51 protein-coding genes and 2 pseudogenes (2 of these 53 running past the window's edge) are annotated in these 56,985 nt (G+C 59.9%); 33 read left to right on the top strand and 20 right to left on the bottom strand.

Translation table 11 applies throughout. The features are described 5' to 3' along the window. The 11 genes from tssG to AWM69_RS00435 all read left to right on the top strand — a co-directional run. Positions 1-317, top strand: partial view of a type VI secretion system baseplate subunit TssG gene (gene tssG / locus AWM69_RS00485; protein WP_048378390.1) — the final stretch only. The gene continues 691 nt to the left of window position 1, outside the view; only the last 317 of its 1,008 coding nucleotides appear in the window; its start codon lies off the left edge, out of view; its stop codon occupies positions 315-317. 6 nt (positions 318-323) lie between these two features. Beyond that, positions 324-2,936, top strand: a complete 2,613-nt coding sequence (tssH, locus tag AWM69_RS00480) for a type VI secretion system ATPase TssH (protein WP_218725543.1) — start codon at positions 324-326, stop codon at positions 2,934-2,936. 10 nt (positions 2,937-2,946) lie between these two features. Further along, entirely contained in the window at positions 2,947-4,455 is a 1,509-nt protein-coding gene (locus AWM69_RS00475; protein ID WP_218725542.1) for a sigma 54-interacting transcriptional regulator, read from the top strand. An 83-nt stretch (positions 4,456-4,538) separates the two neighbouring features. Beyond that, entirely contained in the window at positions 4,539-4,679 is a 141-nt protein-coding gene (locus AWM69_RS00470; protein ID WP_048352633.1) for a hypothetical protein, read from the top strand. A 17-nt stretch (positions 4,680-4,696) separates the two neighbouring features. Continuing rightward, positions 4,697-5,896 (top strand): type VI secretion system-associated FHA domain protein TagH, encoded by a 1,200-nt coding sequence (tagH, locus tag AWM69_RS00465; protein WP_218725541.1) that lies wholly within the window; start codon positions 4,697-4,699, stop codon positions 5,894-5,896. A 5-nt stretch (positions 5,897-5,901) separates the two neighbouring features. Continuing rightward, positions 5,902-6,399 (top strand): type VI secretion system lipoprotein TssJ, encoded by a 498-nt coding sequence (gene tssJ, locus AWM69_RS00460; protein ID WP_131655164.1) that lies wholly within the window; start codon positions 5,902-5,904, stop codon positions 6,397-6,399. A gap of 2 nt (positions 6,400-6,401) precedes the next feature. Further along, a complete protein-coding gene (gene tssK / locus AWM69_RS00455; RefSeq protein ID WP_131655165.1) occupies positions 6,402-7,733 on the top strand; it encodes a type VI secretion system baseplate subunit TssK in 1,332 nt (443 codons plus the stop codon). A gap of 5 nt (positions 7,734-7,738) precedes the next feature. Next, the gene (gene icmH / locus AWM69_RS00450) at positions 7,739-8,614 is read left to right on the top strand and encodes a type IVB secretion system protein IcmH/DotU (RefSeq protein ID WP_131655166.1); all 876 of its coding nucleotides are present in this window, start codon (positions 7,739-7,741) and stop codon (positions 8,612-8,614) included. Next, positions 8,611-12,138, top strand: a complete 3,528-nt coding sequence (tssM, locus tag AWM69_RS00445) for a type VI secretion system membrane subunit TssM (protein ID WP_218725540.1) — start codon at positions 8,611-8,613, stop codon at positions 12,136-12,138. The genes icmH and tssM overlap by 4 nt, the downstream gene beginning before the upstream one ends. Further along, positions 12,138-12,866 carry a PP2C family serine/threonine-protein phosphatase gene (locus tag AWM69_RS00440; RefSeq protein ID WP_218725539.1) on the top strand — a complete coding sequence of 243 codons (729 nt, stop codon included), beginning with the start codon at positions 12,138-12,140 and terminating at the stop codon, positions 12,864-12,866. Before tssM ends, AWM69_RS00440 begins: the two co-directional genes overlap by 1 nt. Further along, complete coding sequence (locus tag AWM69_RS00435; protein WP_218725538.1) at positions 12,863-13,819, top strand: serine/threonine-protein kinase; 957 nt, start codon at positions 12,863-12,865, stop codon at positions 13,817-13,819. Before AWM69_RS00440 ends, AWM69_RS00435 begins: the two co-directional genes overlap by 4 nt. 369 nt (positions 13,820-14,188) lie before the next feature. Here the strand turns inward: AWM69_RS00435 and AWM69_RS00430 are convergent. From AWM69_RS00430 to AWM69_RS00395, 8 genes and pseudogenes are all read right to left on the bottom strand, one after another. Continuing rightward, positions 14,189-14,929, bottom strand: a pseudogene (locus tag AWM69_RS00430) (helix-turn-helix transcriptional regulator); the annotation flags it as partial. 231 nt (positions 14,930-15,160) lie between these two features. Further along, positions 15,161-15,688, bottom strand: coding sequence for an inorganic diphosphatase (gene ppa / locus AWM69_RS00425; RefSeq protein ID WP_131652069.1), 528 nt, complete (start codon positions 15,686-15,688; stop codon positions 15,161-15,163). Between the two features lie 101 nt (positions 15,689-15,789). Next, positions 15,790-16,602 (bottom strand): zinc-dependent peptidase, encoded by an 813-nt coding sequence (locus tag AWM69_RS00420; protein WP_218725537.1) that lies wholly within the window; start codon positions 16,600-16,602, stop codon positions 15,790-15,792. Between the two features lie 15 nt (positions 16,603-16,617). After that, complete coding sequence (locus tag AWM69_RS00415) at positions 16,618-17,265, bottom strand: DedA family protein (protein WP_131652071.1); 648 nt, start codon at positions 17,263-17,265, stop codon at positions 16,618-16,620. Positions 17,266-17,496: 231 nt separating this feature from the next. After that, complete coding sequence (gene eutC, locus AWM69_RS00410) at positions 17,497-18,306, bottom strand: ethanolamine ammonia-lyase subunit EutC (RefSeq protein ID WP_218725536.1); 810 nt, start codon at positions 18,304-18,306, stop codon at positions 17,497-17,499. A gap of 2 nt (positions 18,307-18,308) precedes the next feature. Continuing rightward, on the bottom strand, positions 18,309-19,709 hold the full coding sequence (locus AWM69_RS00405) for an ethanolamine ammonia-lyase subunit EutB (protein WP_218725535.1): 1,401 nt from the start codon (positions 19,707-19,709) through the stop codon (positions 18,309-18,311). Positions 19,710-19,762: 53 nt separating this feature from the next. Further along, positions 19,763-21,208: an ethanolamine permease gene (gene eat / locus AWM69_RS00400; RefSeq protein ID WP_048378375.1), complete on the bottom strand. Its 1,446-nt coding sequence runs from the start codon at positions 21,206-21,208 to the stop codon at positions 19,763-19,765. Positions 21,209-21,384: 176 nt separating this feature from the next. Then, entirely contained in the window at positions 21,385-22,905 is a 1,521-nt protein-coding gene (locus tag AWM69_RS00395) for an aldehyde dehydrogenase family protein (protein WP_131652074.1), read from the bottom strand. Between the two features lie 364 nt (positions 22,906-23,269). On the opposite strand from AWM69_RS00395, the gene AWM69_RS00390 reads away from it, so the two are divergent. From AWM69_RS00390 to AWM69_RS00375, 4 genes are all read left to right on the top strand, one after another. Continuing rightward, the gene (locus tag AWM69_RS00390) at positions 23,270-25,213 is read left to right on the top strand and encodes a sigma-54-dependent Fis family transcriptional regulator (RefSeq protein WP_218725534.1); all 1,944 of its coding nucleotides are present in this window, start codon (positions 23,270-23,272) and stop codon (positions 25,211-25,213) included. A 178-nt stretch (positions 25,214-25,391) separates the two neighbouring features. Further along, entirely contained in the window at positions 25,392-26,741 is a 1,350-nt protein-coding gene (gene mpl / locus AWM69_RS00385) for a UDP-N-acetylmuramate:L-alanyl-gamma-D-glutamyl-meso-diaminopimelate ligase (protein WP_131652076.1), read from the top strand. Beyond that, positions 26,738-27,367 carry a flavin prenyltransferase UbiX gene (gene ubiX, locus AWM69_RS00380; protein ID WP_218725533.1) on the top strand — a complete coding sequence of 210 codons (630 nt, stop codon included), beginning with the start codon at positions 26,738-26,740 and terminating at the stop codon, positions 27,365-27,367. The genes mpl and ubiX overlap by 4 nt, the downstream gene beginning before the upstream one ends. Then, the gene (locus AWM69_RS00375; protein WP_218725532.1) at positions 27,360-27,647 is read left to right on the top strand and encodes a YceK/YidQ family lipoprotein; all 288 of its coding nucleotides are present in this window, start codon (positions 27,360-27,362) and stop codon (positions 27,645-27,647) included. Before ubiX ends, AWM69_RS00375 begins: the two co-directional genes overlap by 8 nt. A gap of 92 nt (positions 27,648-27,739) precedes the next feature. Here the strand turns inward: AWM69_RS00375 and AWM69_RS00370 are convergent, their stop codons facing one another. Then, a complete protein-coding gene (locus tag AWM69_RS00370) occupies positions 27,740-28,381 on the bottom strand; it encodes an oxidoreductase (RefSeq protein ID WP_048378370.1) in 642 nt (213 codons plus the stop codon). A gap of 26 nt (positions 28,382-28,407) precedes the next feature. Beyond that, a pseudogene (locus AWM69_RS00365) lies at positions 28,408-30,125 on the bottom strand (C13 family peptidase). A 192-nt stretch (positions 30,126-30,317) separates the two neighbouring features. On the opposite strand from AWM69_RS00365, the gene AWM69_RS00360 reads away from it, so the two are divergent. The 3 genes from AWM69_RS00360 to AWM69_RS00350 are packed head-to-tail and all read left to right on the top strand — an operon-like array spanning position 30,318 to position 32,006. After that, the gene (locus AWM69_RS00360) at positions 30,318-30,680 is read left to right on the top strand and encodes a CidA/LrgA family protein (protein ID WP_218725530.1); all 363 of its coding nucleotides are present in this window, start codon (positions 30,318-30,320) and stop codon (positions 30,678-30,680) included. Next, on the top strand, positions 30,677-31,393 hold the full coding sequence (locus AWM69_RS00355) for an LrgB family protein (RefSeq protein ID WP_218725529.1): 717 nt from the start codon (positions 30,677-30,679) through the stop codon (positions 31,391-31,393). Before AWM69_RS00360 ends, AWM69_RS00355 begins: the two co-directional genes overlap by 4 nt. Before the next feature lie 10 nt (positions 31,394-31,403). After that, complete coding sequence (locus AWM69_RS00350) at positions 31,404-32,006, top strand: LON peptidase substrate-binding domain-containing protein (RefSeq protein WP_131652080.1); 603 nt, start codon at positions 31,404-31,406, stop codon at positions 32,004-32,006. Positions 32,007-32,031: 25 nt separating this feature from the next. On the opposite strand, the gene AWM69_RS00345 is transcribed toward AWM69_RS00350, so the two are convergent. Further along, positions 32,032-33,348 (bottom strand): bifunctional DedA family/phosphatase PAP2 family protein, encoded by a 1,317-nt coding sequence (locus AWM69_RS00345; protein ID WP_131652081.1) that lies wholly within the window; start codon positions 33,346-33,348, stop codon positions 32,032-32,034. Positions 33,349-33,462: 114 nt separating this feature from the next. Next, on the bottom strand, positions 33,463-34,137 hold the full coding sequence (locus AWM69_RS00340; RefSeq protein ID WP_131652082.1) for a DNA-3-methyladenine glycosylase: 675 nt from the start codon (positions 34,135-34,137) through the stop codon (positions 33,463-33,465). 176 nt (positions 34,138-34,313) lie between these two features. On the opposite strand from AWM69_RS00340, the gene AWM69_RS00335 reads away from it, so the two are divergent. The 13 genes from AWM69_RS00335 to AWM69_RS00275 all read left to right on the top strand — a co-directional run bounded on the left by AWM69_RS00335 (position 34,314) and on the right by AWM69_RS00275 (position 46,697). After that, a complete protein-coding gene (locus AWM69_RS00335; protein WP_131652083.1) occupies positions 34,314-35,585 on the top strand; it encodes a glutamate-5-semialdehyde dehydrogenase in 1,272 nt (423 codons plus the stop codon). A 46-nt stretch (positions 35,586-35,631) separates the two neighbouring features. Then, the gene (nadD, locus tag AWM69_RS00330) at positions 35,632-36,276 is read left to right on the top strand and encodes a nicotinate-nucleotide adenylyltransferase (protein ID WP_162199346.1); all 645 of its coding nucleotides are present in this window, start codon (positions 35,632-35,634) and stop codon (positions 36,274-36,276) included. A gap of 71 nt (positions 36,277-36,347) precedes the next feature. Continuing rightward, positions 36,348-36,842, top strand: a complete 495-nt coding sequence (gene rsfS, locus AWM69_RS00325; protein ID WP_048378466.1) for a ribosome silencing factor — start codon at positions 36,348-36,350, stop codon at positions 36,840-36,842. Positions 36,843-36,851: 9 nt separating this feature from the next. Further along, positions 36,852-37,319, top strand: a complete 468-nt coding sequence (gene rlmH, locus AWM69_RS00320) for a 23S rRNA (pseudouridine(1915)-N(3))-methyltransferase RlmH (protein WP_003444191.1) — start codon at positions 36,852-36,854, stop codon at positions 37,317-37,319. A 12-nt stretch (positions 37,320-37,331) separates the two neighbouring features. Beyond that, on the top strand, positions 37,332-39,227 hold the full coding sequence (gene mrdA, locus AWM69_RS00315) for a penicillin-binding protein 2 (protein WP_048378361.1): 1,896 nt from the start codon (positions 37,332-37,334) through the stop codon (positions 39,225-39,227). A 31-nt stretch (positions 39,228-39,258) separates the two neighbouring features. After that, positions 39,259-40,362 carry a rod shape-determining protein RodA gene (gene rodA, locus AWM69_RS00310; protein WP_218725569.1) on the top strand — a complete coding sequence of 368 codons (1,104 nt, stop codon included), beginning with the start codon at positions 39,259-39,261 and terminating at the stop codon, positions 40,360-40,362. A 17-nt stretch (positions 40,363-40,379) separates the two neighbouring features. Further along, on the top strand, positions 40,380-41,390 hold the full coding sequence (mltB, locus tag AWM69_RS00305) for a lytic murein transglycosylase B (RefSeq protein WP_131652085.1): 1,011 nt from the start codon (positions 40,380-40,382) through the stop codon (positions 41,388-41,390). Then, positions 41,390-42,379 (top strand): septal ring lytic transglycosylase RlpA family protein, encoded by a 990-nt coding sequence (locus tag AWM69_RS00300; protein ID WP_218725528.1) that lies wholly within the window; start codon positions 41,390-41,392, stop codon positions 42,377-42,379. The genes mltB and AWM69_RS00300 overlap by 1 nt, the downstream gene beginning before the upstream one ends. A 164-nt stretch (positions 42,380-42,543) precedes the next feature. Then, on the top strand, positions 42,544-43,701 hold the full coding sequence (locus tag AWM69_RS00295) for a D-alanyl-D-alanine carboxypeptidase family protein (RefSeq protein ID WP_131652086.1): 1,158 nt from the start codon (positions 42,544-42,546) through the stop codon (positions 43,699-43,701). A 79-nt stretch (positions 43,702-43,780) separates the two neighbouring features. Continuing rightward, positions 43,781-44,056: a DUF493 domain-containing protein gene (locus AWM69_RS00290; RefSeq protein ID WP_048378357.1), complete on the top strand. Its 276-nt coding sequence runs from the start codon at positions 43,781-43,783 to the stop codon at positions 44,054-44,056. Beyond that, positions 44,056-44,703: a lipoyl(octanoyl) transferase LipB gene (gene lipB / locus AWM69_RS00285; protein ID WP_131652087.1), complete on the top strand. Its 648-nt coding sequence runs from the start codon at positions 44,056-44,058 to the stop codon at positions 44,701-44,703. Before AWM69_RS00290 ends, lipB begins: the two co-directional genes overlap by 1 nt. A 1-nt stretch (position 44,704) precedes the next feature. After that, complete coding sequence (lipA, locus tag AWM69_RS00280; RefSeq protein WP_048378355.1) at positions 44,705-45,745, top strand: lipoyl synthase; 1,041 nt, start codon at positions 44,705-44,707, stop codon at positions 45,743-45,745. A gap of 4 nt (positions 45,746-45,749) precedes the next feature. Further along, the gene (locus AWM69_RS00275) at positions 45,750-46,697 is read left to right on the top strand and encodes an LD-carboxypeptidase (RefSeq protein WP_131652088.1); all 948 of its coding nucleotides are present in this window, start codon (positions 45,750-45,752) and stop codon (positions 46,695-46,697) included. 113 nt (positions 46,698-46,810) lie between these two features. Here AWM69_RS00275 and AWM69_RS00270 read toward each other — a convergent pair whose 3' ends face one another. The 5 genes from AWM69_RS00270 to leuS all read right to left on the bottom strand — a co-directional run bounded on the left by AWM69_RS00270 (position 46,811) and on the right by leuS (position 52,813). After that, positions 46,811-48,124 carry a lytic murein transglycosylase gene (locus AWM69_RS00270; RefSeq protein WP_218725527.1) on the bottom strand — a complete coding sequence of 438 codons (1,314 nt, stop codon included), beginning with the start codon at positions 48,122-48,124 and terminating at the stop codon, positions 46,811-46,813. A 50-nt stretch (positions 48,125-48,174) separates the two neighbouring features. Continuing rightward, a complete protein-coding gene (gene arfA / locus AWM69_RS00265) occupies positions 48,175-48,324 on the bottom strand; it encodes an alternative ribosome rescue factor ArfA (RefSeq protein ID WP_048378352.1) in 150 nt (49 codons plus the stop codon). 106 nt (positions 48,325-48,430) lie between these two features. Then, on the bottom strand, positions 48,431-49,468 hold the full coding sequence (gene holA / locus AWM69_RS00260; RefSeq protein ID WP_131652090.1) for a DNA polymerase III subunit delta: 1,038 nt from the start codon (positions 49,466-49,468) through the stop codon (positions 48,431-48,433). A gap of 43 nt (positions 49,469-49,511) precedes the next feature. Beyond that, positions 49,512-50,117, bottom strand: a complete 606-nt coding sequence (lptE, locus tag AWM69_RS00255) for an LPS assembly lipoprotein LptE (protein ID WP_218725526.1) — start codon at positions 50,115-50,117, stop codon at positions 49,512-49,514. A gap of 89 nt (positions 50,118-50,206) precedes the next feature. Beyond that, the gene (leuS, locus tag AWM69_RS00250) at positions 50,207-52,813 is read right to left on the bottom strand and encodes a leucine--tRNA ligase (RefSeq protein ID WP_218725525.1); all 2,607 of its coding nucleotides are present in this window, start codon (positions 52,811-52,813) and stop codon (positions 50,207-50,209) included. Between the two features lie 237 nt (positions 52,814-53,050). On the opposite strand from leuS, the gene AWM69_RS00245 reads away from it, so the two are divergent. Continuing rightward, a complete protein-coding gene (locus tag AWM69_RS00245; protein ID WP_131652093.1) occupies positions 53,051-53,338 on the top strand; it encodes a hypothetical protein in 288 nt (95 codons plus the stop codon). A 155-nt stretch (positions 53,339-53,493) separates the two neighbouring features. Next, positions 53,494-54,255 carry a YdcF family protein gene (locus AWM69_RS00240; RefSeq protein WP_218725524.1) on the top strand — a complete coding sequence of 254 codons (762 nt, stop codon included), beginning with the start codon at positions 53,494-53,496 and terminating at the stop codon, positions 54,253-54,255. 74 nt (positions 54,256-54,329) lie between these two features. Here the strand turns inward: AWM69_RS00240 and lnt are convergent, their stop codons facing one another. The 3 genes in view from lnt to ybeY are tightly spaced (at most 39 nt apart) and all read right to left on the bottom strand, a layout consistent with a single transcriptional unit that may run on beyond the window. Continuing rightward, positions 54,330-55,853, bottom strand: a complete 1,524-nt coding sequence (gene lnt, locus AWM69_RS00235; protein WP_048378346.1) for an apolipoprotein N-acyltransferase — start codon at positions 55,851-55,853, stop codon at positions 54,330-54,332. 21 nt (positions 55,854-55,874) lie between these two features. Continuing rightward, a complete protein-coding gene (locus AWM69_RS00230) occupies positions 55,875-56,714 on the bottom strand; it encodes an HlyC/CorC family transporter (protein WP_003444149.1) in 840 nt (279 codons plus the stop codon). A 39-nt stretch (positions 56,715-56,753) separates the two neighbouring features. After that, positions 56,754-56,985, bottom strand: the 3' portion of a protein-coding gene (gene ybeY, locus AWM69_RS00225) for an rRNA maturation RNase YbeY (RefSeq protein WP_048378344.1). It continues 230 nt past the right edge of the window; only the last 232 of its 462 coding nucleotides appear in the window; its start codon lies off the right edge, out of view; the stop codon is at positions 56,754-56,756.

The raw sequence follows: 56,985 nt of genomic DNA, 5'->3' as shown, positions 1-56,985 counted from the left end.
GCCAGTTGAGCGAGAACCTCGTGCTGGGCGAACGGGTGCGCGACCGCAGCGGCAAATTTCGCATTCATATCCGCCAGCTGGACTGGGCGCGATTCCATGAATTCCTGCCGATTGGCACGGGTTACCAGCCGCTGTGCGCGCTGGTGCGTTTCACCCTGCGTGATCCGCTGGATTACGACATTCGACTGGTGCTGCGACACGAAGAAATCCGTGAGCTGCGGATTGCCGAGCACAACCCGTGCCGTCTTGGCTGGACCAGCTGGCTGGGCCGGGAACGGGCGGACGGCGTAGTCACCTTGGGCAGCAAATCACATTAAGGACCAATGGCCATGATCAACGTAGACCTGCAACAACTGATACAGGCGCTGGACGCCTCAACCCGGCGTGACCTTGAAACCAGCGCCGAGCGCTGTGTCGCCCGTGGCGCGCATAAAATCCTGGTTGAAGACCTGTTGCTGGGGTTATTGGAGCGACCCCGGGGATTGCTGGCGCGAGCCCTGCAGGACGCTGATCTCGATGAGGGGCAATTGAATGCGGCCCTGCAAGTCGGTGCCGAAAACAACCCGTCACGCAATCCGGTGTTTGCCCCCGAGCTGGTGCAGTGGTTGCAGGACGCCTTGCTGGTCGCGAACCTGGAACTGGGTCAAAGCCAGGTGGACCAGGCTGCGCTGATTCTCGCCTTGTTACGCAACCCGCTGCGTTATGCCGGAAGCGCTTATCACGCGGTGCTGGCCAGGCTCGATATCGAGCGTCTGAAAGCCTTTGCCCTGTCACAGCAAACACCGGCGGACACTGGCAGACCACGGGTGGAGGGCGAGTCCCTGTTGAAGCGCTTTACCCATAACCTGACCGAGCAGGCGCGGGAAGGCAAACTGGACCCGGTGTTGTGCCGCGATGATGCCATCCGGCAGATGATCGACATTCTGGCCCGCAGACGTAAAAACAACCCGATTGTCGTGGGCGAGGCCGGGGTTGGCAAAACTGCCATTGTCGAAGGCCTGGCCTCACGCATTGCGGCGGCAGAAGTGCCCCCGGTGCTCAGAGGCGTGGAGTTGCTGTCGCTGGACATGGGCCTGCTGCAAGCCGGGGCCAGTGTCAAAGGCGAGTTTGAACGGCGTCTTAAAGGGGTCATCGACGAGGTCAGGGCGTCACCGGTTCCTATCATTGTATTTATCGACGAGGCCCACACCCTGATCGGTGCCGGTGGCAATGCCGGGGGCTCGGATGCGGCCAACTTGCTTAAGCCGGCGCTGGCCCGTGGTGAGCTGCGCACCATCGCCGCCACTACGTGGGGCGAGTACAAAAAATACTTCGAGAAAGACCCCGCCCTGGCGCGGCGTTTCCAGCCGGTGCAGTTGCAGGAGCCCAGCGTCAGCGAAGCCGTCACGATTCTTCGCGGGCTGGCGCAGGTGTACGAGAAGAGCCACGGCATCTACCTGAGAGACGACGCCGTGGTGGCGGCCGCTGAACTGTCAGCGCGTTATCTGGCAGGTCGGCAATTGCCTGACAAGGCGGTGGATGTGCTCGACACGGCGTGCGCCCGTGTGCGCATCAGCCTGGCGGCGGCCCCTGAAAAGCTCGAGCGGTTACGCGGTGAACTGGCAGAAGGTGCCCGCCAGCGTCAGGCCATGCGCCGCGATGCCGAAGCCGGGTTGTTGATTGATCATGAGGGGTTGCTGCTGCTTGAGGCACGACTGGACCAGGCTCAGGGCGAAGAGGCCGGGCTGGCAGCACGCTGGAGTGTCCAGCGCACGCTGGCGGAACGCTTGCTGGCGCTGCGTCAGCAATTGGCCGAAGCGCGTGAAGTGACTGCATCTCAGGCGGGTGCTGACCGGCCGGAGCCTCAAGACATCGAAGCCCTGGAAGCTGAACGCCATGAGACCCTGCGCACGCTGGTCGATGCCCACAGCCAGGAACGGTTGGTCAGCTTCGAAGTGTGTCCGCGGTTGGTGGCCGAAGTCATCAGTGCCTGGACCGGCATCCCGGTGACGCAACTGGCCCGGGAGCACAGCACCCGGGTTGCAAGCTTTGGGGCCGATCTGCGTACTCGCATCAAAGGGCAGGAGCAGGCCGTTCAGGCATTGGATCGCTCAATGCGAGCGGCAGCCGCGGGGCTCAATAAACCGGATGCGCCGGTGGGTGTGTTCCTGTTGGTCGGACCGAGCGGGGTCGGCAAGACCGAAACGGCCCTGGCCCTGGCAGACCTGCTGTACGGGGGCGAGCGTTTCATTACCACGATCAACATGTCCGAATTCCAGGAAAAACACACCGTGTCGCGGCTGATCGGTGCGCCGCCCGGCTACGTCGGCTACGGCGAAGGCGGCATGCTCACCGAGGCGGTGCGGCAAAAGCCCTATTCGGTGGTGCTGCTCGATGAAGTGGAAAAAGCCGACCCCGATGTGCTCAACCTGTTCTATCAAATCTTTGACAAAGGTGTGGTGAATGATGGGGAGGGCCGCGAAATCAACTTTCGCAACACGCTGATCCTGATGACCTCCAACCTCGCGAGCGAACGTATCGCGGCACTCTGTGAAAACACGGCCCGACCGACCCTCGAATCCCTCGAGCAGAGCATCCGGCCGATTCTGAGTCATCACTTCAAGCCCGCCTTGCTGGCGCGCATGCGGGTGGTGCCGTACTACCCGGTCAACGGGCCGGTATTGCGCGAGCTTGTTGAAGTCAAACTCCAGCGCCTGGGCGAGCGTCTGCAACGGCGCAATCTGCGATTCAGCCATTGCCAGCGGCTGGTTGATCATCTCGCCGAGCGCTGCACGCAAAGCGACAGCGGTGCGCGGCTGATCGATGCTCTGCTTGATTCATTCGTGTTGCCTCAGGTCGCAGACCGGTTGCTGGATGCGATGGCCCGGGGCGAAACCCTGGCACGGGTGCACGCAACCCTTGATTCGCAAAACCGTGTGTTGTGCGAGTTTGCCTGAGGTGGCGCTGATGCTTGATCAGCTCGCCGATCCTCTGGCTTACGCCGAAGCGCTGCTGGAGCAATTTACGTGTGTGGGGCAGGCGGAGGCCGGCGCAACGGTGCTCGGCAATTGCGCCCGTGCAGTGGTGCAACTCAGCGACTGTGAGCTAAGCCAGCTGTACTTGCTGGACGCGACCCACAAGCACCTTGAACTGACGGCCGAATGGTTTCAGGGAGCGCTGCAGCCGGCGCGCACGGCAGAGGTACCGGTGGATTACACCGGCGAACAGCTGCTGCAGTTTGCCGTATGCCAGAACCGGGTGATCACGCTGTGTGACCTGGACAGCAGTCTGTACGACACCGATTTTCTGCCACGTCATGGCGAGCCTTGGCGGTCGTTGTTGTGTGTACCGCTGGTGGGAGCGCAGCAGACCGTCGAAGGGGTGCTGCTGGCGGCCAGCAGCGCGTCGGTCGACTTGCTGAAATACGCGCCTTCACTCGGGGCGTTGGGGGCGTTTGCGCTGTTGCAGCAGCGGCTTAGGCAATCCAACGAACAGACGATGCTGGCGCCAGAGGTGCGTGGGAACCCCCACGTGCTGATTGGCCAAAGTGCTGTCATGCGTCAAACCAGCCTGCTGATCAACAAGGTCGTGCACAACCCTTATACGGTGTTGCTGCTGGGCGAAACCGGGACCGGCAAAGAAGTTGTGGCGCGCGCCATCCATGACAACGGGCCGCGTCGGGCCCGGCCTTTTATTGTGCAGAACTGTGCAGCGTTCCCTGCAGACCTGCTCGAAAGCGAGCTGTTTGGCTATCGCAAAGGGGCCTTTACCGGTGCTGACCGTGACCGCGCCGGGTTGTTCGATGCGGCTAACGGCGGAACACTGCTTCTGGACGAGATCGGCGACATGCCGCTGTCGTTGCAAGCCAAGCTGCTGCGGGTGCTGCAGGAGGGCGAAATCCGCCCCTTGGGTTCCAACGACACCCACACGATAGACGTACGCATCATTGCAGCCACCCATCGCGACCTGTCAGTGCTGGTGAGCCAGGGCACGTTTCGTGAAGACCTCTACTACCGCCTGGCGCAGTTTCCGATTGCCTTGCCTGCGCTGCGCGAGCGTGAAGGCGACATCCTGGAGCTGGCCCGTCACTTTGCAAACAAGGCCTGTGCGTTTCTGCAACGCAGCCCGGTGCTGTGGTCTGACGCGGCACTCGATCAACTCGCGGGCTACGCCTTTCCCGGCAACGTGCGCGAGCTGAAAGGGCTGGTAGAGCGTGCGGTTCTGTTGTGCGACGGCGACGCCTTGCAGCTTGAGCACTTTTCATTGCGCAGCGATGCCAGCGTCGAACCCGTGACCCTGAGTTTGCGGGAACGAATGGAGCAGGTCGAGCGCAGGTTGCTGCTCGAGTGCTTGCGCAAAAACGCCGGTAATCAAACCCGCGCCGCACACGATCTCGGCGTGGCCCGGCGCACGCTCCTGTATCGCCTGGCGCGCCTGAATATCGGTTTGGACGATATCAAGGGGAACGCGCCGTGAGGCCCTCTTCGTACTTTTCATTTCTGCCAGCGCGCCCTCAAGGATCACGTCGTATGCCTGGCCAACCTCTGGAGACTCCCCCGATGACTGCTCGTCACTGGCAAGCCGTCTTGCTGACCCTCGCCATGCTGTGCGGCGTGAGCGGCTGTAGCGGCAACTACAAATTCAACGACAACAGCTATCGCCCCTTGGGTGATCCGCAAGCGGTCAATCGCGGCAAGTGACCGCAAGGAGCAGCAATATGGAACTGGTATTTGATCTGTCCAGCACTAGATCGTTGGACGCTTCACAAGTGATGAGCAAAACCTTTGACGAAGAGGGTGGGGTGATCGGGCGTAATGCCGATTGTGAGTGGACCCTCGTCGACAAAACCAAAACTGTGTCCAAGTACCACGCAGAAATCAGCTATCGGGACGGGACATTTTTTCTCACCGACAGAAGCTCCAACGGTACCCAGTGCAAACACTCCGACACTTACCTGAGGAAGGGGCAGGCACAGCGTATTCAGCATGGTCATGTGTACGCGCTGGGGGATTTTCTGATTCGTGCGCAACTGGAGCATGAACTGCAGGCGTTACTGGATCAGGTCGGGATGCCTCAACCCGCAGGCAGTGTTATTCCGGACGATGCCTTTCTGGAGCTCGACCCGCTGGACCCGGTGGATCCGTCGATTCAGGGGAGGTCTCTGATCGATGAGCCTGCCACACGGCCAGGATTGAAACCCGCGTGGTCGCAGCGCGTCGACAGCCCTCCGATCGATTATCAAAACCTCAGCGTGCCGCAGCTGGTTGCCGAGCCGGCGCCGGAGTTGCCAACGGCCCAGGCGCAGGTTGTGTCTGCGGGCAACGACGGGTTCTGGCAAGCGTTCGGCGCAGTGCTGGGCATCGATCTCCTGGCCCAGCCGCAGGTCGAGCGGGAGGCCCTGGCCCTCAAAGCCGCCCAGTTGCTCAAACAGAGCATTGCCGGTTTGCAGCAAACCCTGTGGACCCGCGCCGAGCTCAAGAACGAGTTGCGCCTGGCCCGCACAGTCGCGCCAGAGACCCGGCAAAACCCGCTCAAATCGAGCCATGACGCAGTTGAGGCCCTAGGCCTGTTATTGGCCCCGGCAAAACCGGGTCAAGGGGCTGCGGAGCAGGTCATACGGCGTGCGTTTCGTGACCTGCAAGCGCATCAAGTGGCCTTGCTGTGTGCCAGCCGAGCAGCCGTGCGCAGCAGCCTAGAGCATTTCTCGCCGGTGCAACTGAACCTGCGTTTTGAGCGTGATGGCTATCACCCGTGGGTGGTCACCTCAGGCAGTCGCTGGCGCGCATTCAGCCGTTATCACCTGGCATTGCAGCAAGACGATGACTGGTGTGAACGCTTGTTGGCACGCGACTTCGCCCAAGCCTACGAAGAACAAGTCCGGCTGATTTCGAGCCTTCACAACGACCCTCAAGGATGATGCATATGCTGCGTGGCACACCTCTTTACCGCAACGTCCTGGTGGCGTTTGCGGTGTTGCTGACGAGTGGGTGTTCGGCGTTATCGCCGTACTCCAGCGTGACCAAGTTGAACCTCGGCTTGAGTGCCAGCGATCAGGTCAACCCGGACCTTAATGGCCGCCCTTCGCCGATCGTGATTCGGCTGATGGAGCTCAAGCACCCGGTGGCGTTCGAGAACGCCGACTTCTTCAGCCTCTACGAGCGCCCCAAAGAGTCGCTCTCGCCCGATCTGGTGACCAGCGAGGAACTGGAGTTGCGCCCCGGCGAAACGGTCGAACTCAAGCTTAGCGTTGAACCCGGCAGTCGCTACGTCGGGGTGCTGGCGGCCTACCGCGATCTGCCGCAAACCCAATGGCGCTACGTCGTGCCCGTCACGGCGACGGGCTTGACCGAGGCCCGGCTGGTGCTCGACGGGGCGGGTATTCACAACGCGCTGCAAACGCTCGTCAAGGCAGGTGAGTGACCATGAATGCGGACAAAGTCATTTGGCAGGAAGGCATGCTGTTACGGCCGCAGCATTTTCAGCACAGCGACCGGTATTACGATCACCAGATGAAAACCCGGACTCAATTATTGGGGCGTTACACCTGGGGTTTTTTGGGGCTGGATATCGATGTGCAGTTTCTTAACATGGGCAAGCTGGTGATCAGGCAAGCCTCGGGCGTCTTGTCGGACGGCAGCTTGTTTGACTTGAGTAGCAACACCGAGGCGCTGGCGCTGGATGTTCCGCCCAATACCGGGAAAACCCCGGTTTACCTGGCGTTGCCGCTGGTTACCGGCAATCACATCGAAGCGCGGCGACCTGAGCAGTCGGATGTGCTGGCACGCTACACCGCTTATGAAACAGAGGTGGCGGACTCCAATGCCGGCGACGGCTCCAATAGTCCGATCAGTTGCGGGCGACCTGACTTTCGCTTGCTGTTGGGGGCACAAAAAAGCGATCAGGCCTGCGTCAAGTTGCAGCTTTGCCAAATCCTCGACACCACGTCCGATGGTGTCATCAGCCTCGATGAACAATTTGTCCCGACCTTTATCCACACCCATGCCTCGGGCTATTTGCTGTCATGCCTGAAAGAGGTCATCAGCATGCTCAGCCATCGGGGCGATACTCTGGCTGAGCGGATTCGCTCCAATGGCAAAGTCGGGGGAGCCGAGGTCGGCGACTTCATGATGCTGCAACTGATCAACCGGACTGAACTGGTGCTGCACCATTACTTGAACCTGGAGCAACTGCACCCGGAAGAGTTGTATTGCACGATGCTGTCGATGCTGGGTGATCTGGCCACGTTTGCCAGCGACAGCAAACGCCCGCAATTGCAGACCCGGTATCAGCACAGCGATCAGGGGGAGAGCTTTCGGGCCTTGATGGATGCCATTCGCCAGGTGTTGTCGATGGTGCTTGAGCAGCACGCCATGGAGTTGCAGCTGGAAACCCGCCAATACGGGATTCTCGTCTCGCAGATGAGCGATCACAAATTGCTCGCCACCACCTCATTCGTTCTGGTCGCGCATGCCAATTGCGACAGCGAGGAACTGCGCCATCGCTTACCGGCGCATCTCAAGGTCGGCCCCGTCGAGAGCATTCGCCAACTGGTCAACCTGCACTTGCCGGGCTTTAAGGTAAAGCCCTTGCCAGTGGCCCCGCGGCAGATCCCCTTTCACGCCAATAAAACCTATTTCGCCCTCGAACTCGGCAGTGACGACCTGGCACAACTGGAGCGCTCCGGTGGTTTTGCCTTCCACGTCTCAGGTGAGTTTTCAGAGCTTGAACTGCAATTTTGGGCCATCAGGAATTGACCGTCATGAGCAAGGACATAACCCCCGTCTTTGATGAAAATACCGTGCTGGCCACTCGGGCGGGCGATACGCCCGACACCGATGCCCTGACGGATGTGGCGCCACCGCCAAAAATCGAGCAGCTAGAAGCGCGAATGATTTATTCGGCCCGGGTCAGGCCTGCGGCCACGCTTAACATCAGCGTCAACCCGCTGGTCGCCGCCGCCAGTGAGTTGCTGTCGCATGTGGTGCGAATCAAGCACAGCCGCTCGCCTCAGAGTCTGACTGAACTGAACACCCAGCTGGAGCACTCATTGAAAGTGTTTGAAGCCCGGGCCCTGCGCAATGGCATTGATGGCACCCAGATGATGAAAGCCCGCTACGTGCTGTGCACGGTGGTCGACGAGGCGGTGGTCACCGCTGGCTGGGGGGACGAAAGCAACTGGTCGCAAAACAGTTTGCTGAGCCGCTATCACAACGAAACCTTTGGCGGCGAAAAGGTCTTCAGTGTGCTCGATCAACTGTGCCGCGATCCGGTGCGCAACCTCTCGTTGCTTGAGCTGTTGTACCTGTGCCTGTCATTGGGTTTCGAGGGCAAGTTCCGCGTGGTTGACCGCGGCATGGTCGAACTCGACGCGATTCGCGATGCGCTGTTCCGGCAGATCCGTCACTTGCGTGGGGATGTACCGCGCGAGCTGTCGCCTCGCTGGCAAGGGCTGGGCCATCAGCGTCGCACTCTGGTTCGCAGCGTGCCGGGGTGGATGTTGGGGGCTTTCACGCTGGGCTGCCTGGCGATGATGTTTTCGGGGTTTGCCTGGGTGCTCGGTGAGCAGCGTGAAGTGGTCTTGCAGCCGTATCAAGCAGTGGACTCGGCGACTGTCGGCAATAGGGATATGCGATGAAAAGTATTTTGAAGAAGGTTGGCTCATGTCTGCGCCAGACCTGGGTGTGGACACTGCTGCTGGTGCTGTCGATCGTGCTGCTGGTGTGGTGGGCCGGCCCGTTGCTGGCCATCAACGACGTTAAGTTCTGGGCCGATGCCAGTGCCCGTCTGGTGACGATCAGCGTGCTGTGCCTGGCCTGGGGATTATGCATGGTCTTCGTCAGCTGGCGCGCCGGGGTGCGCAAGAAAGCGGTTGAGCACAGCGAGGTGAGCAAAGAGCGTCAACGTCAGGATGAGCTGATCGATGCTTCGCAAAAAGAGCTGCGCGCTCGTTTCAAGGACGCATTGCGTACCCTGAAAACCTCCAGTGTGTACCGCGGCCACAGCGAACGCTGGCGTGAGGAGTTGCCTTGGTACGTGCTGATGGGGCCGCCGGCCAGTGGTAAAACCAGCCTGCTGGATTTCTCGGGTCTGGATTTTCCACTGAACAAGATAGACCGCAAGCTCACCCGCAACACCCGTGGCACAGAACATTGCGACTGGTACTTTGCCGAACACGGTGTACTGATCGACACCGCGGGGCGTTACTTGAGCCAGGGCCCGGGCAATGTCGATGCCAGCGCGTGGAACACATTGCTGGGGTTGTTGCGCAAGCGCCGACGCGAGCGGCCGCTGAATGGCGTGCTGGTGACCTTGCCGGTGGACCTGCTGTTCAGTGACGCCGAGGATCGGTTGTCGTCACTGGCCGAGGAGGTGCGCCTGCGTTTGCAGGAAGTTCACGCCACGTTGCATGTCGAGGTGCCGGTTTACCTGGTGCTGAGCAAGGCCGACACGCTGCCGGGCTTTACCGAGTTCTTCGATTCCCTGACCCGCGAAGAAAGCGAGCAGGTGCTGGGTGCGAGTTTTGGCAAAGAACAGAACGGCAGCGATGTGTCATTGGTGCGTGCCGAGTTCGAAGCGCTGCTGAGCCGTCTCAACAGCCAGGTCATCACCCGCATGCATCAGGAGCGAGACAGCCAGCGCCGCGGCCGCATTCTCGATTTCCCTCACCAGTTGGGCAATATCGGTGAGCGCCTGTGCCTGTTTGTCGACATGGCATTCACCGGCAATCGTTACCAGCGCGCCAGTCCGCTACGCGGTTTCTACCTGACCAGCGCTCCGCACCTTAAGCAACGGACTCAGGTGGTCACTCAAGACATCGCCTCTGGCGCGCCCATGAAAACCCAGGACTTGCCGACCCTGCACAGTGGCCGCTCGCACTTCATTCGGCATCTGCTGAGCCGGGTGATTTTCCCTGAAGCGCAGTTGGCCAGTCTGGACAAGCGTGAGCGCCGACGCATTCATTGGGGGCAGCGCGCCATGTATGCCGGTGCCCTGGCGACGCTGGGCGCGATGGGTTTGCTCTGGACCGGCAGCTTTTCGGCCAACCATGAGCGGCTCGATACCCTGCGTGGGCTGGCGCAGCACGCAGACACCCAGCGTTCGTTGCTCAGCCCGCAGGACGATGCCCGGGCCACCCTCGACCTCCTCGAGACCTACTACGCAGCAACCCGGGTGTTTCCGGCGGCGGGAGACGTGGCGTTGTACGAGCGCACAGGCCTGTATCAGGGTACGGCGAGCCATTCTGTACTCAACCAGGCCTATGAGCGGGAGCTGGAAACCCGGTTATTGCCCAAGGTGGCCCGGCAACTGGAACGTCAGATCAGTGCGAACCTGAATGACCGGGGGCGACTGCTCAATAGTGTGCGTGCCTACCTGATGCTCGGCATGCCCGAGCGTCGTGATGACGCGTGGCTCAAGACCTGGGTGGCCAGCGATTGGTCTGCGCGCTACCCCGGTAACGCGGCGGTCCAGGAGGCGCTGAACCGGCACTTCGAACGGTTGTTGAAGCGCGGGTTCAAGTATTCACTCAACGATACGCTGGTGGCACAGGCGCGTCAGGTGTTGCGCAACGAGTCCCTGGCCACGGTGGTTTATCGCATGCTGCGTGACCAGGCTCATTCGCTTGAAGCGTACAGTTTCGATCGGCATCTGGGGCCGCAGGGCAGCTTGTTGAACGGTGCGGGTTACACCATTCCGGGGTTCTACACCCAGCAAGGCTACCAGCAGTACTTTTCGGTCAAGGGTGCGACGCTGGTCAGCGATATCCTGCGTGATAACTGGGTGCTGGGGGAGGGCAGCAGCATCAGCGGCATGGACCTGCGCAAGCTGATGGTTGAACTTGAGCAACTGTACTTTCGAGATTACGCCACGCACTGGAGCGAGGCGATCGGCCAGTTGTCCTTGCATCCCTTCAGTGATGCCCGCGAAGGTGCGGAGCAGCTTGCGGGTTTGACTTCGGCCAATTCACCCATCGTGCAGTTGCTGCTTCAGATTCGCGAAAACACCCGTTTTCCAAGCCTGGCCGATGACCTGGAGGCACTGCCGACGGTTGATGGAAAAGCAGGTCAACAATTGGCAGCCGTGGCTAACGGTGTGAGCGCGGCGGTGGCGAACACCTCGGCGAGCGTGACGCCACGTTTGCCTGATACCGCAAAAAAGGCCCTGCAACGGCGGTTCGAGCCCTTGCACCGTTTGCTTGACGAGAACAACGGCCCGGCGGCAAGCCTGCTCCCGGCGCTGCAAGGGCTCAATGAGGTTCAGCTGCAATTGGCCAGCCTGGCGCGGGCCAGTGCTTCGGATCAGGCGGCCTTCGATCTGGCCAAATCCCGCATGGGAGGCCAGCGCGACGCCTTGAGCAATTTGCGTCAGACCGCGCAGCGCTTGCCGGGCCCGCTCAACGGCTGGTTCAACGGCGTCGCACAAGACACCTGGGGATTGGTGCTCAACGATGCCTACCAGTTCATCAATCAGCGGTATCAGCGCGAGCTGTACAGCTTCTACGAGCGGGCGATCCAAAAGCGTTATCCCTTCAGTGCCCACAGCAGCAGCGACGTGGCCTTGAATGACTTCCGCGAGTTCTTTCGTGCCCAGGGCATCAGCGAGCGTTTCTTTGAAACCTACATGAAGCCTTTCGTCAGCGGCGATGCGGCCAATTATCGGCTGCGCACCCTTGAAGGGCAGGGGCTGCCCATGTCCCGGGTGTACTTTGAGCAAATGGCCGCGGCGCAGGTCATCCGCCAGAGCTTCTTTGCGCAAAACCCGGCCGCGCCGCAAGTGGACTTCACACTTGAACCTTACAATCTGGACTCCAGCGTACGCCGGGCAGAGTTCCGATTTGGCAACCAGACCCTCGAGTATCGCCATGGTCCGATTGTGCCGGTGACTTTGCAGTGGCCGACTGAGGCCGACAACGGTCGTACCAGTCTGGTGCTGGAGAAGGCCGTGGGGCGCCCGGTCGGCATCGAGAAAAGCACTGGCCCCTGGTCGTTGTTTCGGGTGCTGGACCTGATGCAGGTCGACTACCTCAGCGGCCGCGATGTGATGGTGCTGAAAGCAGAAGTCGGAGGGTTGAGGGCCAATTATCTGTTGATGAGCCAACGTACGCCGAACCCGTTTGACATGAGTGTGCTGCGCAGCTTTCGTCTGCCCGGGCAACTGTAATGGCGTTCACGCCTCAATGGCGCAGCGCCGCCGCTACCGATCCGGGCAAGGTCCGGGGCCGCAACGAGGATGCCGTTCTCGATTGTCCCGAGCGCGGGCTCTGGGCGGTGGCGGATGGTATGGGCGGTCACCGGGCTGGCGACATCGCCAGTCAGTGGGTGGTTGCCAGCCTGGCGGAGCTGACGCAACCGCAGAGCTTTGACGAGCGACTCAAGTCGGTGCGGCGGTGCTTGCATTGGCTCAACCGCCGGCTGGGCCAGGAGTTGACCCTCAGTGCAGAGCATGCCGACACCATCATGGGCAGCACCGTGGTGGCGTTGCTGCTCGAGGGCAGCCGTGCGGCCTGTGTCTGGGCCGGCGACAGCCGCTGTTATCTGTGGCGCGGACAACGGCTGTACCAGTTGTCGCGGGATCACTCGCGACAACAGCAACTCATGGATGAACAGCAGATGAGCGGCGAGCAGGCCCTTGCTCTGCCCGGGGCGCGGGCGTTGACCCGGGCCTTGGGCGCCAGCGAGCATTTGAGTCTGGGTGTACTGGAGTTGGAGGCGCAGCCCGGCGATGTATTTTTGCTGTGCAGCGATGGGCTGTATCAGGATCTGACGCCTAGCGAGTTAGGCAATGCCCTGAGTCTGGTTTCGCCCCGGGTGGCGCTCGCGCGCTTGTTCGACGGCGTGTTGAGCGGGGCGGCTCGTGACAATTTGAGCGCGGTAGTGATCCGCCAATGACCGGTCTTGAAGTGTCCACGCCGGCGCCTTGTGCCGTGGCCCCGACGCCGGCCGGGCCCGGTGAGCTCCCCGATGTGCTGGGTGGGCGCTACCGGATCGAGCGTTTGTTGGGGGCCGGGGGAATGGGCACAGTGTACCGGGCCCGCGACCTGCTGCAGGAACAGTTTGGCGATCCGCAGCCGTACATCGCCCTGAAATTGCTCAGCGAAGCCTTCACCCCGTCGCCGGACGCCGGAGCACTGCTGTTCAATGAGTTCGCCCTGATCCGGCACCTGCGTCACCCCAATGTGTTGCGCATGTACAGTTTCAACGTCGATACCGTGCACCAGCGTGTGTACCTGGTCATGGAGCTCCTGCGCGGGCCAACCCTCGACCGGCTGCTCTGCGAGCACCCTCTGGGTTTACCCTGGCCGCAATGGCGAGACATCGCCTTGCCCTTGCTCGATGCGATGGCCCATGCCCACGGACGCGGTGTATTGCACGGCGACATCAAACCGAGCAACGTCCTGCTCAGCGACGATGGCGTCCGGTTGTTCGACTTCGGGCTGGGGCAGGCAGAAACGAGCACCCTGGAAGGACTGGCCCCGGTCAGCCGCAGTCGCCTCAACGCCTGGACCCCCGGCTACGCCGCGGCCGAGATCCTCGAAGGCCAACCCTTGACCCGCGCGGCCGACGTGTACGCACTTGGCTGCCTGCTTTATGAACTGGCGAGCGGCAAACACCCCTACAACCGGATGCTGGCGACCGAAGCCCGCGCCCAACACAACCCGTCCCTCCTCAAACCTCCCCAAAACCTGCCGCCCCACCTCTGGCCCGCCTTGCGAACAGCCCTGGCCCTAGACCCGGCCAAGCGCACCATCACCGTAGAACAACTGCTCAAAGCCGCCAGCCGCGCGCCAAACTGGCGCCAACGCCTCATGCAGTGGCGCCCCCGCAAACCCGGGCACGCATAAATATCGACAGACCACCGCACGCTAACCGGATTCGCGAGCGGGTGTGCCAGGGGATCAAAGGCTGGGAGGTAGCTTTTCAACAGGCATTAAAAAGCCGGCTTGTGGCCGGCTTCTCGTGGGCGGGTTTGGTTTATTTTTGGTAAACCGTACCTGCCTGCAATGTGGACATCCAGCGCGTGGCGTCTGGGTGTGGGGCGTGGCAGCGTTTTGCTGCGTTGCCGTGCGATCCGGCCTGCGTGGTGCGAGGGGGATGCTTTAGTGCGGGGTGGATCATACTGGGATTTTTTCAGGTTTCCCAGCAAAAACCGGTGCTTGCGCTGTCTGCTGCGCTGTTCGGGCTTCAGTTTCAAGTGGGTAGGCCGTGGTGGGACGAGGGGTGTTCAGGGTGGACCACCAGAATACCCAGCCTAATATGAAGATCGATTGCTCCTCTATTTGTGCTGCGCTGAACAGTTCATCGGGGTATTCCTCGTGGTTGTGGCAGCGCAGGCGCAGGCCGTTGTTGGGCAGGCGATAGACGTATTTGATGCGCAGCATGCCGTCTTGTTCGAGGGCGTAGATTTCGCCGTCGACGATTTGGGTCAGGCTGCGGTCGATGGCGACGGTGGAGCCGCTCTGGATTCTGTGCGCCATGCTGTTGCCGATCATCGGCGCGCAGATGGCCTGGGCGGGGCTGACATCCATAGCGCGCAAGATAGGGTAGTTGAGCCGTACCCGGCAGTCAGGGATTTCCTGAACTCTGGTTTTACCTGTGCCACAGGGGTCGAGGACTTCGTTGTAGAACGGTACGTCGACATCGGTCATGCCCGTGTGCTGGACGGTGATTGGCTGAAGGTTGAGCGCCGCCGGTTCACAGGGAACGGGTCCATATTGAAGTGGCGTTTCGCTGATGATCGGGGTTCTTGGGTGTTTGACACCGTACCCGGTGCGCAACCACCGGCTGTTGACGCACAACAGCTCTGCGATTTCTTCCATGCGAGCCATTGGAATGCCCCGCTTGAACCAGTTATTGACGTGCTGCGGCGTCACGCGGCGATTGGCTGCGAAGTCCGAAGCGGATAGATGACACTCTCTAAGGAGCGTTCGTAGGCGATCACCGGATGTATTCATGCCCACAGAGTTTACGGGGAAGCCGTGGCGGTTCAAATAAACCAGGTGTTCAAAGAAATACACCGGAACAGGATAAATCCTATGTGTATCGAGACGCTTCCTACGCAATGTCATCGGTCTATGGCGGGCGTGCTGGCATGGCCCGAGTATTTTTCTCAGGCATAAAAAAACCTCGGCGAACCGAGGTTTTTGTGTGAGAAGAGCAAGCATCGAGAGCCTGCCGTTCAGCACTTAGCCTTTGTAGGCAGCAACCGACTTCATGATCTCGGTGCGGGCAGCTTCGGCGTCGCCCCAACCGTCGATCTTCACCCATTTGCCTTTTTCGAGATCTTTGTAGTTCTCGAAGAAGTGCTGGATCTGCTGGATCAGCAGAGGTGGCAGGTCGGTGTACTCTTTCACGTCAACGTACAGCTGGGACAGCTTGTCGTGAGGCACTGCTACTACTTTGGCATCGCCGCCGCCGTCGTCAGTCATGTGCAGAATGCCAACCGGGCGCGCACGGATAACCGAGCCTGGAGCAACCGGGTAAGGGGTTACAACCAGCACGTCGAGGGGATCACCGTCGTCAGCCAGGGTGTTCGGGATGAAACCGTAGTTGGCTGGGTAGAACATCGGGGTAGCCATGAAGCGGTCAACGAACAGGCAATCGCTGTCTTTGTCGATTTCATATTTGATCGGCGCGTGGTTAGCCGGAATCTCGATGGCGACGTAGATGTCATTCGGCAGGTCTTTGCCAGCCGGAATCTTGCTGTAGCTCATTGGGCGGTGCCCCCGTGTATAGGCCAGTTTACTTGGCCGGTTTGGCCAAAAAGTGGCGGCGATTATAGGCGTATTCCTGCAACGACGTCACGCTTGGCCGATCAGTGCTCTGCCCGGTATTCGGGGTGTTCGCTCTGAAGCTTTTGCAGGCGAGTGAGTGGATCCTGGCGATAAAACAGGCTGAGCTGTTGATAAACCTGCGGGTATGCGTGATTGAGCAGGTCGGGTGCGCTGAAGAAGTACTCGCTGGTGACCGCGAAAAATTCGGCAGGGTCCTCGGCCGCATACGGGTCGATGGGCGCTTGGCCATCAGGGTGATGGTCGAGGAAGTGGTTGAGCTGATCGTAGGCCTGCTGCATGGCCTGGGTCCAGTCGCTCACCTTCATGCTGCTGTGCAACGGCGGCATGCCATTGGCGGCACCGTTGAGCATATCGAGTTTGTGCGCCAACTCATGAATGACCAGGTTGTAACCATCCCAGCCACCACTGGACAGCACGCCGGGCCAGGCCAGAACCACCGGCCCTTGCTGCCAGGCCTCGCCGCTGTGGGTGCCTTGCCACTCGTGCTCGACGCCACTGGCATCGCGATGGCGTTGCGGGCTGATGAAATCATCGGGGTAGAGCACGATTTCATGAAAACCCTGATACCAGTTCAGGTCGCCCAGATTCAGCAGCGGCAGTTGTGCCTGCGCGGCCAGCAGCAGCCGGCCGGTCTCGGTGAGTTCGACGCCGGGCATGGGCGTCAGGTGCTTGTCTTGCAGGAACAACACGCTGCTGTCGCGCAACCAGTTGTCCTGCTCGTCATCCAGCCCGTCGAGAATACTCAGGTGCTGGCGCACCTCGTGCCACACGTCGGGTGCGACCGGGTGTTGCGCCAGAATTCGCTGGCGCCGCCACTCACTCAGAGACCACATGCAGGGGGGTCCCCGTCAGGCTTTGGAAGGGGCTCGTCCCATACGGCTGCGGATCAGGCCAATAATCATGGGGACCAGCGACAACACGATAATGGCGAGAACCAGCAGCGACAGGTTCTTCTTGATAAAGGGCACATTGCCGAAGAAGTAACCCAGGGTTACCAGGCCGCCTACCCACAGGATCGTACCGATCACGCTGAACATAAAGAAGCGCGGGTAGAACATGCGCGCCACGCCCGCTACAAAGGGGGCGAAAGTCCGGAAGATCGGCAGGAAACGCGCCATGGTCACCGTTTTACCGCCATGACGTTCGTAGAAGTCGTGGGTTTTTTCCAGGTAGTCACGGCGGAAAATTTTCGAGTTCGGATTGTTGAACAGCCGCTCTCCGGCCGTTCGTCCAATAACGTAGTTGGTGCTGTCACCCAGAATGGCGGCCAGCATCAGCAAACCTGCGAGCAGGACGGGGTCCAGGCCTCCACCTGCGGCGACAGCGCCGGCAATAAAGAGTAACGAATCGCCCGGCAAGAACGGCATCACCACCAGGCCGGTTTCACAGAAGATCACCAGAAACAGGATGGCGTAGACCCACGGCCCATAATTGTTCACCAGCAAATCGAGGTACACATCGAGGTGCAGGATAAGGTCTAGCGGGTTGAAATCCATCTAAAGCACCTGTGTTGATGACCCGGCTCAGCAGGTCTGTGCGGGGAGAAGAAGTATTGAACTACAACTGGTGTGGTTTTTTCGTACATTTTGAACGAAGAAGATTATACGGATTGATGCAAACTCTGCTGCCAGAGTTTGTAGCGAAGCGTGTATTGATCCGGGGGAGAGCCCTTGCTGAGCACCACTCAGGCGATGAGTGGCACTCAGCAACGGTGAACAGCCTGGTGCTTATTGACCCTTGAGCAAGAAGTTCTCTCGGGGTGTGTCTACTTCCAGGGTTTGCACCTGAGCCTCATCTTTCAGGTTAACGCCCGACAATTGCCGGCGGCAGGCTTCGCGCATCAGATACGCCAGCCGATGAGCGGCCATGCCATAGCTCAGGCCCTCGAGCCGCACGTTAGAGATGCAATTGCGATAGGCATCGGTCAGGCCCACCTTGGGGCCATAGGTGAAATACACGCCCAGGCTGTCGGGCGAGCTGAGGCCCGGGCGCTCGCCGATCAGCATCACCACCATTCGGGCCCCGAGCAGTTCTCCAATCTCATCGGCCACCGCGACCCGGCCTTGCTCCACCAGAATCACAGGCGACAGCGACCAGCCCTCGGTGGCGGTGTGCTCTTCCATTCGGGCTAAAAAAGGCAGGGTATGGCGATGAACGGCCAGCGCCGATAAACCATCGGCTACCACGATGGCCACATCGACGCCGCCAGGATGGGCCAGTGCATAGTCGCGCAGCTGTTGCGCCGAGTCGTCCTGCAGCTTGCGGCCCAGGTCCGGGCGTTGCAGATAACTGTTACGGTCGGGAGCCGCGCTGTGCAACAGCAGGCTTTCGCGGTCACGCTCGGCAAGCTGCGTACTGAGCCCCGCGTGATCGAACGGCAAGTGCACGGCATCCCGGGCCTGGGCGTGGGCAAATTGAAAATCCAGCTGGGCCTGGGTTGGCAGGCTGGTGCCGGTACGTCCCAGGGCAATGCGCGCCGGAGTCAGGCGCCGCAGTTCCAGCCAGGGGTTAAGGCTGTCCGTCGGAGTGTTGGCCATGTCTAGCGTCCTCCCAGGTGAGCCAGCGCCTGGCGAAACGCCGGCGGCAGTTGATGGCCGAACTCAATCTTGCCATCGGATTGGGTGAAAATGCCGACCTTGCTCAGCCATTGCTCAAATTCAGGGGCGGGCTTGAGGCCCAGGGTCTTGCGCGCATACAGCGCATCATGGAACGAAGTGGTCTGGTAGTTGAGCATGATGTCATCCGAACCCGGAATGCCCATGATGAAGTTGATCCCGGCCACGCCCAGCAGCGTCAGCAGGGTGTCCATGTCGTCCTGGTCAGCCTCGGCATGGTTGGTGTAGCAGATGTCGCAGCCCATCGGCACGCCCAGCAGCTTGCCGCAAAAGTGATCCTCCAGGCCTGCGCGGATGATCTGCTTGCCGTTGTACAGGTACTCGGGGCCGATAAAGCCGACCACGGTGTTCACCAAAAACGGTTTGAAATGCCGCGCCACGGCATAGGCCCGGGTTTCGCAGGTTTGCTGATCCACGCCGAAATGCGCGTTGGCTGACAGTGCGCTGCCCTGGCCCGTCTCGAAGTACATCAGGTTGTTGCCCAACGTGCCGCGATTGAGGCTCAAGCCGGCTTCATAGCCTTCTTGCAGCACATTCAGGTTGATGCCGAAGCTGGCGTTGGCGGCCTCGGTGCCAGCAATGGATTGAAACACCAGATCCAGTGGCACTCCGCGATTGATCGCCTCGATCGAGGTGGTCACGTGGGTCAGCACGCAGGATTGGGTCGGGATTTCATAGCGCTGGATGATCGCGTCGAGCATGTTCAGCAGGTCGCAGATCGAGGCAATGCTGTCGGTGGCCGGGTTGATGCCGATCATGGCGTCGCCGTTGCCGTACAACAGCCCGTCGAGAATGCTTGCGGCGATCCCGGCCGGATCGTCCGTCGGGTGATTGGGTTGTAGCCGGGTTGAAAGTCGCCCGCGCAGGCCCATGGTGCCGCGAAACTGTGTGACCACGCGGATCTTCTGCGCGACCAGCACCAGGTCTTGCACCCGCATGATCTTCGACACGGCGGCGGCCATTTCGGGCGTCAGTCCGGGAGCCAGGGCACGCAGGCTGTGCTCATCAGCGGCGTCGCTGAGCAGCCAGTCACGAAAACCGCCGACGGTCAGGTGACTGACGGGGGTAAACGCGAGCGGGTCATGGCTGTCGATAATCAGCCGGGTGACCTCATCGGATTCGTAGGGAATCAGCGCTTCTTGCAGGAAATGCGTCAGTGGCAGGTTGGCCAGGGCCATTTGTGCCGCGACACGCTCGCCGTCGTTGAGTGCAGCCACGCCGGCCAGAAAGTCCCCGGAGCGGGCCGGGCTGGCTTTGGCCATGAGGTCTTTGAGGCTGTCGAAGCGGTAAGTCTGGGTGCCAACCGCATGAGAAAACGTTGCCATACAGGGGTGCTCCATAACGCCAGACGCTGTGCGTCTGGCGTGTTCCTCAGCGATTAATGCAAAGCCTTCTCGGCTTGTTGAATGGCTGCAAATTCCTCTTCCGGGGTACCTGCCACCAAATGATGCCGGCTGTAGAACGCAAAGTAGGCAATCAATACGCCATAGATCACGGCTGCGCCAATCACCACGCGCGGGTCAACCAGGAAGCCGGCGACGACCGCGACGCAAGCCAGCACCAATGCGATGCCTGAAGTGAAAATACCGCCCGGTGTGCGATACGGGCGCTCCATTTTGGGGCGACGGATGCGCAGGGTGATGTGCGCCGCCATCATCAGCACGTAGGAAATCGTCGCGCCAAACACGGCCACCAGAATCAACAAGTCACCTTGGCCGGTCAGCGACAGCCCGAAGCCGATGATGCCTGGGATGATCAGCGCCAGTACCGGTGCTTTGCTCTTGTTGGTTTCGGACAGTTTGCGTGGCAGATACCCTGCGCGGGACAAGGCGAAGATCTGACGCGAGTAGGCGTAAATGATCGAGAAGAAACTGGCGATCAGGCCGGCCAGCCCTACCAGATTGACGAAGCTGCCCATCCAGGTCGAGCCGCCATAAGCCTTGCTCAATGCTTCGACCAGCGGGTTGCCGGAGGCCATCAAATGATGCGCGCCTGCACCGCCCGGGCCGATCACCAGAATCAGCAGGGCAAAGGTGACGAGCACCAGCATGGCGCCAATCAGGCCGCGAGGCAGGTCACGCTTGGGGTTTTTGGTTTCTTCTGCGGCCAGTGGCACGCCTTCGACCGCCAGGAAAAACCAGATCGCATAAGGGATCGCGGCCCATACCCCGACATAGCCGAATGGCAAGAACGCGCTGGCACCCTTGGCCTCGGTGACCGGGATGTCCAGCAGGTTGGCGACGCTGAAATGCGGCACCATCGAGACCAGAAACACGCCCAGGGCGATGGCGGCAACGGCGGTGATGATAAACATCAGCTTGAGCGCTTCGCCGACACCAAAAATATGGATGCCGATAAAGATGATGTAGAACGCCAGATAGATCATCCAGCCACCAATACCGAACAGAGACTCGCAATAGGCCCCGATAAATACCGCAATCGCGGCGGGCGCAATGGCGTATTCAATCAGGATCGCGGTGCCGGTCAAGAACCCGCCCCAGGGCCCGAAAGCGCTGCGGGCAAAGCCATAACCGCCGCCGGCGGTGGGAATCATCGAAGACAGTTCGGCCAGCGAGAAGCACATGCACAAGTACATGGTTGCCATCAGCAATGTGGCGATGAACATACCGCCCCAGCCACCTTGCGCCAGGCCAAAGTTCCAACCGGCGTAGTCGCCGGAAATCACGTAGGCAACGCCCAGGCCCACCAGCAGGACCCAGCCGGCAGCGCCTTTTTTCAGTTCGCGTTGTTGAAAATATTCGGAGCCAACTTTTTCAAAGTCGACCGAGGATGCCGCTGGAGCGGCAGTGGGTTCGCTAGGCATGTAAGTTCACCTGTTCTTTATAGTTTGGAAAATTTGACAGGGTGTGAAGCAAGAGAAAGGCCAACTCCGTCTGTAGGCGCCGAGCTTGCATCGCGATGCTGGCAGCGCGGTCTTTAGTGAGACCGCATTGATTCAATCGCGAGCAAAACCCGGCGCCTGCAGAAGGAGGGTTGCTATTAGAAGAAGCCCAGCGGGTTGATGTCGTAGCTCACCAGCAGGTTTTTGGTCTGCTGATAGTGATCGAGCATCATCTTGTGGGTTTCACGGCCGACACCGGACTTTTTGTAGCCACCGAACGCGGCGTGTGCCGGGTAGAGGTGGTAGCAGTTGGTCCACACACGACCGGCCTTGATGGCCCGGCCCATGCGGTAGGCGCGGTTGATGTCGCGGGTCCACAGACCGGCGCCGAGGCCAAACTCGGTGTCGTTGGCAATTGCCAGGGCTTCGGCTTCGTCCTTGAAGGTGGTGATGCTCACCACCGGGCCAAAGATTTCTTCCTGGAACACGCGCATCTTGTTGGTGCCCTTGAGCAGGGTCGGCTGGATGTAATAGCCGGTTGCCAGATCGCCTTCGAGTTTGGCCACAGCGCCGCCGGTCAGCAGTTCTGCGCCTTCATTCTTGGCAATTTCAAGGTAGGACAGGATTTTGTCGAACTGCTGCTCAGAGGCTTGGGCGCCGACCATGGTGTCGGTGTCCAGCGGGTCGCCGCGTTTGATCGCTTCGACTTTGCGCATGACCACTTTCATGAAGTCGTCGTAGATCGACTCTTGTACCAGCGCCCGTGACGGGCAGGTGCAGACTTCGCCCTGGTTGAAGAACGCCAGTACCAGGCCTTCAGCGGCCTTCTCAATAAAGGCCGGCTCGGCTTGCATGATGTCGGCGAAGAAGATGTTCGGCGACTTGCCGCCCAGTTCAACCGTCGACGGGATGATGTTTTCCGCTGCACATTTCATGATGTGCGAACCCACAGGCGTCGAACCCGTGAAGGCGATTTTGGCAATGCGCTTGCTGGTGGCCAGGGCTTCACCGGCTTCTTTGCCAAAGCCTTGTACGACGTTCAACACGCCCGGCGGCAGCAGGTCGCCGATCAGTTCCATCAGCAGGGTGATGCTCAACGGGGTCTGCTCGGCAGGTTTGAGCACCACGCAGTTACCGGCGGCGAGCGCAGGCGCAAGTTTCCAGGCGGCCATCAGCAGCGGGAAGTTCCACGGAATGATTTGCCCGACCACGCCCAGGGGTTCGTGGATGTGGTAGGCCACGGTGTTGCCGTCAATTTCCGCAGCGCTGCCTTCTTGAGCGCGGATGCAGCCGGCGTAGTAACGGAAATGGTCCGCCGCCAGCGGTACGTCTGCGTTCAGGGTTTCGCGCACGGCTTTGCCGTTGTCCCAGGTTTCGGTGACAGCCAGCAGTTCGAGGTTCTGTTCGATACGGTCAGCGATTTTCAGCAGGACCAGAGAGCGCGCCTGGACGGAGGTCGCGCCCCAGGCATCAGCGGCCGCGTGGGCAGCATCGAGGGCTTTGTCGATGTCTTCCGCCGTTGAACGCGGGAATTCGGCAATGGCTTTGCCGTTTACCGGGGAGGTGTTAGTGAAGTACTGGCCTTTGACGGGCGCCACGAATTCGCCGCCGATGTAGTTACCGTAACGGCTCTTGAACGAGACGATCGAGCCTTCAGTACCGGGTTGTGCGTAACGCATGGTGAGTGTCTCCTGGCTTTATTGTGCTTATGGGGAGGACGCGCTAGGGCGTTGGTACAAGCCAGAGCAAAGGCTGGGCCAGATTGCTCAAACCCTTGCCAGCCGGGGCTTTGCCGGTTTTCAGGCAAATGACGGAAAGGGGCGGTGTCGCAGCACTGATACGGGCGGTGTGACAATTTGTACCGAAAATGCCACAGCCGATGACCGGTGAGTCAGTTCGGGATTGCAATGACCCGGGGGCAAGAGGATGCTGAGCATTCGGTTTGGACTGGATCTCTGTCGCCGCAGGTTTGGCCTGCAGCAGAGGGTGTGCTTCCCCTCTGCCGAGCCCATGACCGCCGTGACAGAGCGGAGAACAATAAAAATGCACAGTACCGATTTGAGCCGGCATGCCCGGCAAGTCATCGACGTCACCCGGGGCGGTCTTCAGGGCCGAGGCCCCGGAAGCGATCCGTCTATCGTTCGCTCATGGCAACGCTGCCTTGAGGATTACCACCTTGATCCAGCGCAGACCCTTGCGCCTACGGTGCTTGAGCACGGCCGCATTCTGGAAGGCCGCGAGCGCTTGCAGCAGGTGTTACAGATTGCCGGGCATGAAATGAACAGCCTGCATCAACAGCTTTCCGGGGCCGGGCATGCGGTGTTGCTGACCGATGCCCGCGGGGTGATCCTCAACTGTGTCACCGCCCCCAGCGAGCGCAAGGTGTTCGAGCAGGCCGGCCTGTGGCTGGGCGCTGACTGGAGTGAAGCCCGTGAAGGCACCAATGGCATTGGTACGTGCCTGGTGGAACGTCAGGCGCTGACGATTTATCAGGACGAACACTTTCGAGGCCGGCACACCGGGCTGACGTGTTCCGCGAGCCCGGTGTTCGATCCCCAGGGCGAGCTGCTGGCGGTGCTGGACGTGTCTTCTGCCCGACACGAGGCTTCGCGTCAGAGCCAGTTCCACACCATGGCCCTGGTAAACCTCTCGGCCAAAATCATTGAAAGCAGCTACTTCCTGCATCATTTTGAGCACCAATGGCTGCTGCGCTTCCATTTGCAGGCCGATTCCGTCGGACTGTTCAGTGAAGGCATGCTGGCGTTTGATGGCGACGGGGTGATTTGCGCGGTGAACCAAAGCGCCTTGAACCTGTTGGGCAGGGTGCGCGCCGGCTTGCTCGGGCAAACCGTCGACAGTGTGTTCGACTGCACCCGTGATGAGCTGTTCTCACGGGCCAGCGAACACGCCAGCACCAGCTGGCCGTTACGCAGTCGTGAAGGGCGCCGGCTGTTTGCGGCATTGCGCGGCCAGCGTCGCCGGGGCCCCGGCCCGGTAGCGGTGCAGGTTGAACCGGCTCCGGTCTGCGCCCCCGTCCCGGTACGCGTAAGTAACATCTGCCTCGGCGACCAAGCGTTGCAAACCGACTTTCGCCGAGCGCTGCGGGTATTTGAGCGGGACGTCGCGCTGTTGATCAACGGTGAAACCGGCTCAGGCAAAGAAGCCTTCGCCAAGGCCGTGCATCAGGCCAGTCAGCGTTCTGCCAAGCCTTTTGTGGCGCTCAATTGTGCGGCAATCCCCGAGAGCCTGATCGAGAGTGAGCTGTTCGGTTATCGCGGCGGCAGTTTCACAGGGGCCCGCAAGGAGGGGATGCAGGGCAAGTTGCAGCAGGCCGATGGCGGCACCCTGTTTCTGGACGAAATCGGCGACATGCCACTGGCATTGCAAACCCGACTGTTAAGGGTGCTGGAAGATCGCCTGGTGGTGCCCATTGGCGGTGACCCGCAAGCGGTCAACGTGCGCATTATCAGCGCGACCCACCGCAATCTGCAGGAGCGCGTGGCAGACGGTAGCTTCCGTGAAGATTTGTACTATCGGCTCAACGGGCTGGAAATCGGCCTGCCTGCCTTGCGTGATCGCAGCGACAAATCGCAATTACTGGATTTTTTGCTGGCCGAAGAAGCGGGGCAGGAGGCTCTGGTTATCAGTCGCCCGGCGCGTCAGGCGCTGCTGGATTTCGCGTGGCCAGGCAACGTCCGTCAATTGCGAAATGTGCTGCGCACATTGGCGGCGCTGTGTGACAGCGGGGTCATTGAGTTTGATGAGTTGCCGCCCGCTATTCGTCAGCAGCCTTCCCGAGCGCCTGAGGCTTGCGAGCTCTGCGAGGCTTCCGGGCATCCGCTGGAAGATGCCGAGAAAATCGCCCTGCTCATGGCTCTGGAGCAGCACCGCTGGCACATGACGCACACCGCGCAGCAGTTGGGTGTGAGCCGTAATACCCTGTACCGCAAGTTGCGCAAGCACGGGATCGAACGCCAGCGCGCATAACCCGCAGTCCATAAAGAAGAGGATGCCAATGTCGTAGCCTTGAGCCGTTGCTGCGACATTTTCCCGCCGTCGCAAACAAACCTGCTCCCGCATGGTCTGCTATAGCCGAGGCGATAATCATCAGGTGCGAAACGCTGCCTCCTACGCTACCCTTCGCCGATGATTTACGAGGTCGACTATGCACATTCATATTCTTGGTATTTGCGGCACTTTCATGGGTTCGCTGGCGGTGTTGGCCAAAGAACTGGGCCATCACGTCACGGGTTCTGACGCTAACGTCTACCCGCCAATGAGCACTCAGCTGCAAGCTCAAGGTATTGAGTTGACCCAGGGTTACGAGCCGTCCCAGCTTGATCCTGCGCCGGATCTGGTGGTGATAGGCAACGCCCTGTCGCGTGGCAATCCGGCGGTGGAGTATGTGCTGAACAAAGGCCTGCCCTACGTGTCCGGTCCGCAATGGCTGGCCGACCACGTGCTGCAGGGCCGTTGGGTGCTGGCGGTGGCCGGTACCCACGGCAAAACCACCACCAGCAGCATGCTGGCGTGGGTCCTGGAGCATGCGGGCATGGCCCCGGGCTTCCTGATTGGCGGTGTTCCGCAAAACTTCGCGGTCTCGGCCCGTTTGGGGGATACCCCGTTCTTCGTTGTTGAGGCCGATGAATACGACAGCGCCTTCTTCGACAAACGCTCGAAATTTGTCCATTACCGTCCGCGCACTGCGATCCTCAATAACCTTGAGTTTGATCATGCCGACATCTTCCCGGATCTGCCGGCGATCGAGCGGCAATTCCACCACCTGGTGCGCACCATTCCGAGCGAGGGCCTGGTGATTCACCCGACCACCGAGCCGGCCTTGCAGCGAGTGATCGAAATGGGCTGCTGGACACCGGTGCAGACCACGGGCGCGGATGGCCAGTGGCAAGCCCGCTTGCTCAGCGAAGACGGTTCGCGGTTTGAGGTGCTGTTTGAGGGTGTGCTGCAAGGAACTGTCGAATGGGACATGACCGGCCAGCATAACGTTGCCAACGCCTTGGCGACCCTGGCTGCCGCGCGTCATGTGGGCGTAGTTGCCAGCCTGGGGATTGCCGGCCTTAACGTGTTCAAAAGTGTGAAGCGACGCATGGAAAAAGTCGCCGAAGTGCACGGTATTACCCTCTATGACGACTTTGCGCACCACCCGACCGCCATCGCCACCACCCTGGACGGGCTGCGCAAACGAATTGGTGATGCGCAACTGATTGCCGTCATCGAGCCGCGCTCCAACTCCATGAAGCTGGGCGCGCACCGTGATGGCCTGCCGCAGAGTGTTATCCAGGCGGATCACGTGGTGTGGTACGCACCGGCCAACCTGGGCTGGGACCTGGCGGGAACCGTGGCTTCGAGCCCGGTGCCGACCCAGGTATGCGACTCGTTGGAGTCCATCATTGCCGAGGTCAAGGCCCATGCCAGGCCGGGCACCCATGTGGTGATCATGAGCAATGGCGGTTTCGGCGGCCTGCACGTCAAGTTGGCGGAAGCTCTGCAATGAACGGCCCGGAACGTATCACCCTGGCGGTGACTGGCGCTTCAGGCATGCAATACGCACTGCGCCTGCTTGATTGCCTGGTGCGCGAAGACCGTGAGGTGTACTTCCTGATCTCCAAGGCCGCGCAATTGGTCATGGCTACTGAAACAGACGTCAGGTTGCCGCCCAAGCCATTGGCCATGCAGACGTTCCTGACGGAATACACCGGGGCTGCCGCAGGGCAAATTCGCGTGTATGGCAAAGAAGACTGGATGTCGCCGGTGGCCTCTGGCTCGGGCGCGCCGGCGGCAATGGTAGTGGTGCCATGCTCCACCGGAACCTTGTCCGCGATTGCCACGGGCGCCTGCAACAACCTGGTGGAGCGGGCCGCGGACGTGGCCCTCAAGGAGCGCCGCCAACTGATCCTGGTGCCCCGCGAGGCGCCGTACTCCAGCATTCATCTCGAAAACATGCTCAAGCTGTCGAACATGGGCGCGGTGATCTTGCCTGCATCGCCCGGGTTCTATCATCAGCCGCAGACCATTGATGACCTGGTGGACTTCGTGGTCGCGCGGATCCTCAATCAATTGAACATCCCGCAAGACATGCTCCCGCGTTGGGGCGAGCATCATCTGGGCGGTGATGAGTAAGACGCTGCTGGTGTTGTTGATGCTCTTGCACGTCGGTGGCTGTGCCAGCGTTCGCACGCTGGACGCCGCCAAACCCGGTGCCCCGGTGGTGTATTCCGGAGCGCGTCTGGACTGGTATGCGCTGCAGGGTGGATGCTGTGCGATGGATCGCTTTGGTGTATCTGCGCCTGCTTACCCGGGCCTGGATCTGCCGGCCAGTGCGCTGCTCGACACGCTGTTGCTGCCGTTGTCGGTGCTGACCGTGCTCGGTGTCGGGTATCAGGCCACTGGTGGGCTGTAGCGGTTTAAATCAGGCTGAAAGCGACCGCGCTTAGCTCGTCAAAACGCCCCCCGGCAGAGCAGGGGAGCGTTTACCGATGAGGGCGTCTGCCGCTACTTGCCCAGCTTGCGCAGTTCATCCGATTCAATCACGCGGACACCGTCCTGCTCTTCCAGCGCCAGCCGCCACAGGGCGCGGGCCAACTGGCAGGCTTCGATACCGTGATATTTGCCGGGTATCAGCTTGGATAAAGGTGCAGCCAGTTGCTCAGCCAGACGCGGTTCCAGGCGTTCGCCGATCAGCAGCGAGGGGCGGGCGATCGTCAGCTGTGGCCAGTCCTGGGCGCGTAGCGACTGTTCCATCTCACCTTTGACGCGGTTATAGAACACTGACGATTTTGGATCGGCCCCGATCGCGCTGATCACAAGCAGGTGCCGTGCGCCCATTTCCCGTGCGCGCTTGGCAAAGGCCACGACCATGTCATGGTCGACGGCACGAAAGGCTTCTTGCGAGCCCGCTTGTTTGATCGTGGTGCCCAGGCAGCAAAAGGCAATATCCACCCTCCCGCTGAGTTGTGGCAAAAATACAGCCGGATCGCCCACCGGGTTTTCCAGGCGTTTGTGCGCCGCCAAAGGTCGGCGCGAAGGGGCAAGCACGCGGGTAATCGTCGGCTCATTGAGCAGGCGGTCAAGCAAGTGCTCACCGGTAAGGCCAGTCGCTCCTGCAAGCAGGATGTGCTGAGGCGTCAAGTACATGCTAGTTCTCCCTTGATACATTCAGCTTAGTCACTCTTGGCTTCCTTGCTGTTCAACCGGATTTATTCAATGCCCGTATGGCTTGTTGCTGGCGCAATCGCTGCCAATGCTCCAGCACCTTTTTCGGTGCCCAAATTTGCGGTTCCGAGGCTTCGTAATCATCGCTCAGTTCCCGCTCGGCAACATACTTTTTGGCCAGCGTGAAGGCTTGCTGCAGATCATCTGTCTGGTTCAAGGCCTGGGCGAACAGCGCATTGCCGAAATAGGTGAAGTCGGCTTCTTCCGAGCAGCCGAAGGACACGCGGTCTGCGCGTGAGGCGGTCATGATCAGGGTTCTTTCGTCTTTAAGGGCAGGAATGAACCCGCCCGAATAACAGGCTGAAATGACAATGATCTTGTCGCGGTTTTTCAGGGGCGCCAAGGCCGCAGCCAGCTCATCGGCCGGCAGATCGGACAGCTCCAGGCGAGGCTGCTCCAGCACCAGTTGGTGATCTTCACTGCCGTGACTGGTCAGGTAGATAAAGACCAGGTCTTCAGGGCCGGTTCGTTCAGCCAGTTTCTTTGCTGCGCGGAACAGGTTCTCGCGAGTGGCCATCGGTCGATCCGGCAAATGGTCGCGATGATTGACCAGGCTGATCTGCCCATGGCTGGAGAAACGGCTGGCGAGCATAGCGCTCACATAGTCGGCTTCGCGCATGAATACGCTCTGCTTGCCGTCGCCCGCGAGCACCAGGCTATACAGTTCAATGGCCGGGGTTGAGGGCGTGAGCGCCTCGAGTGCGTCATCCAGCAGTTTGCCCTGCTTGAGCAGCCCCAGTTCCAAAGGATCGGACAGTAGATTGCCCCGGTCATCGCGTACCCGTTGGCCATTGAGCCAATAACCGCTCTCGACGGTACCGTCGCTCAAGGTCAGGGTGCCTCGGCCATGATAGGTATCAGCGGCAAAATCGCCGACATAAGTACTGCCATCAGCCAGCGTCAGTTGGCCCGGGCCGTTGAAGCGCCATTCATGGAACATGCCGCGATAGTGACTGCCGTCAGCGCCGATCAGTTCACCCTTGCCGGTCAGGGCGCCATCCTTGAACTCACCGATCCAGACATCGCCGTCAACGCTTTCATAGCGGCCCTGGCCGTTCAGTTGGCTGTGCTTGAATGCGCCCTGGTATTCATCGCCTTCGGCGCTGTTAAAGGTGCCATGACCCTCCAGCTGACCGTCGACAAATTGCCCTGTGAACTCATTACCGCTGGCATCGCTGCGTTTACCTTCGCCATTGGGCTTGCCGTGGGCAAACTGGCCCTGATACTGGCTGCCGTCTTCCATCTCGAGGTGACCGGAGCCGGAGTATTGATCGTCCTTGAACGCTCCGCGATAACTCATGCCGCCCTCTTTGAGCGTACCTTCGCCTTCGCGGCGACCGCGCTTGAAGTCGCCGACATAGAGGCTGTTGGCGGTGGTCAGACTACCCTGACCATGAAACAGGCCCTGTTCGAACTGACCGCGATAGACCTCGCCATTACTGCCGTGCCATTCACCTTGGCCGTGCCAGACGCCTTTATCGAAAGAACCGGCGTACCAACTGCCGTTCGGGTAGTCGATCCGCCCCTGTCCTTGCAGCAACCCGTTGACCAATTCGCCCCGATAACGGCCGCCATCGGGCAGCCGTGCGTCAGGCGGCAATCGCGACTCGCCCTCACCACAGGCCGTCAACAGCAGAATCAAAGCGAGAGGAACAAGTGGGCGCATAACGGGATCCGGATAGTTAGGCTGCCGAGTATGCCGCAGCAATGTGGGCTGTCTATAGGGCCAGATGAAACATCGGCATATATTCTGGCGGCGTGTTCAGGGCCGTGGCCCGGTCTAGAGGTTTGGCGATGCCGGCGGGGTGTGTGACGTGCTTATAATGCAACGCAAAAATAAAATCGCAGGAGAGCTGAGATGTTGTTACGCGGCCTGACCTGGCTGGTGCTGTTTCAATTAGTGGGCACCGCCATCAATCATCTGTTCGTCCCCGTGCTGCCCGGCCCCATCATTGGGCTATTGCTGCTGCTGGTGTTTTTGATGCTGCGGGGTCAGGTCGGCGAACCCTTGAGTCAGGCAGCCAGCAGCATGCTGCGTTATTTGCCTTTGCTGCTGGTGCCGCCTGCCGTCGGGGTGATGGTGTACGCCAGCGATATCGCAGCCGACTTTTGGGCGCTGGCCGGGGCTCTGGTGTTGTCGCTGTTGATCTCGATGGCGTTTATCGGGGTGCTGATGCAGCGCTTGCTCAAGCGTCACAGCCATTCCGGGGACCAGCCATGAACCTTGAATGGCAAGGCGCCTGGGAGGCGGTTATCCATCATCCGCTGTTTGGCATCGGCATTACCCTGGGCGCTTATCAACTGGTGTTGGCGGCCTACGAGAAAACCCGCTGGATCTTTCTGCAGCCGGTGCTGGCCTCCATGCTGCTGGTGATCGGCGTGCTGGTCAGCTGCGGGCTGAGTTACAGCGAGTACCGCAAAAGCACCGAGATCCTCAGTATCCTGCTCGGGCCTGCGACCGTTGCACTGGCGGTACCGCTCTACCTTAATCTGCGGCGAATTCGTCAGTTGTTCTGGCCTATCTTCACTACGCTGGTGATAGGTGGCGTGCTGGCGACAGCGCTGGTGGTGATCCTTGGTTATTGGTTTGGCGCCGAACACATGATGTTGATGACGCTGGCCCCTAAATCCGTGACCTCGCCGATTGCGATGCTGGTTGCAGAGCAAATAGGCGGCGTAGCGGCGCTGGCGGCGGTCTTTGTTTTGATCACCGGGGTCATTGGTGCGATCGCCGGCCCCGGTCTGTTGCGGCTGCTGGGGGTGCACAGCCCTGAAGCCCGCGGCATGGCGTTGGGCATGACGGCCCACGCGGTAGGCACCTCGGTGGCTTTGCAAGAAGGTGAAGAATGCGGCGCTTTTGCAGCGCTGGCGATGAGTTTGATGGGCGTGGGCACCGCGGTATTCTTGCCGCTGGCCGTGACCTTCGTGGTGTAAGGGTGAATGTATGATATTGCCGCTTTTTCCTTTGAATACGGTGTTGTTCCCGGGGTGCGTGCTGGATTTGCAGCTGTTTGAAGCGCGCTATCTGGACATGATTGCCCGTTGCATGAAGCAAGGGACGGGCTTTGGTGTGGTGTGCATCCTTGAGGGGGGCGAAGTAGGGAACGCGCCGAAGGATGTCGCCCGGGTCGGCTGTGAAGCGCTGATTCGCGATTTTCAAAAGCAGGATAACGGCTTGCTGGGAATCCGGGTTGAAGGCGGGCGTCGTTTCGAGGTGCTAAGCACCGAGTTGCAACGCGACCAGTTGCTGGTTGCACAGGTCGAGTGGCTGGATGAATTGCCCGAACAGCCCTTGCAGGAAGAAGACCAGGACCTGTTGGCCTTGCTCAAGGCGTTGGCCGAGCACCCAATGGTCGCGGCGTTGAACATGAACGTCGAGGTCGCGGGTCAGCAGTTACTGGCCAACCGGCTGGCTTATTTATTGCCCTTTGCCGAAGAAGACAAAATCGAATTGCTGCAGGTTGATGACCCGCAACAGCGCCTGGACGGGATCCAGGTGTTGCTCGATGAGATGCAGGGCGAGCTTCAGGGTGAACTGCTCAACTGAAGGCATCGCCCGTGACCGTTGGTGCTCAATAGGTATAACGCAAGAGCTCGCCTGACAGGTGGACAAGCACAAAGAAGCCATACAGCGCGGCAGCGGCGGGCAAAATCAACCACCAGACCCTCTGTGGCAATGCCGGCATCGGCATATAGCGCTGGCTCAGCGCCAGGGCAAAGGCATTGACGCTAATGGCGAGCAGGGCCCCGGCCATGATATCTGTGGGCCAATGGACGCCGAGGTACACCCGCGACATCGCGACGGTGATTGCCAGCAGGCTTCCCAGCAGCACCCAGGTGACCCGCATGCGCTGCGGTTGTTCGCGTCCCGCCATGATTGCCAGCGCCACAAAACACGCAAATGCCCCGGAGCTATGCCCGCTGGGCATGCTGTAAGTGGTCAGCGGTTCGAGGAGCACGTCAGGCCTTCCCCGTGCGAAAAAGTATTTTGTGGCGGTGTTGATCAGGGCAGTAAACAGCGTGACGCCGCCGAAGAAGATCATCCCGCGCCATTGCCGGGCGACAAACAACAGCACACAAATTAGCGTCGCGGCAAAAAACTGGGTGCGGAAATTGCCGATGACCGTCACCAGCACTGCGCCCATGTCGACTGCGCTGCTGCGATGCTCCTGAATCAGTGCATTGATCCCCTGATCGAACGCATTCATATACGGGTAGCCGATAAACACGGCCAGCAGCAGTGCAAGGCTCAAGGCACCAATCAGCAGCGTGGCCCGGGGCTGACGCCGCAGGCTGGCATTGATGCTCAGGCCCAGCAGCGCGGCGAGGCCAGCAGCGACAATCGCTGCTTGCGGCCAGAATCCTTCAGGCAGCGGCAAACGCAACGCCGCCCCGGTTGCCCAGCCGGGCAGGAGATACGCCACCGCCCAGCCGGCCCCGGCCAGCAGGCTGACGCCGATAAAGCGTGGCAGCGGCATGTCGCACATGCCGGCAACCATTGGCAGCATCGGTCGCAATGGGCCGATAAAACGCCCGACCAGCAGGCTGACAATCCCGTAGCGATGGAAATAACTTTCGGCGCCGTTCATCCACTCGGGATGCGAGCGCAGCAGTGGCAGGCGCCGGATGTTCTGATGGAAGCGTCTGCCCAGCAGGTAAGACACGCCATCTCCCAGCAGGCCGCCCAAAAAGCCCAGTAACAAGGTTTCGCCCAGGCTCAGCGCGCCACTGCCGGCCATGACGGCAATGGCAAATAACAGCACTGTGCCGGGAACGATAATCCCGGCAATCGCCAGGCACTCCACACATGCCACAATAAATACCGCAAGCCCCAGCCATTGCGGGTTAGCGGTTAACCAGCCTGTTACGCTATCGAGCCATGGCCCCATGTTTAGATTTCCTGTTTGATTGTCGAGTGAGCGTCGCCCAGGCCTCGAATTTGTCTGGCGACGGCAGCACTGTATTTTTCAGGCCATTCTCTGTGTCACGAGACAGGCTCGTGGTTACAGCGAGGCGGTTTCAAGCGATACATAGTCCCGGCCTTCGACTTGTCCACGGCGCAGCGGGTTGCGTGTGCAATGGGCGGTGTAGTCGGCATCGACGAAGCGGTACATTAAATGTTCATCCCGCCCGTGGGGGATCCCCAAACGGGTGGTTTGAATAATCCGTGACGGTCGTTCTCCGACGTCATTGACACATAAACGTTCCGGGTTGAAACGTTTTGCATCCCATTCGCGGACCTTCAGGCCCAGTGCCCTGCACAGCAGGGTTTGGCCGGCGCAAAGGGTGTTCAGTGGCCGGGGACGGCCCTGAGTGTCCGGATTGTTGAGTTGCATGCGGGCCAGGCTGTCCGGCCCGGAGAGTTCGTCAACCCACGGATACGCCGATTTGATCAGTACCGCGTTGCCCGGGCCGTGGGCGCTGAAGTTCAGCGAATCACCGCCGCGCGCGTAATACATATAAATGTGCCCGCCATCGAGAAACAGCGCTTTGCGCTTTTCGGTGTAGCCGAGCGAGGCATGGCTGCCCTTGTCGATGCAGTAATAAGCTTCGGTTTCGATAATGCGTGCACTCAGCCACAGTCCGTCGACCCGATGGCGGATGACTTTGCCCAGCAGTTCGCGGGCAAGCAGCTGGGCATCACGGTCGAAAAAGGTATCAGGCAGCGTTGTCGGCATTTTCAGAGCGGTCAGTGGAGGGCTAAAAAGGTGCTGATCATAGCAAGACGTGCTTAATTGGGGCTGAACACGCTGTATTTGCAATCCATTTCGACCATCCGCCTGCCACCGCTGTGCGTGAGGCGGCGCGACAGCTATAATCGGCCGCTTTCCTCCCTGCCAAGACCATTGAGACCATGACTGAGTCCGTTCTTGACTACATGACCCGCCTGGGTCGCGCTGCTCGCGAAGCTTCCCGTGTAATTGGCCGTGCCAGTACGGCGCAGAAAAACCGTGCCTTGCACGGGGCTGCTGCTGCACTGGATGCTGCTCGACCGCAGCTGACTGCCGCCAACGAGCAGGACCTGGCCGCTGGCCGGGCCAACGGCCTTGAGCCGGCCATGCTGGAGCGCCTGACGCTGACCCCCGCACGCATCGACAGCATGATTGTCGGCTTGCGTCAGGTGGCCAGCCTGCCCGATCCCGTTGGGGCTATTCGCGACATGAGCTACCGGCCTTCCGGGATTCAGGTAGGCAAGATGCGTGTGCCGCTGGGCGTGGTGGGGATTATCTATGAGTCGCGTCCCAACGTGACCATCGATGCTGCAAGCCTGTGCCTGAAGTCGGGTAACGCCACGATTTTGCGCGGCGGCTCGGAGGCCATCCACTCCAATCGGGCCATCGCGGCCTGTATCCAGCAAGGTCTGGCTGAGGCCGGGCTGCCTGCGGCGGTGGTGCAAGTGGTTGAAGTCACCGACCGTGCGGCCGTGGGGGCGCTGATCACCATGCCCGAGTATGTGGACGTGATCGTGCCTCGCGGTGGCAAGGGCCTGATCGAACGCGTCAGCCGTGATGCGCGGGTGCCGGTCATCAAGCATCTGGATGGCATTTGCCATGTGTACGTCAGTGCCCAGGCCGATCTGGCCAAGGCTCAGCGCATCGCTTTCAACGCCAAGACTTACCGCTACGGTATTTGCGGGGCAATGGAAACCCTGTTGGTGGATCAGGCCGTAGCCGCGCAATTCCTGCCGGCGATGGCAGAGCAGTTTCGCGCCAAGGGCGTCGAGCTGCGCGGTTGCGAACGCACACAGGCACTGATTGATGTGGTGCCGGCGAACGAAGAAGACTGGAACACCGAGTATCTGGATGCGATTTTGTCGATTCGCATTGTCGACGGGCTGGACCAGGCGATTGAGCACATCAATCACTATGGCTCCCACCACACCGACTCGATCGTCACTGAGCATCAGGGTGATGCCCGGCGTTTCATGGCCGAAGTGGACTCCAGTTCGGTGATGCTCAACACCCCGACCTGCTTCGCGGATGGATTTGAATACGGATTGGGTGCGGAGATTGGCATTTCTACTGATAAGCTGCACGCCCGCGGCCCGGTCGGTCTCGAAGGTCTGACCTGCGAGAAGTACATTGTGGTCGGTGACGGCCAGTTGCGTGGCCAGGAGTCGGTCTGACTTGATCGACCTTAGCCCGCCAGGCATGGCAGCGCACATCGACGAGTTGCCCCGGCGCATCGGCGTGCTGGGAGGGACCTTCGATCCGGTGCACATCGGGCATTTGCGCGGTGCTCTGGAAGTCGCTGAAATGATGGTGCTCGATGAGCTGCGTCTGACGCCGAACGCCAGGCCGCCTCATCGTGACTCACCGCAGGTCTCGGCGCTCGACCGTCTGGCGATGGTTGAGTGCGCGGTCGCCGGAGTGGCTACGCTGGTGGTAGACCCCCGGGAGCTGCAGCGGGACAAACCGTCCTACACCATTGATACCCTGGAGTTGATGCGGGCCGAGCTGGCCGCTGATGACCAGTTGTTTTTACTGTTGGGCTGGGACGCATTTTGCGGCCTGCCCACCTGGCACCGCTGGGAAGAGTTGCTCCAGCATTGCCATATCCTGGTGCTACAGCGCCCGGATGCCGACAGCGAACCGCCGGATGCCTTGCGCAACCTGCTGGCAGCGCGCTCGGTAAGCGACCCGCTGGCCCTGAAAGGGTCGAGCGGACAGATTGCATTCGTTTGGCAGACACCGCTCGCGGTATCCGCCACCCAGATCCGTCAACTGCTGGCCAGCGGTAAGTCGGTACGTTACCTGGTGCCCGACGCGGTCCTGGCCTACATCGATGCGCACGGACTTTACCGTGCGTCGAACTGAAAAGGCGTGTTTCAAGGCACGATTGAACGTGTATTGAAACACCCGAAAACATGAGCAAAACGAGTTTTTATATGACGAACAACGACGTAAACAAAGTAAAGCGCAAAGGCACAGCCAAAAGTGCTCCACTGCCGAAAGCCGTTTTCAGCGGTGAGCCGCTCAAAGGCGAAGAGCTGGTCAAGGTAGCCGTAACAGCCCTGGAAGACGTGAAAGGCCAGGACATTCAGGTTATCGATGTTCGCGACAAGCAAAGCATCACGGACTTCATGATCATCGCTACCGGTACCTCCAACCGCCAGATCGGCGCGATGCTGGACAAGGTTCGCGAAGCGGTCAAACTCTTGGGCGTCAAGCCTTTGGGCGAAGAAGGCAAGGGCGACAGCGACTGGGTACTGCTGGACATGGACGACGTGATCGTTCACATGATGACTGCCAGCGCCCGTCAGTTCTATGACCTGGAACGTCTGTGGGCCGGTGCTGAACAGAGCCGTGCCGGCAGCGCTGCTCACCACAGCCCTGAAAACACCCACGAGCATTTCCTCAAGCTCAACAAAGACCAGGAATAAGGGTTCGCTGTGCGCCTGCGTTTGATCGCTGTCGGTTCGCGTATGCCCAAGTGGGTGGAAGAAGGCTGGCATGAATATGCCAAGCGTCTGCCATCCGAGCTGGCTCTTGAACTGGTGGAAATACCGCTCAATACCCGTGGCAAGAATGCCGACGTGGCTCGTTTCATCCGTCAGGAAGGCGAAGCCATGCTGGCCAAGGTCGGCCCGGGGGAGCGGATTGTTACGCTTGAGGTCCACGGCAAGCCCTGGAGTACTGAACAGCTGGCGGTCGAGCTTGACCGCTGGCGTCTGGACTCGCGCACTGTGAATTTCATGGTCGGCGGCCCGGAAGGGCTGGCGCCGGAAGTCTGTGCCCGCGCTGACCAGCGTTGGTCGTTGTCGCCGTTGACGTTGCCACACCCGTTGGTAAGGATTCTGATCGGTGAGCAGTTGTATCGCGCCTGGACGGTGTTGTCCGGGCACCCTTATCACAAATAGTCAGCGTCCTGAATGTCTCAGCCGATTCGCCTGAAAGACCACGAGAAAGACGCTCGCCTTGTGCGCGGCCGGGTCGTGGTCGGTGCAATTGTGGTGGTGGCACTGATTTGCGTCTTGCTCGCACGTCTGTATTTTCTGCAAGTGGTGCAATACGACTACCACTCGACGTTATCTGAAAACAACCGGGTGCATGTGCAGCCGATTCCACCGACCCGCGGCCTGATTTTTGACCGCAATGGCGTGGTGATCGCTGACAACCGTCCCAGTTTCAGCCTGAGCATGACGCGCGAGCGTTCCGGCGATTGGCGGCAAGCCCTGGATGTCATTGTCGAGGTGCTGCAGCTCACACCGGAAGACCGCGCCCTGTTCGAAAAACGCATGAAGCAGGGGCGACGGCCTTTCGAGCCGGTGCCCATCCTGTTTGAGCTGAGCGAAGAGCAGATTGCCCGGATTGCCGTGAACCAGTTCCGCCTGCCCGGGGTCGAGGTGGTTGCGCAGTTGGTGCGCCATTACCCGCAAGGTGCACACTTTGCGCACTCGGTGGGGTATGTGGGGCGGATCAACGAGAAAGAGCTCAAGACGCTCGATCCGGTCAACTACAGCGGTACTCATCACATCGGTAAAACCGGCATTGAGCGCTTCTACGAGGCCGAGCTGCATGGCCAGGTGGGTTACGAAGAAGTCGAAACCAATGCCCGGGGACGGGTCTTGCGCGTGCTTAAGCGCACGGATCCGATTCCAGGCAAGGACATTGTGCTGAGCCTCGACATCAAGTTGCAGGAGGCGGCCGAAGAGGCGCTTGCCGGGCGTCGGGGTGCGGTGGTTGCACTCAACCCGATGACGGGTGAAGTGCTGGCCATGGTCAGCCAGCCCAGTTTCGACCCTAACCTGTTTGTGACCGGCATCAGCTTCAAGGCGTATGCCGAGCTGCGCGATTCGATTGATCGTCCGTTGTTTAACCGCATCTTGCGTGGCCAGTATCCGCCAGGTTCGACCATCAAGCCTGCGGTGGCCATTGCAGGGCTGGACAGCGGCGTGATCACGCCTTCTTCCCGGGTCTATGACCCCGGCTATTACCAGCTACCCAATTACGATCATAAATATCGTAACTGGAACCGTTCCGGTGATGGCTACGTCGATATGGACACCGCGATCATGCGTTCCAACGACACCTATTTTTATGACCTGGCACACAAGCTGGGGATTGATCGCCTGTCGACCTACATGAACCAGTTCGGTATCGGGCAAAAAGTCTCGCTGGACATGTTCGAAGAATCGGCCGGGCTCATGCCGTCCCGCGAATGGAAACGTGCCACCCGGCGTCAGGCCTGGTTCCCGGGCGAAACGCTGATTCTGGGGATCGGCCAGGGTTACATGCAGTCCACGCCTTTGCAGCTGGCTCAAGCCACGGCGCTGATTGCCAGCAAAGGCAAGTGGATCCGCCCGCACCTGGCCAAAACCATTGAAGGCGAGCCGCCGGTCGACCCCAACCCGATGCCCGATATTGTGCTGCGCGACCCGTCCAACTGGGCCCGTGTGAGCCACGGCATGCAGCAGGTGGTGCACGGGGCGCGCGGAACGGCGCGGGTAGCCGGTGTCGGCGCGCAATACATGATTGCCGGCAAAAGCGGTACGGCACAGGTCGTCGCGATCAAGCAGGGCGAAAAATATGACCGCTCCAAGGTCCAGGAGCGCCACCGCGACCACGCCCTGTTCGTCGGTTTTGCACCGGCCAATAATCCGCAAATTGCGGTGTCGGTCATGATTGAAAACGGCGAGGCGGGTAGCCGTGTCGCTTCGCCAGTGGTGCGCAAGGTCATGGATGCCTGGCTTCTGGATGCAGACGGCAAGCTCAAGTCTGAGTACGCCAGCCCTTCAAAGGCGGAGGTTACGGCCAGTGATGAGTAATTTTGACCGCATCCTCTCCAGCGAGGATGTGATGCGCCGGCGTGCCACGTTGCTTCAGCGTTTGCACATCGATGGTCCGCTGCTGATTTTGCTGCTGATTCTCGCGGCCGGCAGTCTGTTTGTGCTGTATTCGGCCAGTGGCAAGAGCTGGGATTTGCTGAGCAAACAGGCAACTTCGTTCGGGCTCGGGCTGGTGTCGATGTTCATCATCGCCCAGCTCGAACCACGCTTTATGGCGCGTTGGGTGCCGATTGGCTATATATGCGGCGTCCTGCTGCTGGTGGTGGTGGATGTCATGGGCCACAACGCCATGGGTGCCACACGCTGGATCAACATTCCGGGTGTCATTCGCTTCCAGCCTTCAGAGTTCATGAAGATCCTGATGCCGGCGACCATCGCCTGGTACTTGTCCAAGCGAACACTGCCGCCCCAGCTCAAACACGTGGCGGTCAGTTTGATGTTGATCGGCGTGCCCTTTGCCTTGATCGTGCGTCAACCTGACCTGGGTACCGCGTTGCTGGTGTTGGCGGGGGGAGCTTTTGTCCTGTTCATGGGCGGTTTGCGCTGGCGCTGGATCATCAGCGTGCTGGCCGCGACGGTGCCGGTGGCGGTTGCCATGTGGTTTTTCGTGATGCACGACTACCAAAAACAACGGGTGCTGACCTTCCTTGATCCTGAGAGCGACCCTTTGGGCACGGGCTGGAACATTATTCAGTCAAAGGCCGCCATTGGTTCGGGCGGGGTGTTCGGTAAAGGCTGGTTGCTGGGAACACAGTCCCATCTCGACTTTTTGCCGGAGAGCCACACCGACTTCATCATTGCGGTGATGGGTGAAGAGTTCGGCCTGGTGGGCATTTGTGCCCTGTTGTTGATTTATCTGCTGTTGATTGGTCGCGGCCTGGTGATTACCGCCCAGGCGCAGACGTTGTTCGGCAAATTGCTGGCAGGCAGTCTGACCATGACGTTTTTTGTTTATGTTTTCGTCAACATCGGTATGGTCAGTGGCTTGTTGCCGGTGGTGGGCGTGCCATTGCCGTTCATTAGTTACGGCGGAACTTCGCTCGTGACGCTGCTGTCAGCGTTTGGGGTTTTGATGTCGATCCATACACACCGTAAATGGATTGCACAAGTTTGATTAAGGTGAATAATTTAATGCAAGCAATGCGTGGCTGGGCCGCTCGATACGCGCCATGGGCAGGCCTTCTGGGGCTGTTCGGGGTAGCGCAGGGCGCGGTGGCCGGCGACTATGAAGGCTCGCCCCAGGTGGCCGAGTTCGTTGGTGAAATGACCCGCGATTACGGGTTCGCCGGCGAGCAGCTGATGGACGTTTTTCGCGAAGCAGGGCGCAAGCAGAGCATCCTTGACGCCATCTCGCGGCCAGCCGAACGCGTCAAGCAGTGGAAGGAATACCGACCCATTTTCATTTCTGATGCCCGCGTCGCGCGGGGTGTCGATTTCTGGCGTGAACATGAAGCGGTGCTGGCCCGTGCCGAGCAGGAGTATGGGGTTCCGGCACAAGTGATCGTGTCGATTATCGGCGTCGAGACCTTTTATGGCCGCAACACCGGCAACTACCGCGTGATCGACGCGCTGTCGACCCTGGGCTTTGATTACCCGCCGAGGGCTGAATTTTTCCGTAAGGAGCTGCGTGAGTTCCTGTTGCTGACCCGTGAAGAACAAGTCGACCCGCTGACCCTTAAAGGCTCCTATGCCGGGGCTATGGGCTTGCCGCAGTTCATGCCGAGCAGTTTCCGGGCTTATGCGGTGGACTTCGACGGCGATGGCCACATCAATATCTGGAGCAATCCGGATGATGCCATTGGCAGCGCTGCCAACTACTTCAAGCAACATGGCTGGACGGCCGGCGAGCCGGTGGTGGTTCGTGCCGACGTGCAGGGTGAGCAGGTCGATGAAGGCTTGACCCAGGGCATTGAACCGGTCAAAACGGTCGCAGAGTTGCGAGCGCTGGGCTGGTCAAGTCATGATGCGCTTCGTGACGACATGCCGGTCACGGCATTCCGTCTTGAAGGCGAAAACGGCCCTGAATACTGGATGGGCCTGAAAAACTATTATGCGATCACGCGCTATAACCGAAGCGTGATGTACGCCATGGCAGTACACCAACTGTCCGATCTGCTGGTTCAAGCACGGGGCAACAAGTAATGCCGTTTCTAGCGATCCGCACACCTCTCAAGCTCGCCGCCTGCGCCTCTGTCGCGCTGTTGATGGTGAGTTGTTCCAGCACCCCGCCGGCGACACCGCAAAAGCCGGCTGTCGTTCGTGCGACACCGGGCCTGGATATCAACCGCGCGCACAAGGACGGCGCACCTTGGTGGGACGTGGATGTTTCACGCATCCCGGACGCCACGCCGACCTTGCATACGGGGCCTTACAAGGCCAACCCGTACACGGTACTGGGCAAGTCTTATTTCCCGATTCAAGAGTCCAAGAACTACGTCGCTTCCGGCACTGCTTCCTGGTACGGCACCAAGTTCCACGGCCAGAACACCGCCAACGGCGAAGTGTATGACCTGTATGGCATGAGTGCCGCACACAAGACCCTGCCGTTGCCCAGCTACGTCAAAGTGACCAACCTGGATAACCACAAGACCGTGATCCTGCGGGTCAATGACCGTGGCCCGTTCTATTCGGATCGCATCATCGACCTGTCCTATGCCGCAGCCAAAAAGCTGGGCTATGCCGAAACCGGCACCGCGCGGGTCAAGGTGGAAGGGATTGATCCGCAGCAATGGTGGGCCCAGCGTGGCCGACCTGCACCATTGGTGTTGAATGAGCCGAAAATGGCTCAGAATGCACCCGGCCCCAGCGTGTCCACCGGCAAGGTCGAACAATGGACCCCGCCTGCACAACAGCACGCTGCCGATGTGATCCCGGTTCAAACCGCGAACGCTTCCGGTACTTACTTGCAAGTGGGTGCTTTCGTTAACCCGGATGCCGCCGAGTTGCTTCGCTCCAAGCTCAGTGGCATGGTCAGCGCTCCAGTGTTCATCAGCTCGGTTGTGCGCAATCAACAGACGTTGCACCGTGTGCGTCTGGGACCTATCGCCTCGTCCGGTGAAGTGCAACAAATGCAAAACAGCGTGCGTCTGGCCAATCTGGGTCAGCCGAGCGTTGTAACGTCTGATCAGTAACACTGATTAAAGCGTTGGGCCTTGACTCGTCGGGGCCCAAACGCAGTTGTCGGTTCCGCCCTGTCCGGGTCTGGTCGCAACTGAATACGCGATAGCCAGTCACATGGCTGTCAGAACAGTTTTGCCCGCGAGGGTAAGTTTTCATTAACAATTTCGAGAGACGGATGAACATCACCACCTTTGCCAAACGCCTGTGCCTGCTTGTCCCGCTGATCATCACTCCTGCCGCCTGGGCGGTAGAAATGATGCCGTCGCCGCCGCAACTGGCCGCCAAGTCCTACGTTCTGATGGATGCCAGCAGCGGTAACGTGCTGGTTGAGAACAATGGCGACCAGCGTCTGCCACCTGCCAGCCTGACCAAGCTGATGACTGCCTACATCGCGACCCTGGAAATCCGTCGTGGCCAGATCGGTGAAAGCGATCCGGTAACCGTCAGCGAGAATGCCTGGCGCACCGGTGGTTCGCGGATGTTCATCAAGGTCGGCACTCAGGTATCGGTCAGCGACCTGCTGCACGGGATCATCATTCAATCGGGCAACGATGCCAGCGTAGCGCTGGCCGAGCACATTGCCGGTAGCGAAGACGCCTTCGCCGACATGATGAACAAGACGGTTGGCGAGTTGGGGATGACCAACAGCCACTTCATGAACCCGACCGGTCTGCCAAACCCTGAGCATTACTCGTCGGCTCATGACATGGCCACGCTGGCCCGCGCCATCATCCATGAAGACCCGACTCACTACGCAATCTACTCGCAGAAAGAGTTCTTCTGGAACGGCATCAAGCAGCCAAACCGCAACCTGCTGCTGTGGCGCGACAAGACGGTTGATGGCCTGAAGACTGGCCACACCGACGAAGCCGGCTACTGCATGGTGTCTTCGGCCGTGCGTGACGGCATGCGTCTGATTGCCGTGGTATTCGGTACCAACAGCGAAGTGGCTCGTGCTGCTGAAACTCAAAAGCTGCTGACTTACGGTTTCCGTTTCTTCGAAACCCAGACCTTCTATCAGAAGGGCACCGAGCTGGCTCAGGCTCCGGTCTGGAAGGGCACCACCAACCAGGTTAAAGCCGGTTTGGCCAATGACCTGACCATGACCCTGCCAAAAGGCCAATTGAAAAAGCTGGCTGCCAGCATGACCATGAATCCGCAGCTGATGGCCCCGATTGCCAAAGGCGACGTGATCGGCAAAGTTGAAGTCAAGCTCGACGACAAGGTTGTACACAGCGCAGACTTGATCGCGCTTGAGCCTGTTGAGGAAGGTGGTATTTTCCGACGCGTGTGGGATAGCATCCGTCTATTCTTCTACGGCTTGTTCAACTGATTGCATTCCCCCGTTTGATCCCGCGCCTATCCGGCGCGGGGTTATCCCTGCAGTTCCCGGCTTACGAGGCCAATACGCCATGAGCGATACAGAAGTAAAGGCGCCAAAGATCGAATTCCCCAACGTTGATTACCCGGTTAAGGTCATCAGCGACACAGGCGTGGGCAACAAGGACCGGATCATCGATATCGTCAAGAAACACGCGACGATCAATCACGACCGCGTCGATGAGCGTCAAAGCACCAATGGCAAGTACACCACGATTCAGTTGCACATCGTTGCGACCGATCAGGACCAGTTGTACAACATCAATAGCGAATTGCGAGCCACCGGCTTCGTCCACATGGTGTTGTGATGTCCCGCAGCCTGGGGATTCGCGAGCTGGGTCAGGTTGCCTATGAGCCGACCTGGCTGGCGATGAAACGCTTTACCGACGACCGTGGCCCGCACACCCAGGACGAAGTCTGGCTGGTGCAGCACCCGTCGGTGTTTACCCAGGGCCAGGCCGGCAAGGCCGAGCATCTGTTGCTGCCAGGCGATATCCCGGTGGTCAAGTCGGATCGCGGCGGCCAGGTGACCTATCATGGCCCCGGCCAATTGGTGGCTTACCTGTTGCTCGATGTGCGCCGCCTTGGCTTTGGCGTGCGGGAACTGGTCAGCCGGATGGAGCGTTGCCTGATCGATCTCCTCGCCAGTTATGGGGTGAGTGCGGTGGCAAAGGCCGATGCACCGGGTGTTTATGTCGACGGCGACAAAATCGCCTCGCTGGGCCTGCGGATTCGCAATGGTTGTTCTTTCCACGGTCTGGCCCTGAATGTGGACATGGACCTGGAACCGTTTCGACGGATTAACCCCTGTGGCTATGCGGGGCTGGCGATGACCCAGTTGCGTGACCATGCAGGGCCGATTGAATTTGCCGAGGTAGGTGCCCGGCTGCGTGCGCAGCTCGTCAAACACCTCGACTATGCTGAGCAGACGACCCTCACGGGCGGAATCGATTGATATGACTACTGCGCAAGATGCTGTTCAAACGCTGATCCCTACGCTGGACATCTCAGAACGTGCAGCCCGCGCAAGCGAGGCCCGTTCCAAGGTGGAAACCGGCGTTAAATTGCGCGGTGCCGAAAAGGTTGCGCGTATCCCGGTAAAGATCATTCCGACCACCGAGTTGCCGAAGAAGCCTGACTGGATTCGCGTGCGTATCCCGGTTTCTCCGGAAGTCGACCGCATCAAGCAACTGCTGCGCAAGCACAAGCTGCACAGCGTATGCGAAGAAGCGTCCTGCCCGAACCTGGGCGAGTGCTTCTCGGGCGGTACTGCGACGTTCATGATCATGGGTGATATCTGCACCCGTCGTTGCCCGTTTTGCGACGTCGGTCACGGTCGACCAAAGCCGCTGGACGTCAACGAACCAGAAAGCCTGGCCATCGCCATTGCCGACCTGCGCCTCAAGTACGTGGTGATCACTTCGGTAGACCGTGATGACCTGCGTGACGGCGGTGCTCAGCACTTTGCCGACTGCATCCGTGAAATCCGCAAGCTGTCGCCGGGTGTCGTACTCGAAACCCTGGTTCCGGACTACCGCGGTCGCATGGACGTTGCGCTGGAGATCACCGCTGCCGAGCCGCCTGACGTTTTCAACCACAACCTCGAAACCGTGCCGCGCCTGTACAAGGCTGCGCGTCCGGGTTCCGATTACCAGTGGTCGCTGACATTGCTGCAACGCTTCAAGCAAATGATGCCGCATATCCCGACCAAATCCGGCTTGATGCTGGGTCTGGGTGAAACCGATGAAGAAGTCATTGAAGTGATGAAGCGCATGCGCGAGCACGACATTGACATGCTGACCCTTGGCCAGTACCTGCAACCGTCGCGCAGCCACTTGCCGGTACAACGCTTTGTTCACCCGGACACCTTCGCCTGGTTCGCCGAGGAAGGTTACAAAATGGGCTTCAAAAACGTGGCTTCGGGCCCGCTGGTACGCTCTTCGTACCACGCCGACGAGCAAGCCAAACTGGTAAAAGCCACCCTGATGGGTGCCTGATCCCATGAACAGCCGGCTCACCGCGCAGGTGTCTTTCAAGGCTCACAGCGCGGTGCCCGCGCTGCCCGCTGGCGGGGTGATCGGTCTGATCGCCCCGGCAGGTCCCGCCCAGCTTGATCTGGATTCAGCCACTCAATGGATGCACGCACGCGGCTATCAGCTGCGGGTATTTCCGGGGGTGTGGGAAAAAAATGGCTACCTCGCAGGCTCCGATGCGGCACGTGCAGGCGATCTGCATGCAGCCTTTGCCGATGACAGCATTGACGCGATCTTTTGCCTGCGCGGCGGTTATGGCAGCCCGCGCTTGCTCGACAGCATCGATTTTGAGCTCCTCAGGCGCCATCCCAAGCCTTTTGTCGGTTACAGCGATATCACGGCGCTGCATTTGGCAATCACCCGCTACGCAGGCTTTGTGACCTTTCACGGCCCTATGCTGAATGCTGACCTGCTGGGTAACAAGCAATCACCGACGGAATCGTCATTGTTGCGCATGCTGAGCGGACAGCAGCCACGGCTACTGTCACATCCCGACGAATATCCCTTGATCACCGTTGCCCCGGGCTGCGCCAGCGGTCGCTTGCTGGGTGGCAACCTGTCGCTGATTTGCGCCACGATCGGTTCGCCCTTCGAGCTCGACGATCAGGACGCCATTCTGTTTATCGAAGACGTGAACGAGCCGCTTTACCGTGTCGATCGCTTACTGACGCATTTGCGTCTGGCAGGCAAATTGAACCGGTTGCGCGGGGTGCTTGTGGGGGACTTTGCAGGTGTCGATCTGTCAGCGTTGGTCCAGTTGCTCAGGCAGGAACTGGGGCCGCTGGGGATTCCGGTACTGGCAGGCTGGCGCAGCGGTCATTGCGATCCGAACCTGACCCTGCCGCTGGGCGCCTGCGTGCGGCTGGATGCTGACAGGCAGCAACTGACGCTTGAACAGGACGTTGTCACTCTGTAGCCGTCGCTATGCAATTTTCGTCAACAGCTACGAGCACTCTGTAGCTGCTGGCGAAGGCTGCGAAAAGGGCCGCAGGACCTTCAAGAGCGAAGATCGCTGCGACCCTGCAAAGGCTATCGGTTACGCAAACTCTCTAGCAATTTGTGGTTGGGGTAGCCATCGGCAGGCCATCCCAGGGCTTGTTGTGCGCTGCGGATCGCTTTGCGGGTATTGGCCCCGATAATGCCATCGGCATTGCCTGCATCGTAATTGCGCTGGCTGAGCAGGGTCTGGAGTTCAACCCGCTCGGAGCGGCTCAATGGCAGGTCGTCCTTGGGCCATTCGCCCACAATGGTGCCGCCGCCATTGAAGCGTTCGGACAGCAAGGCCACGGCCAAGGCATACGACGAAGAGTTGTTGTAACGAAGAATGGCGCGGAAGTTGTCCAGCACCAGGAAGGCCGGGCCACGATAGCCGGCAGGTACCAGCAGGGTCGCGGTCAGTTGCTCTGCGCCGGCGGGTGCCGTGGAGCCGGCAGGTAGCGTCACGCCCAGTTGCTGCCATTCACTGACGCTTTTGCGGACGGCCCCGTCGGCTAGTGCGTAGTCAAAATCGCCGGGCAGTTTGACTTCAAACCCCCACGGCTGGCCTTGTTTCCAGCCAGAGCTTTGCAGGTAGTGAGCTGTCGAGGCCAGCGCATCGGCTGAGCTGTTCCAGATATCCCGCCGGCCATCGCCGTCAAAATCCACCGCGTGGGTTTCATAGGTGGTCGGAATGAACTGGGTCTGGCCCATGGCACCGGCCCAGGAGCCGAGCATTTTCCCCGGAGCAATGTCGCCTTCCTGAATGATCTTCAGGGCGGCCAGCAGTTGGCTCTGGGCAAACTCAGGACGCCGGCCTTCGTACGCCAGAGTCGCCAGCGAACGGATGACTGACTTGTTGCCCTGGAACGTACCGAAGTTGCTTTCCATGCCCCATACCGCCACCAGCACCTGGCGGTCTACGCCATAGCGCTGTTCGATACGGTCCAGCAGTTCGGCATTTTGTGTGAGCAAGCGCTGGCCATTGCGAACACGCAGAGGCGACAGGGCGCCATCGAGGTATTCCCAGACCGGGCGGCTGAACTCGGGTTGGCTGCGATCGGCCTTGATCACGCCCATGTCCGGGGTAACGCCGATAAAGGCATTATCGAACACCAGCGGGTTGATCCCGGCGTTAAGTGCCTGCTCGCGGAAACCGGCTTGCCACTCACTGAAGGTCTGAGCTGGCTTAATATCGGGGACGTCCACGTTTGGCGCACTGGCGGTCACCGCCGGGGCGGCTGGCGTCACCGGCAGGGGCTGTGCGTCGGCTGCGGTAGGTTTCTCTGCACAGGCGACTAGAAGAATGACGCTGGAGGCAGCAATCAGTTGGCGCATCGGCCAACCACGTTTATGACTTAAGGGCATGCGCAATTCCAGGTAATGCAAATCAGATGCAGACCTTATCATCCTCGCTGTCAGGCAGCCAGAAAGTAAAAAGCCTCCCGGTCTCTCGACTGGAAGGCTTCGCGGCGGTAGCTGCCCTTGCCCTTGGCGGGTCGTTCCTGGCGGCTGCGGAACAGGGGTTGGCTGATAATGGATTTGGCCTTGTTGGGGCGCTTGCTCATGGCGTTGGCTCTCGCGTGGTTTGAACACGCGCAAATCATCGGCCAGATTTTTTGCGTTGTCCAGTTGGCAGGGCCCGGCGGTGACGGCATTCGGTCGCGCAGAAGATTATTCCGCAGGCAGATTCAGCCGTTGCCCACACATCAACAGCGTCAATCGGCTCAAGCTGCTCCAGGCCGAGCCTGCGGCCTGGCCTTTGATTTGTGCATCGATGCGTTGCGCATCCATCAGCAATTGTGCCCAGCGTTGTGCTGAATAACGTTGCAGGGCTTTGCTCATCAAGGGTTTGCGTTTGTCCCAGACAGGCGGTCGTGCCTGGCTGAAGGCTTTGTCCAGCGGGATACCCTGGCTGTATTGCAACGCAATATTGGCCAGAACCCGCAGTTCACGCGCCAACGCCCACAAGATGACCGGCGGTTCAACACCCTCGCCCCGCAGGCCATCGAGCATGCGCAAGGCGTGTGCGGCTTCGCCATTGAGCACAGCATCGACCAGTCCGAAGACGTCAAAGCGTGCACTGTCGGCAACCGCCGCTTGCACGGTTTCGACAGTGATCTGGCCGTCCTCGGCCATCAACTTGAGCTTTTCGATTTCCTGGGCGGCTGCCAACAGGTTGCCTTCGACCCGTGCTGCAATCAGTTCTACGGCATCCTGGCTGGCAGACAAACCCGCCTGGGACAAGCGCTGGCGGATCCATTGCGGCAGCTGGTTGGCGTCCACGGGCCAGATCTGCAGAAACTGGGTCTGTGGGCCTTCGATCAGGGCTTTGCCCCACTTGGTCTTCTGTGCGCTACCATCGAGCTTGGGCAGGCTGATCAGCAGCAAGGTGTCTTCGGCCGGGCGAGAGCAGTATTCGATCAGGGCTGCGGCGCCTTTATCGCCGGGCTTGCCTGAAGGCAGGCGCAGTTCGAGCAGGCGTTTTTCAGCAAACAGCGACATGCTGGCGCCGGCTTGCAGCAACGAACCCCAGTCAAAACTGGCGTCGGCGCTGAAGACCTGACGTTCATCGAATCCTTGTTGGCGAGCGGTACTGCGAATGGCGTCTGCCGCTTCCTGGCACAGCAACGGGTCATCGCCGCTGATGATGTAGACCGGCGAAAGGCTGCCTTGCAGGTGTTTGGCGAGTTGGGCGGGGGCGAGTTTCATAGGGGCTGGATAGATAACGGGGCGCCTGAGCGCCCCGTATGCCTTACTGGTCTTGCAGTTCGAGTGGCGACTGTTGAGGGGTTTCCTCTTGAGTCTTGCGTGCGGCTTCGATGGCGTCGGCTTCTGCCTGGGCCTTCGCATCGGCTACCTGTTGCAGTTTCTCCAGCTGGGCCGGGGTCAGTTGCTCCAGGCGCGCGATCATTTGCTGGATAAGGTCGCGGCGCATTTCTTTGCGAGCCAGGGCAGCTTCCTGGCCTGAGCCAGTGATGTTGTTGCCGTCTTGCAGGTAGATCTTGTGCACTTCAAGCTTGTCGTTGAGCAGCGGCAGATGGTTCTGACCCTGGATCTGGTAGCTCAGGACGGTGGTCAGTTCATACTCGGCCGAAGCGCCGTTGCCGGCATAGCTGGCGGCCCGCTGAGAGTCCTTCTCGTTGGTCAGGACCAGCTTGTAAGGTGCATTCGCGGTCACTTTTACGCCGCTGTTTTCCAGTACCTGACGCAGTTGACGCACAGTGTCGCCATACGCATTGCGTGCACTGACGTCGAGTTCTGTGATCGTCAGCTGATTGGTACCGGTACCGCGCAGCTGGAAGCCGCAGGCACTCAACAGAACGGCGAGACCCATCACCAGCAAATTACGTTTGATCATGTGTTGCTCCCCTTGAAACCGGATAGGCCGACGGTGCGGCCTTGAAGGTTTTATTGGGCGCCCGCGTTGGAGGCGGGCGCCTGTTCCTGTCAGCTCGCGACGATGTTGACCAGCTTGCCAGGCACCACGATGACTTTACGAATCGTCAGGCCTTCAGTGAAGCGCAGCACGTTTTCGTTGGTGCGGGCAGCCGCTTCAACTTCTTCGCGGCTGGCACTGGCCGGCATTTCGATGTGTCCGCGCAGTTTGCCGTTGACCTGGATAACCAGTTGCAGGCTGTCCTGGACCAGAGCGTTTTCGTCCAGGGTCGGCCACGATGCATCGATGATTGCACCGGCATGGCCCAACTGGTTCCACAACTCATGGCTGATGTGCGGGGTGATCGGTGCCAGCAGCAGGGCAACGGTTTCGAGGCCTTCCTGCAGCAGGGCGCGGTCTTGTTCAGTGGCCTGCGGTGCTTTTTCGAGCACGTTCATCACGGTCATCACCTGGGCGACGGCGGTGTTGAATTTGTGGTACTGGCCGACATCCTGGCTGGCTTGCTTGATGGCCTGGTGGATGGCACGGCGAATGACTTTTTGCGCGTCGTTCAGCGTGGCAATGTCCAGTGCCCCCGGCAGGCCCTGGCCTACGTGGGTGTGAGCCAGGCGCCATACACGCTTGAGGAAGCGGTGCGAGCCTTCTACGCCCGAGTCCGACCATTCGAGGCTTGCGTCAGGCGGAGAGGCGAACATCATGAACAGGCGGCAGGTATCAGCGCCGTATTGTTCGATCATGTACTGCGGGTCAACGCCGTTGTTCTTCGACTTGGCCATTTTTTCTGTGCCGCCGATTTCAACCGGCAGGCCATCGCTGATCAGTGTGGCACCGATGATCTTGGCTTTGCTGTCACGTTCCAGTTCGACGTCTGCCGGGTTGAACCAGGTCAGGCTGCCGTTGGCTTCGCGACGGTAGTAAGTCTCGGCGATCACCATGCCCTGGGTCAGCAGGTTCTTGAACGGCTCGTTGGAGCTGACCAGACCTTCGTCACGCATCAGTTTGTGGAAAAAACGTGCATAGAGAAGGTGAAGGATGGCGTGTTCAATACCGCCGATGTACTGATCCACCGGCAACCAGTGGTCAGCCGCGGATTTTTCTACCAGGCCGCCTTCATAGTGTGGCGAGGCGTAGCGGGCGTAGTACCACGACGACTCGACGAAGGTGTCCATGGTGTCGGTTTCGCGCTTGGCCGGTGCACCGCATTTCGGGCAGCTGCACTCGTAGAACTCGGGCATGCGCGCCAATGGTGAACCGGCGCCATCAGGTACTACGTCTTCTGGCAGCACAACAGGCAGCTGGTCTTCAGGCACCGGCACGTCGCCGCAGGTGTCGCAATGCACGATCGGGATCGGGCAGCCCCAGTAGCGTTGACGGCTGATGCCCCAGTCGCGCAGACGGAATTGGGTGCGGGATTGACCCAGGCCCTTGGCGGTCAGGGCCGCTTCCATGGCGTCGAACGCGGCGGTGAAATCAAGGCCGTCAAATTCGCCGGAGTTGATCAGGGTACCGTGTTCGTTGTACGCATCCTGCCACGGCGCAGGCGTTTCATCGCCGGTACTGGTGCGGACCACGGCCTTGACTGGCAGGTTGTATTTGGTGGCGAATTCGAAATCACGCTCGTCGTGTGCAGGCACCGCCATTACCGCGCCATCGCCGTAATGCATCAGCACGTAGTTGGCGACCCAGACCGGCAGTTTTTCGCCTGTCAGCGGGTGAGTGACGAACAGCGGGGTTGGCAGCCCTTTTTTCTCTTGGGTGGCCATGTCCGCTTCGGCAACGCTGCCGGCTTTGCATTCTGCGATAAACGCCTGCAGCTCCGGATTGCCTGGTGCCGCCAGGGTAGCCAGCGGGTGCTCGGCTGCCACGGCCACGTAAGTGGCGCCCATCAGGGTGTCCGGACGGGTGGTGAAGACCTTGAGTACGCCCGCTTCGCCGATGGAAGCCTGGTCATACGGGAACTGAACTTCCATGCCGCGGGATTTGCCAATCCAGTTGCGCTGCATGGTTTTGACCTGCTCGGGCCAGCCGGTCAGTTCGTCGAGGCTTTCGAGCAGTTCATCCGCATAAGCGGTGATCTTGAAGTAGTACATCGGGATTTCGCGCTTTTCAATCAGCGCGCCGGAGCGCCAGCCGCGACCGTCGATCACTTGTTCGTTGGCCAGAACGGTCTGGTCGATCGGGTCCCAGTTCACGGTGCCGTTTTTGCGATAGATCACACCTTTTTCGAACAGGCGAGTGAACAGCCATTGTTCCCAGCGGTAGTAATCGGGCTGGCAGGTGGTGATTTCGCGCGACCAGTCAACGCCAAGACCCAGGCTGCGCAGCTGGGTTTTCATGTAGGCGATGTTTTCGTAGGTCCACTTGGCCGGGGCAACGTTGTTTTTCATTGCGGCGTTTTCGGCCGGCATGCCGAAGGCGTCCCAGCCCATGGGCTGCAGGACGTTTTTACCGAGCATGCGCTGGTAACGGGAGATCACGTCACCGATGGTGTAGTTGCGCACATGCCCCATATGTAGCTTGCCGCTTGGGTAAGGGAACATCGATAGGCAATAGAAAGTCTCCTTGCCTGGTTGTTCGCTGACTTCGAAGGACTTTTGGTTGTCCCAGAATGATTGGGCGGCGGCTTCTATTTCACGGGGCTGATATTGTTCGTGCATGGCTACTTGTACTGATAAAGGGTGGCCTAGTCCTCTTCAACATACACCGGCTATGGAGTTGCCCGGTCAGGTTGGAGCAGGGGTTACAGGAAGCCTCGTAGCATACATGACCCCACTCTATCGAGGGAAACCCTGATTGCTTCGTCATCCGTTGGTCGCGGCAGCACGCTGGTTTTACAAGCACAGCTAAGCTGATTGTCAGGGGGGAAATATTTCCTTTAATGAGGTGAACGACGGATGGTAGAGCTGCAACGAAGCGCAACAAATTCGGAGGTGTATGAACGGCTGATTGATCGTTTGAGTGTGGCTCTGGATTCAGCAAAGACGGCAGTACATTTGCGTAATGAGCGTCCTGTCGAGTTGGAATTGCGAGGTTTGAGTCGTGCTGAGTTAGAGTTGATCAATGTTTATTTGAACCGGATCGGGCGTGAGGCTGATGGACGCTCGCAAGGCAGCATGAATGCGCATGAAGCCCCTTTCAAAGCCAAGGTCATCTGGCTCAAGGACAGGGTGCAGGGAGCCTAGGGCGCACGGCGATTCCCGCCGGGCCCTCAGTTAAGCCGCAGTACTACAGTGCTACCCGGGTTGATGTCACACGCGTTTGTGTTTGAGTTTATAACCTGCGCGATTGATGCCTCCCTTCAACCCCCTTAGGCTTCGGGCATCTCTGGAGATGCTCGATGCCTATTCGATATTTCGTAAAACAACTTCTTCTGCCCCCGGGCATTTTCTTGCTGCTGCTGGTGCTCGCCTGGTGGTTGCGGCGTTCGCGTCCGCGATTGGCCGGCGTGATGTTTGCCGTGGGTGCGGGCGGCTTGTGGGTGATGAGCTTGCCGGTGGCGGTGGAATGGGGCGCGCGCGCCATAGAGCGTGAGCCCGCGCTGGCCCAGGGCGAATGGTCGACCTTGGCCGGGCGAGCGGATGCAATCGTGGTGTTGGGTTCCGGTCGGGAGCGCGGTGACCCGGCGTGGGGCACTGATCAACCGACCGGAACCGGCCTGGAGCGTCAGCGTTATGCGGCCCGACTGGCCAAGGCTTCAGGGTTGCCGGTGTTGACTACCGGTGGCCTGCACTACGGCACCCCGCCCAGCGAGGCGCAATTGATGGCGGATTCGATGCGCGATGATTTCGGGGTGACGGTGCGCTGGAAAGAAGAGCAAAGCCGTACCACTTGGGAGAACGCTCAAATGAGCGCGGATATCTTGCTGCCCCAGGGCATCAGGCGGGTGGCGGTAGTGACTCAGGCCTGGCATATGCCGCGTGCGGTATGGAGCTTCGAAAAGGCCGGATTTGAGGTGGTACCGGCACCCGTTGGCTTTTGGAGTGTGGCCAATGCAAGGCCGCTGGGCGGCTGGATGCCGGAGTACAAATCGATCTGGCAGTCGGGTTTGTTAATCAACGAAGCCGTTGGGCAGGTGGCTTACCCGCTGTTCTATCGTTGAACCCGGGGAGGGGCATGACGCGCTATAGAAGCCGGGCTGGCCCGGCTTCTACAGGTGAGTGTGCTGCGCAGGCATCACACGGTCTTGGCTATCCGGCTCGTGATCAATGCCCAGCCGATAAGCCCGATGCAGAGGATCAGCAGCGGCCATGAGCGCCATTGCAGATAAGGCGTCAGGTCGTGCATGGGCACTACATCGCCATACAAAATGCCGCGTTCGAATTGTGGAATCTGCACCGTGATTTGCCCGAAAGGGTCGATCAGGGCGGTGACACCATTGTTGGTGGCGCGAATCATCCAGCGTCCGGCTTCCAGAGCGCGCATTTGCGCCATCTGCAAGTGTTGCAGTGGGCCAATCGAGGTGCCGAACCAGGTGTCGTTGCTGATGGTCAGCAAAATGTCGCTCTGGGCGGCAAGGCCGGCGGCGAAGTCCGGGTACACCACTTCATAGCAAATGAAAGGCGCGACTTGATAACCCTTGGCCTGCAACAGCGTTTGGTCAGAAGGGCCGCGAGCAAAGTCCGACATCGGCAAGTCAAAGAATGCGATGAGCCCGCGCAGTACATCTTGCAGCGGGACGTACTCGCCAAATGGCACCAGCTTCTGTTTCAGATACGTGCCATCGCCTTCACCCACGGCGGTGATGCCGTTGAAGTAGCGTGGCTCATGCCGCAGTTCCTGGCGGATGGGAACCCCGGTGATCAGGGCCGAATTCCGCTCGGCGGCAAACCGGCTCATCATCGTCAGGTAGCCTTCGGCATTTTCCTTGAGCACCGGGATGGCTGTTTCGGGCCAGATGATCAGGTCGGCTTGCCTGGAGCTGAAGGTCATGTCGCGGTACAGGGCCAACTGGGCATTGAGCTGCGCCGGGTCCCACTTCATGCTTTGTTCGATATTGCCCTGGATTGCCGCCACGCTGAGCGGGTCTCCCGAAGGGCTGGTCCAGGCGTGATGCTTGAGGCTTATGCCGATGCACCACGGCCCGAGCAGCAGCACCGCGCCTGCAGCGATGAATCCCTTGCGGCGGGTCTTGATCAGGCGCGGCAGGTTGCACAGCAGGGCTGCCGTCAGTGCCAGGGTAAAGGAGATCAGCCACATGCCGCCGATTGGCGCGAGCCCGGCCAGCGGGCCGTCCAGCTGACTGTAGCCGGAGTAGAGCCAAGGGAAACCGGTGAGGAACCAGCCGCGGAATGCTTCCTGGGCAACCCATAGCGCGGCAAAGGCCAGCGTGTCGGCCAGCGGGGCTTCGTTGCGGCGGATCCAGCGCGCCCACAGCCAGGCGGGCAGGGCGAAGAACCAGGCGATGGCGGCGGTGAACGCCAGCATCAGCAACCCCGCCAGCAGCACGGACGCACCGCCGAAGTTGTGAATACTGTAGTAGATCCAGCTGGTGCCAGCGCCAAACAGGCCAAAGCCATAGCACCAGCCACGGCCCAGCGCCTGTTTTGGGGACAGGTCGCGCAAGCCAAGGTAGAACATGGCCAGGGCAACCAGCGCCAGTGGCCAGATATCGAAGGGTGCCAACGCCAGGGTTGTCAGTGCGCCAGCCACCACGGCCAGCAGGTTACCGGGCCAGCCGGGGGAGGTTATCCAGCGCATTTCAATCCTTAGCGTTGTGGTTTAGCGGGCAATAGGCGTCAGGCGGATCAGGTGAATCCGGCGGCTGTCAGCATTCAGGATGCGGAAGCGGTAAGGGCCGATTTCAGTGATTTCATTGCGTTTTGGCAAGTGCCCGAACGCGCTCATGACCAGTCCGCCAACGGTGTCGAACTCGTCGTCGGAAAATTCGCTGTCGAAGAACTCGTTGAAGTTCTCGATCGGGGTCAGGGCCTTGATCAGGAAGTCACCGCTGGGCAGCGGCTTGATGTAGCTGTCTTCCTCGACATCGTGCTCGTCTTCGATGTCGCCAACGATCTGTTCCAGAACGTCTTCAATGGTCACCAGGCCTGCCACTCCGCCGTATTCGTCAATGACGATGGCCATGTGGTTGTGGTTGGCACGGAATTCACGCAGCAACACGTTAAGGCGCTTGGACTCGGGGACAAACGTCGCCGGACGCAGCAAATCCTTGATGTTGTACTTGTCGCCGTTCTCTTGAAGGATCAACGGCAGCAGATCCTTGGCCAGGAGGACGCCCAAAACGTCGTCATGGCTTTCGCCGATCACCGGGTAGCGCGAGTGCGCAGCATCGATGATCGCCGGGAGAAATTCGCGGGGGGTCTGGGTCGCCTTGATGCTGATCATCTGCGAGCGCGGGACCATGATGTCCCGTACCTGCAGGTCAGCCACTTGAATGGCGCCTTCGACGATGGCCAGTGCTTCACTGTCCAACAGCTTGTTCTGGTGTGCTTCGCGCAGCAGCTCAAGCAGCTCCTGGCGGTTTTTCGGCTCATGGGCAAAGGCCTGGGTCAGTTTACCTAACCATGACTTTTGCCCGTTGCTCGATCGGTCTTCGCTCATAGCGATTTACTCGTATCCCTTGGTTATTTCAGTGGGGTGTTATTCAGTTTCGTCGTCTGCATAAGGATCAGGATGACCCAGTTCTGCAAGCAACGTTCGTTCCAGTGCTTCCATTTCTTCTGCTTCTTCATCTTCTATATGGTCGTAACCCAGAAGATGCAAGCAGCCGTGTATCACCAGGTGGGCCCAGTGCGCCTCCAGATCCTTGCCCTGTTCAGCGGCTTCGCGCTCAACCACTGCCACGCAAATCACCAGGTCGCCCAATAACGGG

The organism is Pseudomonas sp. D1HM, assembly GCF_019266105.1.
GTDB classification, from domain to species: domain Bacteria; phylum Pseudomonadota; class Gammaproteobacteria; order Pseudomonadales; family Pseudomonadaceae; genus Aquipseudomonas; species Aquipseudomonas taetrolens.
Note: the sequence above shows the minus strand (reverse complement) of the source record. Positions and strands in the feature narration are given on the sequence as shown.

Excerpts from the sequence above, each read along its gene's own strand:
- tssH (WP_218725543.1), top strand. The coding sequence starts at position 324 with ATGGCCATGATCAACGTAGACCTGCAACAACTGATACAGGCGCTGGAC.
- AWM69_RS00475 (WP_218725542.1), top strand. The coding sequence starts at position 2,947 with ATGCTTGATCAGCTCGCCGATCCTCTGGCTTACGCCGAAGCGCTGCTG.
- AWM69_RS00470 (WP_048352633.1), top strand. The coding sequence starts at position 4,539 with ATGACTGCTCGTCACTGGCAAGCCGTCTTGCTGACCCTCGCCATGCTG.
- tagH (WP_218725541.1), top strand. The coding sequence starts at position 4,697 with ATGGAACTGGTATTTGATCTGTCCAGCACTAGATCGTTGGACGCTTCA.
- tssJ (WP_131655164.1), top strand. The coding sequence starts at position 5,902 with ATGCTGCGTGGCACACCTCTTTACCGCAACGTCCTGGTGGCGTTTGCG.
- tssK (WP_131655165.1), top strand. The coding sequence starts at position 6,402 with ATGAATGCGGACAAAGTCATTTGGCAGGAAGGCATGCTGTTACGGCCG.
- icmH (WP_131655166.1), top strand. The coding sequence starts at position 7,739 with ATGAGCAAGGACATAACCCCCGTCTTTGATGAAAATACCGTGCTGGCC.
- tssM (WP_218725540.1), top strand. The coding sequence starts at position 8,611 with ATGAAAAGTATTTTGAAGAAGGTTGGCTCATGTCTGCGCCAGACCTGG.
- AWM69_RS00440 (WP_218725539.1), top strand. The coding sequence starts at position 12,138 with ATGGCGTTCACGCCTCAATGGCGCAGCGCCGCCGCTACCGATCCGGGC.
- AWM69_RS00435 (WP_218725538.1), top strand. The coding sequence starts at position 12,863 with ATGACCGGTCTTGAAGTGTCCACGCCGGCGCCTTGTGCCGTGGCCCCG.
- ppa (WP_131652069.1), bottom strand. The coding sequence starts at position 15,688 with ATGAGCTACAGCAAGATTCCGGCTGGCAAAGACCTGCCGAATGACATC.
- AWM69_RS00420 (WP_218725537.1), bottom strand. The coding sequence starts at position 16,602 with ATGTGGTCTCTGAGTGAGTGGCGGCGCCAGCGAATTCTGGCGCAACAC.
- AWM69_RS00415 (WP_131652071.1), bottom strand. The coding sequence starts at position 17,265 with ATGGATTTCAACCCGCTAGACCTTATCCTGCACCTCGATGTGTACCTC.
- eutC (WP_218725536.1), bottom strand. The coding sequence starts at position 18,306 with ATGGCCAACACTCCGACGGACAGCCTTAACCCCTGGCTGGAACTGCGG.
- AWM69_RS00405 (WP_218725535.1), bottom strand. The coding sequence starts at position 19,709 with ATGGCAACGTTTTCTCATGCGGTTGGCACCCAGACTTACCGCTTCGAC.
- eat (WP_048378375.1), bottom strand. The coding sequence starts at position 21,208 with ATGCCTAGCGAACCCACTGCCGCTCCAGCGGCATCCTCGGTCGACTTT.
- AWM69_RS00395 (WP_131652074.1), bottom strand. The coding sequence starts at position 22,905 with ATGCGTTACGCACAACCCGGTACTGAAGGCTCGATCGTCTCGTTCAAG.
- AWM69_RS00390 (WP_218725534.1), top strand. The coding sequence starts at position 23,270 with ATGCACAGTACCGATTTGAGCCGGCATGCCCGGCAAGTCATCGACGTC.
- mpl (WP_131652076.1), top strand. The coding sequence starts at position 25,392 with ATGCACATTCATATTCTTGGTATTTGCGGCACTTTCATGGGTTCGCTG.
- ubiX (WP_218725533.1), top strand. The coding sequence starts at position 26,738 with ATGAACGGCCCGGAACGTATCACCCTGGCGGTGACTGGCGCTTCAGGC.
- AWM69_RS00375 (WP_218725532.1), top strand. The coding sequence starts at position 27,360 with ATGAGTAAGACGCTGCTGGTGTTGTTGATGCTCTTGCACGTCGGTGGC.
- AWM69_RS00370 (WP_048378370.1), bottom strand. The coding sequence starts at position 28,381 with ATGTACTTGACGCCTCAGCACATCCTGCTTGCAGGAGCGACTGGCCTT.
- AWM69_RS00360 (WP_218725530.1), top strand. The coding sequence starts at position 30,318 with ATGTTGTTACGCGGCCTGACCTGGCTGGTGCTGTTTCAATTAGTGGGC.
- AWM69_RS00355 (WP_218725529.1), top strand. The coding sequence starts at position 30,677 with ATGAACCTTGAATGGCAAGGCGCCTGGGAGGCGGTTATCCATCATCCG.
- AWM69_RS00350 (WP_131652080.1), top strand. The coding sequence starts at position 31,404 with ATGATATTGCCGCTTTTTCCTTTGAATACGGTGTTGTTCCCGGGGTGC.
- AWM69_RS00345 (WP_131652081.1), bottom strand. The coding sequence starts at position 33,348 with ATGGGGCCATGGCTCGATAGCGTAACAGGCTGGTTAACCGCTAACCCG.
- AWM69_RS00340 (WP_131652082.1), bottom strand. The coding sequence starts at position 34,137 with ATGCCGACAACGCTGCCTGATACCTTTTTCGACCGTGATGCCCAGCTG.
- AWM69_RS00335 (WP_131652083.1), top strand. The coding sequence starts at position 34,314 with ATGACTGAGTCCGTTCTTGACTACATGACCCGCCTGGGTCGCGCTGCT.
- rsfS (WP_048378466.1), top strand. The coding sequence starts at position 36,348 with ATGACGAACAACGACGTAAACAAAGTAAAGCGCAAAGGCACAGCCAAA.
- mrdA (WP_048378361.1), top strand. The coding sequence starts at position 37,332 with ATGTCTCAGCCGATTCGCCTGAAAGACCACGAGAAAGACGCTCGCCTT.
- rodA (WP_218725569.1), top strand. The coding sequence starts at position 39,259 with ATGCGCCGGCGTGCCACGTTGCTTCAGCGTTTGCACATCGATGGTCCG.
- mltB (WP_131652085.1), top strand. The coding sequence starts at position 40,380 with ATGCAAGCAATGCGTGGCTGGGCCGCTCGATACGCGCCATGGGCAGGC.
- AWM69_RS00300 (WP_218725528.1), top strand. The coding sequence starts at position 41,390 with ATGCCGTTTCTAGCGATCCGCACACCTCTCAAGCTCGCCGCCTGCGCC.
- AWM69_RS00295 (WP_131652086.1), top strand. The coding sequence starts at position 42,544 with ATGAACATCACCACCTTTGCCAAACGCCTGTGCCTGCTTGTCCCGCTG.
- AWM69_RS00290 (WP_048378357.1), top strand. The coding sequence starts at position 43,781 with ATGAGCGATACAGAAGTAAAGGCGCCAAAGATCGAATTCCCCAACGTT.
- lipB (WP_131652087.1), top strand. The coding sequence starts at position 44,056 with ATGTCCCGCAGCCTGGGGATTCGCGAGCTGGGTCAGGTTGCCTATGAG.
- lipA (WP_048378355.1), top strand. The coding sequence starts at position 44,705 with ATGACTACTGCGCAAGATGCTGTTCAAACGCTGATCCCTACGCTGGAC.
- AWM69_RS00275 (WP_131652088.1), top strand. The coding sequence starts at position 45,750 with ATGAACAGCCGGCTCACCGCGCAGGTGTCTTTCAAGGCTCACAGCGCG.
- AWM69_RS00270 (WP_218725527.1), bottom strand. The coding sequence starts at position 48,124 with ATGCCCTTAAGTCATAAACGTGGTTGGCCGATGCGCCAACTGATTGCT.
- arfA (WP_048378352.1), bottom strand. The coding sequence starts at position 48,324 with ATGAGCAAGCGCCCCAACAAGGCCAAATCCATTATCAGCCAACCCCTG.
- holA (WP_131652090.1), bottom strand. The coding sequence starts at position 49,468 with ATGAAACTCGCCCCCGCCCAACTCGCCAAACACCTGCAAGGCAGCCTT.
- lptE (WP_218725526.1), bottom strand. The coding sequence starts at position 50,117 with ATGATCAAACGTAATTTGCTGGTGATGGGTCTCGCCGTTCTGTTGAGT.
- leuS (WP_218725525.1), bottom strand. The coding sequence starts at position 52,813 with ATGCACGAACAATATCAGCCCCGTGAAATAGAAGCCGCCGCCCAATCA.
- AWM69_RS00245 (WP_131652093.1), top strand. The coding sequence starts at position 53,051 with ATGGTAGAGCTGCAACGAAGCGCAACAAATTCGGAGGTGTATGAACGG.
- AWM69_RS00240 (WP_218725524.1), top strand. The coding sequence starts at position 53,494 with ATGCCTATTCGATATTTCGTAAAACAACTTCTTCTGCCCCCGGGCATT.
- lnt (WP_048378346.1), bottom strand. The coding sequence starts at position 55,853 with ATGCGCTGGATAACCTCCCCCGGCTGGCCCGGTAACCTGCTGGCCGTG.
- AWM69_RS00230 (WP_003444149.1), bottom strand. The coding sequence starts at position 56,714 with ATGAGCGAAGACCGATCGAGCAACGGGCAAAAGTCATGGTTAGGTAAA.